The sequence below is a fragment of the Microvirga sp. GCM10011540 genome, from assembly GCF_042650665.1.
Lineage (GTDB): Bacteria > Pseudomonadota > Alphaproteobacteria > Rhizobiales > Beijerinckiaceae > Microvirga > Microvirga lenta.
In genome coordinates, this window is record NZ_JBHSBQ010000033.1 from 1 (window position 1) to 46594 (window position 46594).

Genomic DNA, 46594 nt, shown 5'->3' on the forward strand with positions numbered 1-46594 from the left:
GAGCGACATGGAACCCTCCAGGTCTAAACCCAAGCCCCTACAGCCTGAACGCCGACCCCGCCTCAATCGCTCCAACCATTCGCCAGCAGTATCCCCCTTGTGGGGAGGAGGTGGAGGTGGGGGTGTGAGCGATAGCCTATGAAGGTGTGGCGCCGGCACCCCCACCCTGGCCCTCCCCACAAGGGGGAGGGAAGACCGTTGCGCTTCATGAGCCAGACTCCCGGGACGGTGATGAGCCGATCCGCGGAGCATCTCATGCCGGCCATGCCGTTAAAGCCGTTTACGCTGCGGTGGGGATGACGCAGCATGGGGCTTCGTCGAATCCGTTCGAGCCTGAAGGAGACCTTGCGTTGACCGCCCAAACCTCTTCGTACCGGGGCAATCCGGAGCCTGCGGCCGATCTTGCCGACTGGACGGCATCGGAGATGCTGGAAGGCTATTCCCGCAGGCAGGTCTCGCCGGTCGAGGTCGCGAAGGCCGTGATCGCGCGCATCGAGGCTTACGAGCCGCAACTGCAGGCGCTCTATGCGTTCGATCCCGAAGGGGCCCTGACGGCGGCGAAGGAATCCGAGGCCCGCTGGACCCGCGGCGAGGCGCTGCCCCTCGACGGGGTTCCGGGAACGATCAAGGAAAACATCGCGACGAAGGGCACGCCCATTCCCCTCGGCACCGCTGCGAGGGACCTTACGCCCGCCGCCGAGGATGCGCCGCCCGCCGCCCGCCTGCGCGAGGACGGCGTCGTCATCCTGGCCAAGACCACGATGCCCGATTACGGCATGCTCTCGTCAGGCCTTTCGAGCTTCCATCCCCTGGCGCGCAACCCGTGGGACCTCACCAAGAACCCGGGCGGCAGCTCGGCGGGCGCGGGCGCCGCGGCGGCGGCGGGCTACGGGCCGTTTCATATCGGCACCGATATCGGCGGGTCGATCCGCCTTCCGGCCGGCTGGTGCGGCGTCTTCGGCCTGAAACCGAGCTTCGGCCGCATTCCGATCGATCCGGCCTATTACGGCCGGGTGGCAGGCCCCATGACCCGCACGGTGCGGGATGCCGCGCTTATGATGCGCAGCCTGACGCGGCCCGATGCGCGCGATGCCATGAGCCTGCCCTACCAGGATCTGCCCTGGCTCGATCTCGACATCGACGTCAGGGGATTGAGGATCGGCGTCATGATGGAGGCCGGCATCGGCATGCCGCTCGATCCGGAGGTTCGGGCCTGCATCGAGGAAGCGGTGCGGATCTTCGCGGAGGCCGGAGCCGAGATCGCGGAGGTGCCGCCCTTCGTGACCCGCGAGATGCTCGACGGGCTCGACGATTTCTGGCGCCAGCGCGCCTGGATGGATATCGGGGCGCTCTCCGAGGAGCAGCGCTCGCGCGTTCTGCCCTACATCCTGTCCTGGGCGGAGGGCGGCAAGTCCCTCACGGGCGCCCGGGTCTACAACGGCATGAACCAGATGCTGGTGATGCGAAATGCGGCGGTCGCGGCGACGCGGGACTTCGATTTCGTGCTGTCGCCCGTCGCGCCGGTTCCGGCCTATCATGCGGAGCTGGCGTCGCCGATCCACGATCCGGAGGAGCCGTTCGAGCATATCGGCTACACGGTCGCGTTCAACATGTCGGATCAGCCTTCGGCCTCGGTCAATGCGGGCTTCACCGCATCGGGCCTGCCCATCGGCCTGCAGATCACCGGCCGCCGTTTCGATGATGTGGGTGTGATGCGCCTGAGCCAGGCCTGGGAGGGCATGTGTCCCTCCCAGCGGCCCTGGCCCAAGCTTTAACGGGGGCCGTATTTCGGCTGCGCGACCTGCACGGCGGTGGAGCCGGTCGTCTCCACCGAGACCGCCTTGCGCAGCCGCTTGACGAAGGCGCTCAGGCTATCGTCATCGGCAGGATCGCTGTCGAGTCTGGCCAGCGTGCTGCTGTCGAAGGGCTCCTCGTGGATCGTGCCGTCGGTCATGACCACGGTCTTGATGCCTGAGCTCACATCGAACGAGACCGACTTGATCGTCTGCGTCGTCGACGGATCGGGCGCCGCCTCCGGTGCGGCGGCCGTCTCCGCGGTCGGGACGGGAGGGGCGGCAGGCGCTGGAGCCGCCGGTTCCACGGCGGCGGTCCGAGGCTCCTCCTGGACGTCCGGCTGAGCCTCGGGGGCTTCGGCGGCCTGCTGCTGTTGCTGCTCGGCCTCCTTCCGGAGCTGCTCTTCTCTGGCCGCCTGCGCGGCCCGCTGGCGCTGGCGGGTGGCGTCGGCCGCGGCCTGCTCGGCCAGAACGCGCTTGAGGTTCTCCTGAGCCTGGAGCGCCGCCTGCTGCGTGGTCGATCCGAAGACCCCCACGAGCGGGTTGTTGAGGCGCTCCGCATCGGCCCTGGCCTTCGCGGCGTCGGCGGCATTGGCGGCGTCGATCCGCTTGCGCGCCGAGGCGACCTGTTCCGGATCGCTGCTCTCGTAGGAGAAGCGCTGGCCGTTGATGTCGTAATAGACCTTCTTGGCCTCTGCCCCGCCAATCATGACTCCGAGCGCAACCGTCGAGGCCGCCATCATCCTGAGTGTCTTGTGCATCGTCGTGTTCAAGTCTCCTGACTTGTTAAGACTCATTTAAAGATTATGGCGGGTCTATGACGTTGCTTAAGGATGACGAAAACTTCCGGGTATAGTAATAATGGATCAACACCGGCGAAGAACGCCGGGTCGGTTCTGCAGGAATACTGTCTGAGGGGGCATGATGGAGCGCGTGGGGTAGATCCCAGGTTTCGAAGCGCTATGTCGCGGCCGGTGGCGGGTTTTCCGCCCGTTGTCGTGCTGGTAAAGCAGCCCCATGACATACAAGGTTGCCGCCCTCTATCAGTTCGTTCCGCTGCCGGATTTCCAGGACCTCAAGGAGCAGCTCCGGCGGCTCTGCGTCGACCTGGAGATCAAGGGCACGCTGCTCCTCGCCCATGAGGGGGTCAACGGCACGGTCGCCGGACGCGCCGGGGCCATCGACGCTCTCGTGGAGGAGTTGCGCCGGGGAGCCCTGTTCGGCGGACGCCTCGACAATCTCGAACTGAAGTTCTCGACCGCCGCCGACATGCCGTTCCGCCGGATGAAGGTGCGGCTGAAGAGGGAGATCGTTACGCTGGGCAGCCCCGACGTCGATCCGACGGGGCGGGTCGGCACCTATGTGTCGCCGGAGGACTGGAACGAGCTTCTCGAAGATGGGGACATCGTGCTCCTCGACACGCGCAACGACTTCGAGGTCGCCATGGGCACCTTCGAGGGCGCGGTCGATCCCAGGATCAAGCGCTTCAGCGAGTTCCGCGACTTCGTCGGCAAGGAGCTCGATCCGCAGAAGCACAAGCGGATCGCCATGTTCTGCACCGGCGGCATCCGCTGCGAAAAGGCCAGCTCCTACATGTTGGCCAAAGGCTTCGAGGAGGTCTACCACCTCAAGGGCGGCATCCTGAAATATCTCGAGGACGTGCCGGAGGCCGAGAGCCGCTGGCGGGGCGAGTGCTTCGTGTTCGACGAGCGCGTCGCTCTCGGCCATGGCCTCGTGGAGCGCCCGGGCGCCGCGAAGCAGGACGGGGATGCCTCATCCCATGAGTGACGACGAAACCCTGAACGAGCGTATCGACCGTCTCGAAATCCGCATCGCCTATCAGGACGAGATCATCGAGGATCTCAACAAGACCGTCCTTGCGCAGTGGAAGCAGATCGACCTTCTCACCCGCCGGATCGCGGCCCTCACGGACCGCATCCAGGAGGCGGAGCGCAAGGCCGGCGGTCCCTCCGCTCCAGAGCCCCCGCCACCCCACTACTGAAGAAGCGGGCGGAGCGCCCGTAACCCGACAGGAAGACACCGATGCAGCGCCGCCTCCCTCTTGCCCTCACTCTCGCGCCCCTGGCCCTTGCCGCAGTCGCGACGCCGGTTCTGGCACAGCAGAAGCCGTCGGGTGCCGCGTCCCAGGTGCAGCCCCTGAAGCAGTTCAAGGACTGGACCATCGGCTGCGACAATGTCCGAAACTGCACGGCTCTGGGCCTCTCACCGGACGAGAGCATGATGGGGCCCTACGTGAAGATCGACCGCGCCGGGACTGCGGCCGCCACACCGGAGGTGACCTTCGTCGCCATTCCCGACGACGACGTGAAGGTCGCCGATCCCGGCCTGAAGCTCACCCTCGACGGCAAGGACATCCCGGGGCTTTCCGCGCAGCCCCTGAAAGCCAGCGCCGACGGCGACCTCGTCCGGGCTACCCTGCCTGCAGAGCAGGTCGGGGCCTTCATTGCGGCCCTGCGCAACGGCACGAACCTGAATCTCCAGCTCCTCGACGGAACGAAGGAGGCGGCGAACGGAACCGTGTCTCTCGCAGGTTCGGCGGCGGCGCTGCTCTACATGGACGACCAGCAGAAGCGGATCGGCACCGTCACCGCCCTCGCGCGCAAGGGCGATGCGCCAGCCTCGTCCATTCCGGCGCAGCCCGATCTGCCGGTGGTCGCCGCCAAACGCATGACCGAGATCGACGGCAAGGCGAAGCCGCCCCTGCCGGCGGGCATCGTCCGCCCGAAGGACGGCTTCTGCACCGACGGCTATCCGGACATCGTCATCAAGCTTTCGCCCAGCCAGACGCTCTGGGGCGTCTGCTCGCAGGCGGCGGCCTACAACTTCGATTACGAGTTCTACGTCGCCGGGCAGGGCCGCCCGAAGCCCGCGGCCTTCACGGCTCCCGGATTCGCGCAGGAGCGGGGCGCGAGCGTTCTGACCTCCCCGGGCCTCGCCGACGACGGCATGACGATCGGATCCTTCGCGAAGGGCAGGGGACTTGGCGATTGCGGCGTGATCACGGAATGGGCCTGGGACGGCACGGCGTTCAGGCCGATGAACGTGAGCATGATGGGGGCGTGCCGCGGCGTCTCCGCGGACGATTGGCCCGTGCTGTTCCAGGCCAAGCGCGGATAAGGCAGGCTATTGCAGCCTGTATTCCCCGTCGATGGTCCTCATTTCGGCGGGCCGGATGAGCCGGGCATGGGCAACCGTGACCGAGTGCAGCGGTCCGTCCAGCTTCTCCTCCCAGAAGGTGAGGAATTTCGTGAGGGCCGGGAATCTCGGGAAGATGTCGTAATCCTGCCAGACATATTCCTGGACGAGGGAGCGATGGTCCGGGATCCGGTAGAGGATCTGCGCGGTCGTGAGGCCGTAGCCCTGGAGCTGGCGGACAAATTCCGGTGACACCTGCATGAGGCGCTCCTTGCCTGTTTCGCTAACGCTCGGATTGGAGCAGAAGAAGGCGGGGCCGACAAGGTTGTCTGCGTAAAACTTTAGTGATTTCAGTATGTTGGCAGCAAGTGTAACCTGCTGCTACCAGCCAAGGTGGCACTCGCCCCAAGGGAGTGCCAAAATTTTTTTGCGACCCTCTTGAACGGTGAAGCTTGTCCACCCAAATCATCGCCGCGCGGGGGCCGAAGAGGACCCGCGCGGTTGGGTTAACCTACTGAAATATCTGGAGGAAGCTTCATGAAGTTCCGTCCTTTGCATGATCGCGTCGTGGTCAAGAGGATCGACGCGGAAGAGAAGACGGCGGGCGGGATCATCATTCCCGACACCGCGAAGGAAAAGCCCCAGCAGGGCGAGGTCATCGCGGTCGGCCCCGGCGCCCGGAACGAAGCCGGTCAGATCGTCGCCCTCGACGTGCAGGTCGGCGACATCGTGCTGTTCGGCAAGTGGTCCGGCACCGAGGTGAAGATCGGCGGCGAGGATCTCCTGATCATGAAGGAATCCGACATCATGGGCGTGGTCGAGCAGAGCGCCGCGCAGAAGAAGGCCGCTTAAGGCAACTCCATCCTCAAGAGTCACACATCGTTACGTCTCAAGGAGTGACGAAACATGGCTGCTAAAGAAGTCAAATTTTCCGCCGATGCCCGCGAGAAGATGCTGCGCGGCGTCGACATCCTCGCCGATGCGGTGAAGGTTACCCTCGGCCCCAAGGGCCGCAACGTGGTGATCGAGAAGTCCTTCGGCGCCCCGCGCATCACCAAGGACGGCGTCACCGTCGCCAAGGAGATCGAGCTTTCCGACAAGTTCGAGAACATGGGCGCCCAGATGGTCCGCGAGGTGGCGAGCAAGCAGAACGATCTCGCCGGCGACGGCACCACCACCGCCACCGTTCTGGCCCAGGCCATCGTGAAGGAAGGCGCCAAGGCGGTTGCCGCCGGCATGAACCCGATGGACCTCAAGCGCGGCATCGACATGGCCGTCGAGGCCGTCGTGCAGGATCTCCGCAAGAACGCCAAGAAGGTGACCTCCAACGACGAGATCGCCCAGGTCGGCACCATTTCCGCCAACGGCGACACCGAGATCGGCCGCATGATCGCCGAGGCGATGCAGAAGGTCGGCAACGAGGGTGTCATCACCGTCGAGGAGGCCAAGTCGCTGGAGACCGAGCTCGACGTGGTCGAGGGCATGCAGTTCGACCGCGGCTATCTTTCGCCGTACTTCATCACCAATGCCGAGAAGATGCGCGTGGAGCTGGAGGATCCCTACATCCTCATCCATGAGAAGAAGCTCTCGAACCTGCAGTCCATGCTGCCGATCCTCGAGGCCGTGGTGCAGTCCGGCAAGCCGCTGCTGATCGTGGCCGAGGACGTGGAAGGCGAGGCTCTCGCCACCCTCGTGGTCAACAAGCTGCGCGGCGGCCTGAAGATCGCCGCCGTGAAGGCTCCGGGCTTCGGCGACCGCCGCAAGGCCATGCTCGAGGACATCGCCATCCTCACCGGCGGCACCGCCGTGTCCGAGGATCTCGGCATCAAGCTCGAGAACGTGACCCTCAACATGCTCGGCCGCGCCCGCAAGGTCGTGATCGAGAAGGAGAACACCACCATCGTCGACGGTGCCGGTTCCCGCAACGACATCGAGGCTCGCGTCGCTCAGATCAAGGCGCAGATCGAGGAGACCACCTCGGACTACGACCGTGAGAAGCTCCAGGAGCGTCTCGCCAAGCTGGCGGGCGGCGTGGCCGTCATCCGCGTCGGCGGCGCCACCGAGGTCGAGGTCAAGGAGAAGAAGGACCGCGTTGACGACGCCATGCACGCCACCAAGGCTGCGGTCGAGGAAGGCATCCTGCCCGGCGGCGGCGTCGCGCTCCTGCGCGCCCTGAAGGCTCTCGACGCGGTGAAGCCCGAGAACGACGACCAGAAGACCGGCGTCGAGATCGTGCGCCGCGCCATGCAGGCCCCGGCCCGGCAGATCGCTATCAACGCGGGCGCCGACGGCTCCATCGTGGTCGGCAAGGTGCTGGAGCAGAGCGACTACGCCAAGGGCTGGAACGCCCAGACCGGCGAGTTCGGCGACCTCTACAAGCTCGGCATCATCGACCCGGCGAAGGTCGTGCGCGCGGCCCTGCAGGACGCCGCCTCGGTCGCCGGCCTCCTCGTCACTACCGAGGCCCTGATCGCCGAGAAGCCCAAGAAGGATGCGGCTCCGGCGATGCCCGGCGCCGGCATGGGCGGCATGGACTTCTAAGCGGCCCGAAGGGTCGTCCCGGACCAGCCGCGTCACGCCAGTGGCGCGGCGGCGATCCGGGAACCATGCAAGAGCCAGAAAACTACACGGCGTCGCGTTCGCGCGGCGCCGTTCTCTTTGGGCCGTAGAAGATCACCCAGGTCTTGAAGTCGTCCGAGAACGTCTCGAACCGGTGTGGCACGTAAGCCGGGACGTAGAGAAGGTCGCCGGGCCCGAAGGACACGAGTTCGTCGCCGCGGCTGAAGGTGCCGTGGCCCGAGGTGACGATGTAGAGCTCGTCACGCTCGTGCGGCGTCTGGTTGTCCCGGCCCACGGGGGCGTAGAGCTCGACGGAGATGTCGTCGCCCCGGTCGAAGACCACGTTGAACGGGTTTTGCGCCGAAAGCCGCGCCGCGGCGGCCGCCAGCGTGACCTGAATGTCGCTGGCCTGCGTGCCCTTCGTTGCCGCAGATGTCATCGAAGCCTCCATCGAACCGTTATCGTCCATCGCCGCGATCCTACACGGCCGCTTCCCGCCCGCGCAGGGTCGGGTCGAGCGCATCGCGCAGGCCGTCGCCCAGCAGGTTGAGGCCCAGCACCGACAGCGCGATGGCAATGCCCGGCGCGAAGGCCAGGTGAGGGGCCTGCGAGAGATAGGTCTGCGCGTCGCTCAGCATCCGGCCCCAGCTCGGATTGGGCGGGCGGACGCCGAGCCCGAGATAGCTCAGGCCCGCCTCGGTGAGGATGGCGAGGGCGAGCTGGATCGTCACCTGCACGATGAGGGCGCCCGCGATGTTGGGCATCACGTCCTCCCAGGTGATCCGAAGCGGATGCTTGCCGAGGGCGCGTGCCGCCGCGATGTAGTCGAGGGTCCAGACCTGGAGCGCCACGCCGCGGGTGACGCGGGCGAAGACCGGGATGTTGAAGACCGCGATGGCGAGAATCGCCGCGAGCGGGCCGGATCCGAGAAGCGCGCCGATCATGATGGCCGACAGCACCGCCGGAAAGGCGAAGACCACGTCCGAGACGCGCATGGCGATCTCGTCGGCGATGCCCTTCCAGGCCGCGGCGGCGGTGCCGATGGCCGTGCCGATGGCGGCGCCCAGCAGCACGGCGGGCCAGGCGATGGCGAGCGAGTTCCACGCGCCGACCATGAGGAGCGAGGCGACGTCCCGGCCGAAATGGTCCGTGCCGAGGAGGCCCGCCTCCAGCGGCCCCTTCAGGCGCAGGGCAATGCGCACCCGCGTGGGCACTTCGGGGGTCCAGAACAGCGAGAGCAGGGCGGTCGCGATGAGAGCGGCCGTGAGAATGCCGCCGACGACAAGCGCGGTGTTCCAGCGCAGGCGAAGCAGGCCCCTCATGCGCGGCTCCTCAGGCGCGGATCGAGGATGGCGTAGCCGATATCGACGAGGAAGTTCACCACGATCACCAGTCCGGAAAAGATCAGCACGATGTCCTTGATCACCACGAGGTCGCGCTGGTTCAGCGCCTGATAGGCGAGGCGCCCGAGGCCGGGCAGGTTGAACACGTTCTCCACCAGGATGGCGCCGCCGAAGAAGAACGAGAGCTGCAGGCCGAGAATGGTGGTGACGGGAATGAGCGCGTTCGGCACCACGTGCCGCCGCATGGTGGAGCGCTGGTTCACGCCCTTGGCCCGCGCGGTGCGCACGAAGTCGGCGCCGATCACCTCCAGCGTGGCCGAGCGCGTCACGCGGGTCAGCACCGCCGCCTGGGGCAGGGCGAGCGCCACGGCGGGAAGCAGGAGGGCCTGGAGCGCCGGCGCGATGCCGGCATCCCACCCCGGAAAGCCGCCGGCGGGAAACCAGCCGAGCCAGGTCGAGAAGAACAGGATGAAGATCAGGCCGATCCAGAAATTCGGCACCGCCACCCCGAGCTGGCTGAACACCAGCACCGCGCGATCCACGACCCCGTCCCGCCGCGCCGCCGCGGCGACGCCCAGCGGCAGCGCCAGCAGGGTCGAGATGACGATGGCGAGCAGGCTCAAGGGCAGCGTCACGCCCATGCGTTCGGCCACCAGCTTCGAGACCGGCATCTTGTAGGTGATGGACGTGCCGAGGTCGCCGCGCAGGACGATACCGCCGACCCATTCCACGTAGCGGACGAGCGCCGGCCGGTCGAGGCCGAGCTCCTGCCGAAGGGCGGCGAGCGTATCCTCCCGCGCGGCGGTGCCGAGCATGATGGCGGCCGGATCGCCGGGCAGGACCTCCAGGATCAGGAAGATCGCCAGCGATACGAAGAGCAGGGTCACTGCCAGCGAGACGAGACGCGAGATGACAAGACGCAACATGAAGCCGAACTTACGAGCCGCCCTTTCCGTCCCCCTTGCAGGGAGGGAAAGGGGTGAGGGGGACGTGGCGGGGTGAGCGAGATCGTCCAGGTGAGGGATTACGGGACTTTCCGGATATGGCGCCCTTTCCCTCCCCCTTGCGGGGAGGGCCAGGGTGGGGGTGTGAGCGATAGCCTGTGAAGGTGTGGCGCCCACACCCCCACCTCCACCTCCTCCCCACCGCAAGTCGGGTGTTCCCGACTTGCGCAAGAGGGTGCGGATCTCGGGCAAGCCCGAGGTCCGTGGGGAGGAGGGCTGGGGCGGCGCTGCCTGCGCGATCCTTCAAGTGTCCATCCCCTCGATGTCGCTTCGCTCGACCTCTCCCTCGGGGAGAGGTGAAGGGCGCGAGCCTCACTCCGTCCAATAGACCTCCGTCACGTCGTTCGACGGGATCGGGGTGTTCTCCCACATGCCTTTCAACTTGGCGTCCCAGACGCCGAGCTTGGGCAGCTGGAACAGGAATAGGGCGGGCACGTCCTCGGCCAGGATCTTCTGGGCCTCGGCGTATTTGGCGTAGCGCGCCTTCTCGTCCGTGGTCTTGGCGATGTCCGCCATCAGCGCCTTGAACCTGTCGTTCTTGTAATTGAAGTAGTAGTTGTCGCGGGCGAAGATCTCCATGTCGAGCGGCTCCGCGTGGGCCACGATCGTCATGTCGTAGTCCTTGCCCCGGAAGACCTCCTCGATCCACTTGGCGGGAAACTCGGTGGGGACGATCTTCAGGTCGACGCCGACCTCGGACAGCATGGCGGAGATGAGCTCCGCCGAGCGGCTCGCATAGGCCATCTGCGGGCTCTTGATGGTGATCGACAGGCCGTTGCCGTAGCCCGCCTCCTCCAGAAGCGCCTTTGCCTTGGCCGGGTCGTAGGGGATCGCACCCGTCATGTCGACGAAGGCCGGATGGTTGGGCGAGAAGAAGCTGCCGATGGGCTGGCCGAAGCCGGAATAGGCGCCTTCGACGAGTGCCTTGCGGTCGATGGCGTGCATGAGCGCGCGGCGCACGCGCGGATCGTCGAAGGGCTTCTTGGCATTGTTCATGCCGGCCACGATCTCGCCCTCGGTGTTTCCGGCCACCGCCGTGAAGCGGTTGTCGTTCTGGAATTCGCCGAAGAGCTCGGGGGCGCCGAGATTGGGGAAGGCGTCGACATCGCCGGCCTTCAGGGCCGCGACCTGGGCCTGGGGATCGTTGATGAACCGGAAGGTGACGCTGTCGAGCTTGGTCTTGTCCTTCTGCCAGTAATCCTCGTTGCGGGTCAGCTCGACCCGGTCGCCGCGGGTCCAGGACTTGAACTTGAACGGGCCCGTCCCGACCGGGTTGGACTTGTTGTTCTCCGCCGTCTCGGGCGCGACGATCACCGCGTCGCCCCAGCCGAGATAGTTGAGGAAGTTGCCCGAGGGCTCCTTCAGCTTGATCACGACCGTCTGCGGATCGGGCGTCTCGATGGATTCGATGGGCGCGAAGATCTGCTTCTGCGCATTGGTGGAGTTCGGTGCCCGGGCGCGGTCGAAGGCGAACTTCACGTCGGCGGAATCGAAGGTCGTGCCGTCGTGGAACTTCACGCCGTCCTGCAGGCGGAAGGTGTAGGTGCGGCCGTCGGGAGAGACCTCCCAGCTCTTGGCGAGCAGGGGCTGCACGCGGCCGTTCCGGTCGATGCGGACGAGGCCCTCGTAGAGATTGGCCCAGGTCACCTCGCGGATGGCGACCGGCGCGGCGATGGTCGGGTCGAGGCCCGGCGGTTCGAGGGCCATGCCCACGACGAGGGAGGTCTTGGCGGCAAAGGCCGGGGCAAAGCTGAAGGAGAGGAGAAGGGCGGCGGCCAGGAAGCGCTTCGACATGAACGGGTTCCATCCGGTAGGTGCTGGAAGGGCTCGACTGAGTCCAGCTTACGCACCCAGGCGGCGGATGGAAGCCGCAAGTTAACGATTCCCGCGATTAAAGTCCTCGGCTCGCTCGTGCCTCCCATGGGAGGTCGCCGTCAGCCGGGATGAGAGGTTCGGAGCTGAAATCGGAATAGCGCGACGTTTTTCCCTCCCCCTTGTGGGGAGGGCCAGTGTGGGGGTGCCGGCGCCACACCTTCATAGGCTATCGCTCACACCCCCACCTCCACCTCCTCCCCACAAGGGGGAGGAGAGCAACGCGGAGCTTCCGGTGAGGCTCAAGATCCGTGGGGAGGAGAGCAGGGCGGCGCCATCGGCGTCAAAACCACCGAGGCCGTTTGCGATCAGATGCAGCGGCCGCCGTCGACCTCCAGCACCACGCCGGTGATCATGCTCGCCTCGTCCGAGGCGAGGTAGAGCGCCGCGTTGGCGATGTCCTGCGGGGTCGAGAAGCGCCCGAGCGGGATCGAGTTGACGAATTGCTGGCGCCTCTCGGGCGTGTCCTCGCCCATGAAGGTCGAGAGCAGCGGCGTCTCGCCCGCGACCGGCGCGAGCGCGCAGACGCGGATGCGCTCGGGGGCCAGTTCCACCGCCATGGACTTGGTCATGGTGTGAACGGCGCCCTTGGTGCTGTTGTACCAGGTGAGGCCGGGGCGGGGGCGCAGGCCCGCGGTCGAGCCCACATTGATGAACACGCCGCCGCCCTGCTGGCGCATCTGCGGCACGGCGGCCCTGGCGAAGTGGTAGATCGACTTCACGTTCACGGCGAAGATGCGGTCGAACTCCTCCTCCTCGACCTCCAGCATCGACCGGTTGCGGTGCGTGATGCCCGCATTGTTCACGACGATGTCGAGGCGGCCGAAGGCGTCGAGGGTCTTCTGCACCGCCGCCTGCACGTCGGCGGCCTTGGAGACGTCGGTGGCGAGCCCGAGGGCGGAATCGCCGATCCTGCCCGCCGCCGCCTTCGCGGCCTCCTGGTTGATGTCGACGATGACGACCTTGGCGCCCTCGCGCGCGAACGTTTCCGCGATGCCCAGGCCGAAGCCGGAGCCGGCGCCCGTGACGAGCGCCACCTTGCCTTCAAGGCGTTTCATGCTGATCCCCTTTTGATGTGTTTCGGCCGGGTTCTTACCCGTGCGCGATGACGATGGTCCTGGTCGTGGTGAACTCGATCAGTCCCTCGAAACCCTTCTCGCGGCCATGGCCCGAGCGGCCGAACCCGCCGAACGGCAGCTCGATGCCGCCACCTGCGCCGTAGCAGTTCACGAAGACCTGGCCCACCCGCATGGCGCGGCCGACCCGGGTCGAGCGCATGCCGTCGCGGGACCAGACGCCTGCGGCAAGGCCGTACGGCGTGCCGTTGGCGAGGCGGATCGCCTCGGCCTCGTCTTCGAAGGGCGTCGCCACGAGAACCGGGCCGAACACCTCTTCCTGGGACAGGATGCTCTCGTGGGCGACGGGCGCGAAGAAGGTGGGCGCCACGTAGTAGCCGCCCTTGGGGGCGTCCTGTGCGACGCTGCCGGAGGCCGCGACCGTGAGCCCTTCTCCCGCCGCGCGGTCGAGATAGCTCTGGACGCGACGCTGCTGCGCCTGATTGATCATCGGACCGAGATCGGGCTCCGCATCGGGGCGTCCGGCGCGCAGATTGCGGAAGCGTTCGGAGACCGCAGCGGCCACGTCCTTGAAGATGCCGCGCTGGACCAGAAGCCGGCTTCCGGCCGAGCAGGTCTGCCCGCCGTTCTGGATGATGGCGTTGACGAGCACGGGGAGCGCCCGGTCGAGGTCGGCGTCGTCGAACACCACCTGGGCCGACTTGCCGCCGAGTTCGAGGGTGACGCCCACGTGGTTCTGTGCCGCCGCCGTCTGCACGGCGGTGCCGGTCTCCGGGCTGCCGGTGAAGGACAGGAAGTCGATGCCGGGATGTCCCGCGAGCGCCGCGCCCGCCGTGCGGCCCAGCCCGGTGACGACGTTGACTGCGCCATCGGGGAAGCCCACCTCGCGGGCGAGCGCCGCCACGCGCAGGATGGTGAGCGAGGCGTCCTCCGCGGGCTTCACCACGGTGGCGTTGCCGGCTGCCAGCGCCGCGCCGACGGACCGGCCGAAGATCTGCATCGGGTAGTTCCAGGGCACGATATGCCCCGTCACCCCGTGCGGCACGCGCTCGACGCCGATGAAATGGGTGTTGAGGTAGGGAATGACCTCGCCGTGCAGCTTGTCGGCGGCGCTGCCGTAGAATTCGAAATAGCGCGCGAGCGCCACGGCGTCGGCCTTGGCCTGACGGAGCGGCTTGCCGTTGTCGCGGCTCTCCAGCTCGCCGAGTTCGTCGACCCGGGCCTCCACGGCGGCGGCGAGGCGCATGAGCAGGCGGCCGCGCTCGGTGGCGGTCAGCCTGCCCCAGGAGCCCTCGAAGGCGGCGCGGGCCGCCTTGACGGCCGCGTCCACATCGGCGGCCGTGCCGGAAGCGATGCGGGCGAAGAGGGAGCCGTCCACCGGGGACAGGACGTCGAGCATCGCCCCGTCCGATGCCGGTACATTGCGTCCGCCGATGAGGTTCTGGTGAACCATGTCCGGCGCTACGGTGAAGCTCGCCTGCTCGTCCACGTTTCCATCCTTCCTTAGGTCATTCTGTGCGTGCCCGGTACGGCAGCGAGGAGCTGGCGCGTATAGGCATGTTTGGGTTCGGCGAAAAGTTGAGCCGTTTCGGCCATTTCCACAATCCGCCCTTTTTGCATGACTGCCACGCGGTCGCAGATCTGCGCCGCCACCCTCAGGTCGTGGGTGATGAAGAGGATCGCCAGGCCGAATTCCTCCTGCAGGTTGCGGATCAGCTTGAGGATTTCCGCCTGGACGGAGACGTCGAGGGCGGAGACGGCCTCGTCCGCCACCAGTACGTCCGGCCGCATGGCGAGCGCCCGGGCGATGCCGATGCGCTGGCGCTGGCCGCCGGAGAATTCGTGCGGATAGCGGTCGGCCGCGTTGGCGGGCAGGCCCACCAGCTCCAGAAGCTCCCGCGCCCGCGACAGGGCCACGCCTGCGTCCTCGCCCTGCGTGATCGGCCCCTCGGCGATGATGCGCCCGACCGTCCGGCGCGGGTTGAGGGAGGCGAAGGGGTCCTGGAACACCATCTGGATGCGCCGCCGCTGCGGCCGCAGATCCCTCTGGGAGAGGGCGCTGAAAGGCAGGTCGCCGATCTCGATGAGCCCGCCATCGGGCTCGATCAGGCGCAGGACGCAGCGGCCGACGGTGGACTTGCCGGAGCCCGATTCCCCCACCAGCCCCAGGGTCTCGCCGCGCCGGATGTCGAAGCTCACCGCATCCGCCGCCTGGACCTCGCGGCCCTTGCTGAAGAAGCCGCGTCCGCCATAGGTCTTGGTGAGGCGGTCGACCTTGAGGGAGATGGGCTCTCCCGCCAGAGCCTTCGGCTGCGGAGGCGTCAGGGACGGCACGGCGGCCAGGAGCCGCTTCGTATAGTCGTGCTGCGGCCGGGTGAGGACCTGCTCGGCCGGTCCCTGCTCGACCAGCTCGCCCTGCTGCAGCACCGCGACCCGGTCGGCGATCTCCGCCACCACGCCGAAATCGTGGGTGATGAACAGGACCGCCGTGCCCTTCTTGCGCCGCAGGTTGTCGATGAGCTTCAGGACCTGGGCCTGGGTGGTCACGTCGAGGGCGGTGGTCGGCTCGTCGGCGATGAGGAGCTTCGGCTCCAGCGCCAGCGCCATGGCGATCATCACGCGCTGGCGCTGGCCGCCGGAGAGCTCGTGCGGATAGGCGCGGGCGATGAGCCCGGGATGGGGGAGGTTGACCTCGTCGAGAAGCTCCAGGGTGCGCTTCCGGCGCGCCGTCTGGCTGAGGAGTCCGTGCGCCCGGAACGTCTCGGCGATCTGGTCCTCGACCCGCATGACCGGGTTGAGGGAGGTCATCGGCTCCTGGAACACGGTGCCCACGTCGCGTCCCCGCACGTCGCACCATTCCTCCTCGGTGAGGGACAGAAGGTCGATCCCCGCGAGGGTGATCGCCCCCGACAGCACCTGCACGCTTCGCGGCAGGAGACCGATGGTCGCCATGGCGGTCATGGACTTGCCCGAACCGGATTCGCCCACGACGCAGAGCGTCTCGCCGGGATGGATGGAGAGCGACAGGTCCCTGATCGCGTAGTCGCGATCCGCAAGCCTGGGCAGACCGAGGGACAGGTTCTCGATCTTCAGCACGGGGGAGGAGCTCGCCATCCAATTCTCCTAGGATCTGCGATGCCGGAGCAGGGCGCAGGGCAGGGCGGCGATCATCCTCGCCATATGTGCCGCTCCGTCAATCCGCCGCAGAGGCTTGGCTTGGGAAAAGGCCCGTCTGCGGGCACCGGGAGATGGGGCGGTCTGAGCCCAATGTCTAAGACCGGCCGCGTTGAGAACCGGTCGGGATTCCCCATATCTAGCCCTTCCCCTGGAGGGCTTTTCCCGGACGATGCGCGATTCAGTGACCAATCCGACCAAGGAGCGTCTGTCCGCCTGTCTGGCCGCGCAGCGCCATGCCTTGCGGGCGGAAGGCCCGCTGACCGTGGAGCGGCGGGCGGAGACGCTGAAGGGGCTCGCGGATGCGGTCCTGCGTCATGCGGATGACTTCGCCGACGCCGTCCGGCAGGATTTCGGACACCGCTCCGTCCACGAGACGAAGCTGGCCGACCTTTATCCGGTGGTCGCGGGCCTGCGCCACGCAAGGCGGAATTTCCGGTGCTGGATGAAGCCGCGCCGCCGGCCGATCCAGTGGATGTTCAAGCCCGCCTCGGGACGCGTCGTCTACCAGCCGCTCGGCGTGGTGGGGATCATTTCCCCCTGGAACTATCCGGTGCAGCTCGCCCTCGCGCCGCTTGCCGGCGCAATTGCCGCCGGAAACCGGGTCATGATCAAGCCCTCCGAGATCACGCCAGCGACCTCGGCCCTGCTGGAGACGGTGATCGGCGAGGTCTTCAAGCCGCACGAGGTCGCCGTCGTGCAGGGCGGGCCGGACGTGGCGGAGGCGTTCACCGCCCTCAAGTTCGACCACCTCCTCTTCACGGGTTCCACCGCCGTGGGGCGCCACGTCATGCGGGCGGCGTCCGAGAACCTCGTTCCGGTGACCCTCGAACTCGGCGGCAAATCCCCCACTCTCGTCGCCCCCGACTACCCTCTCGACAAGGCGGCGGAGCGCATCGCGGCCGGAAAGCTGTTCAATGCGGGCCAGACCTGCATCGCGCCGGATTACGTTCTGGTGCCGCGCGGCAGCGAAACGGCCTTCGTCGAGGCGTTCAAGGCGGCGGCGACGAAGCTCTACCCGACGCTCGGCGCGAACCCGGACTACACCGCCATCGTCAACGACCGGCATTACGAGCGGATCGGCCGCCTCGTCGCGGATGCCCTGGAGCGCGGCGCCCGCGCGCACGAGGTCAATCCCGCCGGGGAGACGCTCCAGGCTTCCGGGCGCAAGATCGCGCCCGTTCTCCTCCTCAGTGCGCCCGATGACGCCCTGGCCCTGCGGGAGGAGATCTTCGGGCCCGTCCTACCCATCGTGCCCTACGACACGCTGGAGGAGGCCTTCGGGTATATCGGCGAGCGTCCGCGCCCCTTGGCCTTCTATCTGTTCAGCCACGACAAGGAGACGGTGGAGTACGGCGTTCAGCGGGTCGTCGCCGGCGGCATGGCCGTCAACGATACGCTGCTGCACTGCGTGCAGGAGGAGCTGCCCTTCGGCGGCGTCGGCGAGAGCGGCATGGGCGCCTATCACGGCGAGGCGGGCTTTCGCACCTTCAGCCACGCGAAGTCAGTTTTCCGTCAGGCGCGCCTCAACGGAGCGGGCATGACGAAGCCGCCTTACGGCAAGCGCATGGAGCGCCTGCTGGGTCTGATCCTGCGCTGACCGGGCAGCGCCCTCAGGAATCTGCGGGCAGGGGAACGGAGACGTCGTAGGAGACGCCCGTCGGCGCGAAGTTGATGACCACGTAGCCCGACAACTCGCCCTCGATGCTGCGGCGGATCAGCCGCGAGCCGAAGCCCTGGCGCTTTGGCTTCTCCACCAGGGGACCGCCCCTTTCGCTCCAATGCAGGCGAAGCTGCTTCGGGCGCTCGGGATCCGCGATGACGGACCACGTGACCTCGACCTGCCCTGACGGCGTCGAGAGCGCCCCGTATTTGGCCGCATTCGTCACCAGCTCGTGCAGGACCAGCCCGAAATTGATGGCATAGCGGGCGGGAAGGTTGACCTTCGGACCCTCGATGACGGCCCTGTCGTCGCCGTTCCGGCGGTAGGGGGCGAGCTCCTGCCGGGCGAGATCGTGCAGATCGGCATCGCGCCAGGAGTTGCGCGTCAGGAGGTCGTGGGTCTTCGACAGGGCCAGCAGCCGCCCTTCGAAGGCCTCCTTGAAGCCCGCGGAGTTGCCCGCGGAGCGCAGGGTCTGCGCCGCGATGGACTGGACCGTGGCGAGGGTGTTCTTCACCCGGTGGTTCAGTTCGTCGAGAAGGAACCGCTGCTGGTCCTCGGCCTGCTTGCGGTCGGTCACGTCCTGGAAGATTCCGACGAAGTAGACCGGCTTTCCCTGCGAGTTGAAGAAGACGCGGCCCTTCGCGTTGATCCAGCGCACCTCTCCGCCGGGGTGTCGCACGCGGTACTCGTCCTCGTACTCGCCTTTTCCCTGAACCGCCGCCCGCAGCTTGTCGAAGACGCTGTCCACATCGTCGGGATGCACCAGTTCACGCCACTCGGGAATGGTGATCGTCGTCTTCTCGGGAGGCAGGCCGAGAAGGGCGGCCGACTGGCTCGACCAGCCTCCGGCTCCCTTGAGGTGGTCGTACCACCAGGTCCCCATATGGCCGGCATCGAGGGCGAGGCGCGCGCGTTCCTCGCTCGCCTGCAGGGCCTTCTGCCGCTCAGCCACATCGTCCATCAGGTCGTTGAAGGCGTTCGCCAGAACACCGAGCTCGCCCGGGCTGCCGGGCAGGTTGATGCGCGCGAGATAGTTGCCGCGGCGCCAGGCGCGCACCGCATCCGTCATCATGTCGAACGGCTTGGTGATGAAGGTGCGGCTGATGAGCCAGGACAGGGAGAGAGCCAGGATCAGGGCGGCTGCGATGAGCATGAAGCCGCGCCGGGAGGCTTGGTTGATCGTCCTGAAGGCCGCCTTCGACGACAGGCCGGCGCTGACATAGAGACCCTTCGGCGGCATCTGGACCGGGATGTAGCCCAGGATGCGCCTGACGCCGTCCTGGCTGACCGCCTCGAAGCTCCCGGCACGGTTGGAATGGACGATCTCCCGGAAGGGCTCGGGGATCCTGGTTCCGATGAAACGTTCCGGGAGGGGCTCCCGCGCGAGGATGATGCCGTTCCGGTCGGCGATCGTGACGGACCCGCCTGCGGGAAGCACGCGCTCCTTCAGCTTCTGGCCGAGCCACCGCAGATCGAGGGCGGTGGCGATGACACCGCTGACTTCTCCGTCGTCGCTCCAGATCGGCATCGCCAGCGGCAGGACCGGATGGGCGCCGAGCCCGCCCTCGGTGAATTCGGGCGTGTAGGTGCCGACGACGAAGCCCCGCTCCCGCAGGACATCCTGGAAATAGGGGCGGCCGCTGAACTGGGTCAGGCTGACGGGAAGCGGCGATTGCTGGCAGCGCACCCGGCCGTCGAGATCGAGCGCCACGAAGGCCAGAAGATACGGGACCTTCTGCTGCAGCGCGCGCAGGTAGTTGCTGCAGGCGGGCGCATTGAAGGTGCGAATCGAGGGCGTTTCGTCCACCGCGATCAGGAGGCTCTGGATGCCGTCGAAGATGCGCTCGAGCTCCGATGCGGCGACTCCCGCCTGACGGATCGCGAGATCGTTCACTTCAGCTTCACGGGCGCGACGAAGGGAGACTTCCGTATAGGTCCAGATCACGAGCGCCGGCAGAACCGAGATCAGCGCCAGGAGAAGCAGCCGCTTCGTCAGTGTCATGCAAAGGTCCAGCTTGCGGGACGACAGGGGACCACAAAGATCGGCAAGCGTCCACCCTGACGCAGCATCACGATCTTGCTTATGCGGCCTGGAGATGCCACGGAAGCGGGAATGGCTGCTCCTCCTCTTCTTCTCCTCCAGGATATTGCGCTCACCTTCGGCGGCACGCCGCTGATCGAGAGCGCCGAATTGTCGGTTTCGCCGGGCGAGCGCGCGTGCCTCGTCGGCCGCAACGGCTCGGGCAAGTCGACCCTGCTCAAGATCGCGGCGGGGCTCGTCGAAGCCGACCGGGGCAAGCGTTTCGTCCAGCCCGGCGCGACGGTGCGCTACCTCGCGCAGGAGCCGGACCTGAGCGCCTATCCGAACACGCTGGCCTATGTGGAGGCCGGCCTCGGACCGGGGGACGATCCCTACCGGGCGCGCTACCTGCTCGAACAGCTCGGCCTGACCGGCGAGGAGGTGCCCTCCCGGCTCTCGGGCGGCGAGGCGCGCCGGGCTGCCCTGGCCCAGGTTCTGGCGCCCGCGCCCGACATCCTGCTCCTCGACGAGCCGACGAATCACCTGGATCTTCCCGCCATCGAGTGGCTCGAAAGCGAGCTGAAGAGCCTGCGCTCCGCCCTGGTACTCATCAGCCACGACCGCCGCTTTCTGGAGAGCCTGTCGCAGGCCACGGTCTGGCTCGACCGGGGCCGGACGCGCCGCATGGATCAGGGCTTCGCCCATTTCGAGGAATGGCGCGACCAGGTTCTGGAGCAGGAGGAGGCCGAACATCACAAGCTCGGCCGCAAGCTCGTCGCCGAGGCCGATTGGCTGCGCTACGGCGTGACGGCACGGCGCAAGCGGAACGTGCGCCGCCTCGGCAACCTTCAGGCCATGCGCCAGCAGCACCGCGACCGCAAGCGGGCGGTCGGCACCGTGAGCATCAGCCTCGCGGAGGCCGAGCAGTCCGGCACCCTCGTGGTCGAGGCCGAGGGCGTGTCGAAATCCTACGACGGCCGTCCCATTGTCGCGGACCTGTCGCTGCGCATCCTGCGCGGGGACCGTCTCGGCATCATCGGCCCGAACGGGGCCGGCAAGACCACGCTCATCAACCTGCTCACCGGCGTCGTCGCGCCGGACGAGGGGCGGGTGCGGCTGGGGGCCAATCTCCAGATGGTGACGCTCGACCAGCGCCGCATGAGCCTCGACCCGAACGCCACCGTGGCCGAGACCCTGACCGGCGGACGCGGCGACACGGTAGTGATCGGCGGGCAGACCAAGCACGTCATCGGCTACATGAAGGACTTTCTGTTTTCTCCCGAACAGGCGCGCACACCGGTCGGCGTGCTCTCGGGCGGCGAGCGCAATCGCCTGATGCTCGCCCGGGCCCTGGCGCAGCCCTCGAACCTGCTGGTGCTCGACGAGCCCACCAACGATCTCGACCTCGAGACCCTGGACCTGCTCCAGGAAATGATCACGGATTATTCCGGCACCGTCATCCTCGTTAGCCACGACCGCGACTTCCTCGACCGCACCGTGAACTCCGTACTGGTGTCGGAAGGCGCGGGCCGCTGGCTCGAATATGCCGGCGGCTATACGGACATGGTCGCCCAGCGTGGCCAGGGCGTGCAGGCCAGGACGGTGGAGAAGGAAGCCAAGTCCAGGGGAGGCGACACGTCGTCGTCGAACCAGTCCTCCGCTGCCGCGTCCAAGCGCAAGCTCAGCTTCAACGAGCAGCACGACCTCAAGACCCTGCCCAAGCGCATGGGCGAGATGGAGGCGAAGATCGCCAAGGTGCAGGAGATCCTAGCCGATCCCGACCTCTACTCCCGCGACCCCGCCCGTTTCCAGAAGGCGATGGATGCACTCACGCAGCTGCAGACAGAACTCAGCGCGGCGGAAGAGCGCTGGCTCGAACTAGAGATGCTGCGCGAGGAACTCGACGGCTGACCGCAATCCGTTTCAGCTCGCAATCCGGTCCGCCTTCATCGCGCCACAGGAAATAAGCCATCGTTAACGCCTCCTGCGACATGGTGACGTAAAGTCATGTTCGGAGATTGGGGCAATGTCGTCTCTTGCGCGTTTGCGGTGGCCGTCTGTTCGCGTGCGTGTCGCCGCGCTCAGCGGCGTGATGGTGCTGGGTTTCGGAATCATCGGCGCGGTGTTCCAGACCGGACGCAGCGAGGTCGAGCAGGCCCTCGAAGGCCAGCAGACCTATGCGGCCCTGGCCGAGAAGGCCTACCAGTTCCGGGGCCGCGCCGATGCCCTGAAGGTCACGGCCCGCGAATGGACGGCGACCCGCCTCGGCCATCTTGCCCAGGCCTTCACCGAACAGCACGGGGCGCTCGTCTCGCGGCTCGACGAGATCAAGGCGGCTCCGGGTGCGGACCTGATCGAGCCCGAGGTCCAGGAGCTCGCCCAGCGCGCGGCGGCCCTGAGCGAGCAGGCGAAGGAGCTCGACAGGCTCTATGCGGAGGTCGGCTACCAGGCGGAGGAGGGCGCCCGCGGACGCCTTCTGACCACGGCCACGGCTCTCGAAAAGACCGCCCGGCCCCTCGCCAGCAGTGAGGATTTCGATGCGGTGCGCGTGTGGGCGGCAACGCTCGGCATGTTCCGGCAGGAGGCGCGGGCGCAGCGCGAGCTGGAAGACATGATCCTGGGCGCCTTCGAGGTCGACCAGGGCCGCTTCACGCGGGCCATTCCCCGCCTCGGCGGGGATGCGGCTGCGTTGCGCGGCCCCATCGCGGCTGCGGGCGAAGCCTATCGGGATGCCTTCAATGCCTGGGCGGAGCTGGAGAAGAAGGTGATGGGAGAAGGCGAGCGCCTGATGGGCCAGTTCGACCTGCTCGTCCCGACCCTCGAACAGCTGCTCACGAAGGTGCGGGCGGAGGCGGACAAGACCGGCGCGCAGCTGATCGCCTCGCAGGAGCGGACCTTCACGCTCATCCTCTGGGTGATGGGCGCGGCTCTCGTCCTCGGCCTGACCCTGACCATGCTCGTGGGACGCTCGATCTCCCTGCCGCTCGTCCGCCTGCAACGCGCCATGCAGCGCCTGGCCGACGGCGACGCCTCCACGGAAATCCCGTCCACCGGCGCGTCCGACGAGATCGGCGCCATGGCGCGCACCGTCCTGGTGTTCCGCGACAACGCCCGCGAGCGCGAGCGCCTCACCGGCGAGCGCGAGGGCATGGCCGCGTTCGAGGCCCAGCGGGCCTCGGCCATCGCGGGAGCGATCAGCGCCTTCGACGCCTCCGTCGAGGAGATCCTGGCGGAGGTCCGCAGGGCCACCGACGACCTCGCCTCGGCTTCCGGGCAGCTCAAGGGCTCCGCTCACCACGTGACCGAACAGGCGCAGGTGGCGGGCGATGCGACCCTGCGGGCGTCGCAGAACGTGTCTGCCGTGGCGAGTGCCGCGGAGGAACTCGACGCGTCCCTGGCCCAGGTGGCGGCCCAGACCAGCGAGTCGACCCGGGCGTCCGAACGCGCGGTCGCCGAGGCGCGGGGCGCGTCCCACTCCATGTCGGCCCTGTCGGCGGCGACCTCGCAGATCGGCGAGGTCGCAGACCTCATCCGCAGCATCGCCGAGCAGACCAACCTGCTCGCCCTCAACGCCACCATCGAGGCGGCCCGGGCCGGGGAGGCCGGTCGCGGCTTCGCCGTGGTGGCAAGCGAGGTCAAGGCGCTGGCCAGCCAGACCACCCGCGCCACCGAGGACATCGCCCGGCAGATCGAGGCGGTCCAGGCGGCCTCGCAGGACACGCTGGGCGCCCTCGGCTCGGTGCAGGAGACGGTGGAGAGCCTGGCCTCCGTGGTGTCGTCCGTGGCGGCGGCCGTGGGCCAGCAGACGGCGGCGGTTTCCGAGATCGCCCGCAGCGTCAGCCAGGTCTCCAGCGAGGCCCAGGCGGGTGCTTCCGCCATCCAGACCACCGAGACGGTCGCCACCCAGTCGCTTCAGGCGGCCCATGCCGTCGCGGACCTGTCCGTGGCGCTGGAGCGTCAGGCGGAGCGCCTGGGCGCCGAGATCGGCCGCTTCCTGGAGACGGTCCGGGCCGCCTGAGGCGCCCGTCCTTTACGACGATGCAAGCGGCCGGTCCCATGGGACCGGCCGTTCGCGCATCAGGAGGTCACCGACCGGCGGGCGGCGTCGATCTGGGCATCGAGATGCGCCACGAGATCGCCCGGCAGGTCGAGCAGGGCGGTGAGACGGCTGAGATAGGCCTTCTCCTCCGGCGTATCCACGTCCCCGATCGCGACCCGGGAGGCCACGTAGAGCTCTGCGGCGTGTTCCTTGGTCCGGGGCAGGCGGGCGACGGCGGCGGCATCCGCGGGCTTGGCCATCAGGTCGAGCAGGAACGCCTTCTCCTCGCTGCCGAGGCCGAGCTGCTGGATCTGCTCCTGGATGCGCGTGCTTTCCTCGCCGTTCAGGTGCCCGTCCGACTTGGCGGCCGAGATCATGGCCTGCACGAGGGCGAGGCCCATCTCGTTGCCGTCCTTGTCCGTTTCCTCCTCCAGGCGGAAGCCGCTGCCTGCCGGAGGCTGGGGCGGGATGTTCCCCTTCTGCCCGACGCTCGGCATCTGCTGCGCCTGCCAATCCTGGTAGGCCTTGAAGGCGACGCTCGCGAGCACCGCGAGGCCGCCGGCCTTGAGCAGCGATCCGCCCTTGGAGCGGCCGCCGCGCGAGCCCAGGATCAGCGACAGCAGGCTGCCGCCGGCAAGGCCGCCCATCCCGCCGGGGATCATCGATCCCAGATCGCCCATTCCTCCTTGCCGTCCGCCCATGCGCCCCTGGCCCGGATGCCCGCCGAAGGGGCCCTGCTGCCGGTGCCGCTGCTGCCCCTGACTCGCCATGAGACTGTCCAGAATGCTGCCGAGATTCATGCCTTTGCTCCCTGTCACCTCTACTCACCTGAGTAAGGCAGGGAACTGGGAAGAGTTCCTCGATAGATGCACGCCCGCGGCGTTCGGACCGGTGCAGATGTCGAATAATTCAGGGCGAGCCCATGAATTCCAGCCGGTTTCCGAGCGGGTCCGCCACATAGAAGCGGCGGATCTCGGGGATGGCGTCGTCCCAGGTCGGTTCGTGCCCGGCCCGGGCGAGCGTGCGGGCGAGGCCGTCGAGGTCGGCCACCGCAATGGCGGGATGGGCCTTGCGCGCCGGGCGGAAATCCACCTCGACGCCCAGGTGGATCTGGACCGCGCCCGACCTGAGACAGAGCCCTCCGCGAGCGGCGAGGGCCGCCGGTTTCGCGACCTCCTCCATTCTGAGGAGATCGACGTAGAAGCGGCGGCAGACCTCCTCGGCGCCCGCTGGAATCGCGAGCTGGACGTGGTCGATGCGCAGCATCACGCCTCCTTGCGGTATGCCGCCACCTCCTGCTCGATGGCGCCGAAGATGGAATGCCCGGCCTTGTCCTTCATCTCGATGCGGATCGTGTCGCCGAAGCGCAGGAAGGGCGTCCTGGGCTGGCCCTGCAGGATGGTCTCGACGGTGCGCTGCTCGGCGATGCAGGAATAGCCCAGGCCACCTTCGGCGGCGGGCCTGCCGGGGCCGCCGTCCTTGTCCTTGTTGGAGACGGTGCCCGAGCCGATGATCGTGCCCGGCCCGAGGGGCCTCGTCTTCGCCGCGTGGGCGATCAGGGTCGGGAAGTCGAAGGTCATGTCGACGCCTGCGTTCGGGCAGCCGAAGGGCTTGCCGTTGAGGGTCGAGATCAGGGGCAGGTGGAGCTTGCCGCCGTCCCAGGCGTCGCCTAGCTCGTCGGGCGTCACGGCCACGGGCGAGAGGGTGGAGGAGGGCTTGGCCTGGAAGAAGCCGAAGCCCTTCGCCAGTTCGGCGGGAATCAGGTTGCGCAGGGAGACGTCGTTCACCAGGACGATGAGCCGGATCGCGGCGGCCGCCTCCTCGCGGGTCGCCCCCATGGGCACGTCGCCCGTGATCACCGCGACTTCGGCCTCGAAATCGATGCCGTGGGCCTCGTCGGCGGCGAAGACGAGGTCGCGCGGGCCGAGGAAGCTGTCGGAGCCGCCCTGGTACATGAGCGGGTCGGTCCAGAAGGATTCCGGCATCTCGGCCCCGCGGGCCTTTCGCACCAGCTCCACATGGTTCACATAGGCCGAGCCGTCCGCCCATTGATAGGCGCGGGGCAGGGGGGAGGCGCAATCGTGCTCGTGGAAGCGGAATGAGGGCACCGAGCCGTGTTCGAGCTGCTCGGCCAGGTCCCGGAGCAGGGGCTCGACCCTGTCCCAATCATCGAGGGCTTGCTGCAGCGTCGGAACGATGAAGAATGCGTCCGTTGCGCGAGTCAGGTCTCTCGAGACGACGACGAGGCGGCCATCACGGCCTTGCTTGAGGGAAGAAAGCTTCATAGCCACCGACCGGGTTGTTGTGATTTACTGAGCTTGCAACGGAAAATTTCGCGGGGAAACGCCTGATGACCACAATGACGTTGAAAAGAAGAAACTTCCTGAAAGGAGCCGGGCTCGCGGCGGCGGCCGGCACGGTGGCCGCACCGGCGATTGCCCAGTCGATGCCGGAGATTCGCTGGCGCCTGACGTCGAGCTTCCCGAAATCGCTCGATACGATCTTCGGCACGGCCGAGACCTTCTCGAAGTACATGGCCGAGGCGACGGACGGCAAATTCCAGATCCAGGTCTTCGCCCCCGGCGAGATCGTCGGCGGCCTGCAGGCCCTCGATGCGGTGCAGAACGGCGCCGTGGAATGCGCGCACACCCCGGTCTACTTCTATTTCGGCAAGGACCCGACCCTGGCGCTCGGAACCGGCATCCCCTTCGGCCTCAATGCCCGGCAGCAGCATTCCTGGTGGCATTTCGCGGGCGGCAAGGAAGTCGTCAACGACGCTCTGGCGAAGTTCAACGCCACCTCCTTCGCCTGCGGCAATTCCGGCACCCAGATGGGCGGCTTCTTCCGCAAGGAGATCAACACCATCGAGGACCTGAAGGGCCTCAAGTTCCGCATCGGCGGCCTCGGCGGCATGGTGCTGGCCAAGCTCGGCGTGGTGCCGCAGCAGGTCGCGCCCGGCGACGTCTATCCGGCCCTGGAGCGCGGCACCCTCGATGCGGCCGAGTTCGTCGGCCCCTACGACGACGAGAAGCTCGGCTTCCTCAAGGTGGCCAAGTACTACTACGCCCCCGGCTGGTGGGAGGGCGGCGCCATGCTCCACCTCGTGGTCAACCAGCAGAAGTACAACGAGCTGCCGAAGCATTATCAGGCCATCCTGTTCAACGCCTGCGAGGCGGCGAACAACTGGATGTTGGCCAAGTACGACGCGGTGAACGGCAACGCACTGCGCCGCATGGTCGGCGCCGGCGCGGAACTGCGCACGTTCTCGCAGCCGATCATGGAGGCCTCGCTCAAGGCCGCGAACGAGCTCTATGCCGAACTCTCCGCCAAGAGCCCGGAATTCAAGAAGGGCTACGATTCGATGACGGCCTACCGGGCCGAGGTGCTGCCCTGGTGGCAGCTCAACGAATACGCCTTCGACACCTTCATGATCCGCACCCGCGGACGGGTCTGATGTCCGGGTGCTGATGCCGGGGACACCCATGCCCCGCCCGGGCCAGGACTTGGCCCGGGCGGGGGCAGGACGACTGGCGGCGCCGTCGGTCGTGCTGGCGGCGCTGCTCGGTGTCGCCACCGTGGCGAGCTTCCTCGGTGCCTGGTGGTGGCTGTTCGACATCGCGTCACATTTCCGGCCGCAGCTTGCGGCCGCCAGCCTCGTCTGCCTCGCGACGGCGCTGTTCGCACGGTCCCGGGCGGCAGCGATCCTGTGCCTGGTCCTCGTCGCCGCCAACGCGGTGCCCCTGCTTCCCTATCTCTCCGGCAGCGCCAGGGCAGCGGGCGCCGAGCGGGCGGATCTGCGGGTTCTGACCCTCAACCTGCATCTTGAAGGAGCCGACATGGACGCCGTCCGACGCCTGATCGCGTCGGAGGATCCGGACGTCGTCATGTTCACGGAAATGCCCGCCGACGATGGCGCAATCCTGGCCGGGCTGAGGGACGCCTATCCGCACCGGACCGAGTATCGTCGCGGCTCGCCCTTCGACGTGGTTCTGCTGAGCCGGTGGCGAATCGAAGATTGGTCCATGGACCGGAATGTGGCGCCCTACCTTCCGGTTCTCTCGGCTCGGCTTTGCGGAGCACAGTCCCGGCAGCGCTGCATCACGATCGTGGGGCTCCACGCGGCACGTCCCTTCGGCAGGGAGGGCCGGCGCCAGCGGGCGCAGCTCGATGCTGCCGCTGCCGCCGTCCGCGCCGCACCGTTGCAGCAGGCGGTGGTGATGGGCGATCTCAATCTCACGCCCTGGTCTCATGCCTTCCATCGTTTCACTCAGGGCGCAGGCGTTCGCGGCAACCCGCCGGAACGGGGGCTGGCGGCGACGTGGCTGTCGCGCGTGCCCCTGTTCGGACTCATGATCGATCATGTTCTCGCCAGTCCGAACGTAAGGATCGTCCGGGCCTGGGTCGGTGCGGACGTGGGCTCCGATCACCTCCCGGTCATTGCCGACCTGGCTTTCGAGCCGGAGCCCTGATCCCGGCTATTTCGGCTCGCGCCTGTTCGGATCGAAGTGCTTCTTCAGCTTGTGCCCGTAGGCGCCGTAATCCTTCTGCAGCGCCTCGGTCTGCGCGGCGAAGGCGGTCACCTTCTGCGGAAAGCGGGTTTCGAACATGAAGGCCATGGTGCCTTCCAGCTTGTGGGGCTTCAATTCGACGTTGCTCGCCTTCTCGAACGAGTCCACGTCGGGCCCGTGCGGCAGCATCGTGTTGTGCAGCGATATTCCCCCCGGCACGAATCCGCCACCGGTCTTCGCATCGTAGACGCCGTAGATCAGGCCCATGAACTCGCTCATCACGTTCATGTGGTACCACGGGGGGCGGAAGGTGTTCTCGGCCACCAGCCAGCGCTCGGGGAAGATCACGAAATCGATGTTGGCGGTGCCGGGCGTCTCGGAGGGCGAGGTCAGCACGGTGAAGATCGAGGGGTCGGCATGATCGTAGAGAAGCGGCCCCACCGGCGAGTAGCGGCGCAAGTCGTATTTGTAAGGTGCATAATTGCCGTGCCATGCCACCACGTCGAGCGGGGAATGCTCGATATCCGCGGCCCAGAGCGCGCCGCCCCATTTCACGTACATGGTCGAGGGCGCATCCTTGTCCTCATAGGCCGCGACGGGCGTGAGGAAGTCCCGCGGATTGGCAAGGCAATTGGCCCCGATGGGGCCACGCTCCGGCAGAGTGAACGCGCCGCCGTAGTTTTCACAGAGATATCCGCGCGCGGGCCCGCCGGTCAGCTCCACCCGGATCTTCACGCCGCGCGGAATGATGGCGATCTCGCCCGGTTGGATGTCGATGATGCCGAATTCGGTCCACAGGCGCAGGCCTCCCTGCTGCGGCACGAACAGCATCTCGCCGTCGGCATTGTAGAAGTATTCGTCCGTCATCGAGCGGGTGACGAGATAGACATGCGCGCCCATGCCGGCCTGGGTGCCCGCATCGCCGGCGGTGGTGATGGTGCGGATGCCTTCGAGGAAGGAGATTTTCCCGTCCGGAATCGGGATCGGGTCCCAGCGCATAGGGGCAATCGGCACGTCCGCCTCATGGGCGGGGGCCGTGCGCCACAGGCCGATATCCGCTTTTCGAAACTGCCCCCAATGGGTCACGGTGGGCCTGATGCGGTAAAGCCAGGAGCGCTCGTTGGTGGTGCGCGGCGCGGTGAAAGGCGAGCCGCTGAGCTGCTCCGCATACAGGCCATAAGCGCATTTCTGGGGCGAGTTGCGCCCTATGGGCAGCGCGCCGGGAAGAGCCTCGGTTTCAAAGCCGTTGCCGAAGCCCGACATGTAGCCGGGCTGAATGGCGCTCTCGATCCGGTCGGCGGCCTGTCCCTGCAGGGAAGGGTTCTGGACGTTCATGAGCGCTCTCCCTGAATGATCCGTTGTCGGAATACCTGAACGATATTGACCTTGCGGCACATAAATCTAGTTGCCAGTGCAACGAATTTTCCTTATTAGTTGCACTGGCAACGATTGATGTCAATGATGGCTTCTCATTCCGCAGCAAAGAAGGAAGCGCTCGAGCCCCGGGTGGTTCTGGAGCGTTTCCTGCCTTATCGGCTCAACGTTCTGGCGAGCCTGACGTCCAACGCGCTCGCGCAGATCTATGCGGAGCGGTTCGGCCTCTCGATTCCGGCCTGGCGGATCGTCGCCACGCTCGGGCAGTACGACGTGCGCACCGCGCGGGACATCGCGGCCCATGGGGTCATGCACAAATCCACCGTCTCCCGCGCCGTCTCGTCCCTGGAGCAAAGGGGGCTCATCGTCCGCAGGCCCAACCAGGACGACCGGCGCGAGGAGCTGCTGGCCCTGACGCCGGAGGGGCGCACCATCTACGACGCCCTCGCTCCGCAGGCGCTGGCCTTCGAGGACCGCTTGGTCTCGGTGCTGAGCCCCGAGGAGCTGGAAACCCTGGGCGGCCTCGTCGAGAAGCTCACACTTCATGCCCGGTCGCTCGCGCCGGAAGGGGAGGGCGAGGCGTGAAGCTCTACACCTATTTCCGCTCCTCCGCCGCCTACCGGGTGCGGATCGCCCTCAACCTCAAGGGCGTCTCCTACGAATCCCTGCCGGTCAATCTTCTCAAGGGCGAGCAGCGCGGCGACGGCTACCGGGCCATGAATCCCCAGGGGCGCGTGCCGTCCCTCGATATCGGCGACGCCATCCTCACCCAGTCGCCCGCCATTCTCGAATATCTGGACGAGGTCTATCCCGAGCCGCCGCTGCTTCCGGTCGGCGCGGTCAACCGCGCCAAGGTTCGCGCCGTCGCCAGCCTGATCGCCTGCGATATCCATCCGCTGAACAATTCCGGCACCCTGGGCTACCTCAAGAACAAGCTGGGGCACGACCAGGCGGCAGCCGACGAGTGGTATGCCCACTGGGTCCGGCAGGGGTTCGAGGCCATCGAGACGATGCTCGGGCCGGGGCCTTACGCCTTCGGCCCGCGCGTGACCCTCGCGGACGTCTATCTCGTGCCGCAGGTCTTCAACGCCCGGCGCTTCAACGTCGCGCTCGACGCCTTTCCCAGGATCGCCGCCGTGGAGGCCGCGTGCATGGCGCACCGGGCCTTCCAGGATGCCGCGCCCGAACGCCAGCCGGACGCGGCCTAGAGACGACGGATCGCATCCGCCGCCGGGGCGGATGCGTTGTTTCGACGAGCAGGCCTGCGAAGGCCGAAGCATAACAGGAGGAAACCATGGGACCATTCCCGCACGACGCGCCGCCGCCGGCCATTTCCGAAGAAAACCCGATGGGGACCGACGGCTTCGAGTTCGTGGAGTTCTGCCATCCCGATCCGCAGGAGCTCGACCGGCTCTTCAAGGCGATGGGGTTCAGCCTCGTCGCGAAGCACCGCTCCAAGAACGTCCTGCTCTACCGGCAGGGCGACATCAATTTCGTGGTGAACGCCCAGCCCGGCTCCTTCGCCGAGCGATTCGCCAGCCAGCACGGTCCCTCGGCTCCCGCCATGGCCTTCCGGGTGGTGGACGCGAAGCAGGCCTTCGACCGCGCCCTTAAGCTCGGCGCCAAGCCAGTCCAGACCCATACCGGCCCGAACGAGCTCGAGATTCCCGCCATCGAAGGCATCGGCGGACTCCAGATCTACCTCGTGGACCGCTACGGCGCGAAGGGCTCGATCTACGACGTCGATTTCGAATGGCTCGGGGACCCCGATCCCAGGCCGCACGGCGTGGGCCTGGACTACATCGACCACCTCACCCACAACGTCTATCGCGGGCGCCTGAACGAATGGGGGGCCTTCTACGAGCGGCTCTTCAACTTCCGCCAGATCCGCTACTTCGACATCGAGGGCAAGGTAAGCGGCCTGCATTCGCGCGCCATGACCAGCCCGGACGGCAAGATCCGCATTCCGATCAACGAGGATGCGGGCGAGAGCGGGCAGATCGAGGAATACCTGCAGGAATACAAGGGGGAGGGGATCCAGCACGTGGCGCTGGGCTCCTACGACCTCTACGATTCCATCGAGGCCCTCCTCGATGCGGGCGTGGAGTTCATGCCGGCCCCCAACGAGATCTACTATTCGCGCATCGACAAGCGCCTGCCCAAGCACGGCGAGCCCCTCGACCGGCTGAAGAAGAACGGCATCCTAATCGACGGCGAGGGCGTGGTGGAGGGCGGCTTCACCAAGGTGCTGCTGCAGCGCTTCGGCAAGACCGCCATCGGGCCGATCTTCTTCGAGTTCATCCAGCGCAAGGGCGACGACGGATTCGGCGAGGGCAACTTCAAGGCGCTCTTCGAATCCATCGAGGAGGACCAGATCCGTCGCGGGGTTCTGAAGCCCAAGGTCGCCTGAGGCACGTAACAACGATTCGTCGGAGGCCGGGCTCGTCCCGGCCTCTTGTCGTTGGGGCAGGAGGGAATTCCCGCCTCCGAAGCCCCCAACTTATTCACAGCCTGCCACCAGGACCTGGGGCCTTCAGCAGAACGATTCTGCCGGCCCGGACGGCCGATCATACTCCCCAAAGCCCTTTCATTTTAGGGATTTGTTAGGGAACGGCGGCAAATCTTTACGAAAGGTAAATGGGCGTGGGCGGAATCGTTGCCTTTGTGCAACATGCCCTCGAAAAGCCCCCCTTGGCGCCCGTTTTGGGCCTTCATTCTGTTGCTTGCGAAACGGGGCTGGCTAATGTGGCTTCAGCGACGGGGGCACCCCGGTCGTGATTTGGTGATTTCCGGCCAATGGGGCTGGAGACGTCAAGTCCTAGGGGAAAAGGGACGTGTTTAGGCTTCGTTGAAGCACTCGAGGCACAAACCCGGCCCCCCAAGGGTCTCGAAACTTTGGAGGTCAACCATGAAGCTCGTTAAGAGCCTTCTGCTCGGATCGGCTGCGGGTCTCGCCGCCGTCGTGAGCGCCCAGGCTGCGGATCTTCCCGTTCGGAAGGCTGCTCCTGTTGAGTACGTTCGCGTCTGCTCCACCTACGGCGCAGGCTTCTTCTACATCCCCGGCACGGAAACCTGCATCCGCGTCGGTGGCCGCATCCGCGCTGACTACCTGTACGGCGAGCCGCTCACCCGCGCTGAGGACGCCGTTGGCTTCCGCGCTCGTGGTCGTCTGAATGTCGACACTCGCACCGCGACGGCTTACGGCCTCCTGCGCGCCTACATCCGCTACGAGCTCACCCGCTCCTCGGGCACGCCGTTCGGTCTGTCCAACACCGGCGTTGGCGCCAGCCTGAGCACGAACCTGGCTCAGGCATTCGTTCAGTTCGGTGGCCTGACCGCTGGTCGTGTCACGTCGTTCTTCTCGAACGCCGACCTGCCGACCGGCCACATGGGCACGCTGCGCTTCGACGACGCGCCGGACGTGACTCTGCTCGCTTACACCTTCTCGTTCGGCAACGGCTTCTCGGCCACCCTGTCGCTCGAAGACGGTCTCGAGCGCCGTCGCGGCATCGATGCCTTTGACTTCGATCCGCTCGGCTACGCTGGTCAGCGCGTTCCGGACGTGGTCGCGAACGTGAAGTACACCGGCACGTGGGGTGGCGCTCAGCTCTCCGGTGCGATCCATCAGCTCCGCGCACTGGACCTGTTCACCAATCCGGTTACCGGTTTCACGGACTACCCTGACACCGAGTATGGCTTCGCCATTGCTGCAACCGCCCACGTGAACCTGCCGATGCTCGCTCCGGGCGACGCTCTGTGGATTGCCGCGACCTATACTGATGGCGCTCCGGCTTACCTGGATGGCGGCAACGCCGGCACGATCATCAGCCCGTTCGCTCAGTACGAGTTCGGGCGGCCGACGCTCGTCGACGCCACCTACGATCCGCTGACGGGCGACCTGAAGAAGACCCGCGCCTGGGCTATCGCCGGTGGTTTCCGTCACTACTGGACCCCGCAGATCCGGTCGAACCTCTTCGGTTCGTACCTGCACTCGGACAGCCGCGTGTCGGTCGCTAACAGCGGTGACTTCCGCGAGTACCGCATCGGCGCGAACGTGTTCTGGCAGCCGGTTTCCGGCCTCGACCTCGGCGTGGAAGTCATCTACGCCAACACGGACCTGCGTGGCGTTAACCCGGTCAACGCACTCGGCTACCGCGACTCGAACGGCTGGGAAGGCCGCTTCCGCGTCCAGCGCGATTTCTAATCGGCTCAAACCGATTGGTAGAGGAAACCCCGGTGGTAACACTGGGGTTTTCTTTTTTCGCGAGTAAATGGCGTGTTGTAGGGCAGCGCGAGGGCTAGCCGCCTGTTCTGTTCATCATGGAAATCGCTGTAACCGAAGCGCAGGGCTGCGTGCACCCATGCGGAGCCGTTTGCATAGGTTCATGCGGCGCTGGTCCTCGCGGCCGGGAGCTCTCTCACTCCCGGGAGCCGCTGCATCGCCGGCGTACAAAGCCGGGCTTGCCTGTCAGGTCGCGCTCTCGGCCTCGGCGATCAGGCGCCTGACGGCTTCGATGAGGTCGCCCTCGAAGGCCGGGGCATGGCCCTGGTCGGGCACGGTGATGGCGGTCAGGCGCGGGTGCTTTTCCTGCATCGCCCTCAGGGTCTCGGCCGAAAGCAGGTCGGAGTTGCCGCCCCTGACGGCGAGAACCGGCACGGGAGCCAATCCCTCGAACAGGGGCCACAGGATCGGAAGCGGCATCTCGAGATCGATGGCCTCCAAGGTTTTCATGAGCTTGGGGTCGTAGTTGAGCCGAAGGCCGTCGCCGTTCTCGTGCCAGGTGCCTCGCGCCAGCTTTTCCCACTGCTCCTCGGTGAAGCGCGGGAACTGGGCGTCGGAAATGCGCTTCAGGATCTGGCCCGCCTCCTGCATCGTGCGCGGCTGCGGCAGCTTGCCGACATAGCTCCTGATCCGAACCAGACCCTTGCCGTCGATCACCGGTCCCACATCGTTGAGCACCGCTCCGCGAAGCAGCGTCGGTCGGATCGCGCCGAGGGCCATGGTGATCAGGCCGCCCCGGGAGGTTCCGACGAAGACGGCCTGGTCGATTCCGGCGGCGGTGAGAACCTGCAGGGTGTCGTTCAGCTCGATGCGGACGTCGTAATTGCGCCAGTCCTCGTCCCAGTCGGAGCGTCCGCGTCCGCGATAGTCCAGGGACAGAACCCGGCGCGGCCGGGCCTCATCCCGGCTGAGGGCTTCCGCCAGTTCGTGGAAATCCCCCGAGGTCCGCGCCAGTCCCGGCAGGCAGACGACGGGCAGGGCTCCTCCGATTTCGGGGCCGTAATCGCGCGCATAGAGACGAAGGCCGTCGGCGGCCGATACGAAGAAATCTCGGAAGCCGCCGTTCATGTCTCACCCCACCCCTGTTTTCGACGGGAGGGATCCTGCCTCAATAATCGGTCGCTGTCGCGTCCGCCGTGGCGGGCGCTTCCTCTTCATCCATCCGCTGGCGGTAGACGAGAAGGTTCTCCATCACGCGCTGGACGTAGTTGCGCGTCTCGTAGAAGGGAATCCGCTCGATCCAGTCCACCACGTCCACGTGCGGCTGGCGCGGATCGCCATAGGCCCTGACCCATTTGATCACGTTGCCGCCGCCTGCATTGTAGGAGGCGAAGGCGAGGATGTGGGACCCCTTCCAGTCCTCCATCAGCTCTCCGAGATGGGCCGCGCCGAGTTTGGCGTTGTAGGAGGGGTCCTGCGTCAGGCGCTGCAGGTCGAAATCGACCTTGAACCGCTTCGCGGTCCGCTTCGCGGTCGCCGGCATCAGCTGCATCAGGCCGCGCGCTCCCGCGCTGGAGACGGCGCGCGGGTTGAAGGCGCTTTCCTGCCTGGCAATGGCATAGACCATCGCCGGCTCCACCTCGTCGCCGACCGGCTCGAAATCCGGGATCGCCGCGAGGGGATAGGCATGGGTGTCGAGCGGGAAGCCCCGTTGCGTGGCGATCTTGCCGATGGCGAGGACCGCCCGGGGATTGTTCTCCGCCGTGGCGACGCCGGCAAGGGCGTCGAGCTTGCCCGGGTCGGAGAGGGTCTGCGCGAGGTCGATGTAGAGGGAAAGGGCGAGGTCCGGCTCGTCGATCTGCTGCAGCAGCTTCACGGCCTGAACCGGAGCCAGGGCCTCGAACGCCTTGCGCTCGTCCTCGGAGAGCGGATCGGCGCTTCGCAGGGGCACCTTCCGTCCGAGCTTGTCCATGGCAAGCTGGCCGTAATAGGTCGTCGGCATGTCGGCGGCGCGCTCGTAGAAGAGCTTCGCATCCGCCTCCGCGCCGGCCGCTTCCGCGGCGCGTCCCTGCCAATAGGCGATCCGCGCCACCGAGATCGGCGTCGAGGCGGTTTTCGCAACCGTGGCGAAGTGCCGGGCGGCGCTCGTCGGGTCGTTCAGGAAGCGGAGCGCGATCCAGCCGGCATGGAACTCCGCCTCGATCTGCTGGGCCGGCGATTCCGCCGCGTGGTGGCTCGCCACCTCGTAGGCGTTCTTGGCGTCGCCCTTGTCCAGGAGCGTCCGGGTGATCAGGCGCTGCTCCGCCCACCATTCGTCCCCGTCGACGCGCAGCTCGTGGTCGCGCGGAGCCGCCTGGATCACAGCGGCAGCCTCGACCAGCTTGTTGCTCCGGCGCAGGAAGAGCGCGCGGGAAAACAGATAGGAAGGGTCCTTGCGCAGGGCCGCGGGAACGGCGGCGAAAGCCTTCTCGGCCTTCTTCTTGCCTTGGAAGATGCCCATGCGGGCCTTCACGAGGGTGGCGTAGTCGTTGCCCGCATGGCCGGCGGCGCGGGTGGCGGCGCCCCAGTTCTCCTTGAGCAGGAAGCGCTCCATGCGGAAACGGTGATCCGCCTGGCTCAGCACGCCGGGGAACCGGTCGAGGATGCGGCGCTCCAGGTCGTTCCCGAAGCTGTCCTCGCGCCAGACGTGGCGGATCTGGTCGTTCGCCTGCGCCTCGAGGCCATCCGCCTTCAGGGCGAAGGCAAGGGCGATCCGGCCCGATGCGGTCAGCGGCGCCTGCCGGGCGAAGAAGGCGCGAATCTCGGAAGAGGGCCTGCGCTCGGCCACCAGCGCCTCCTCGGCCTTGCGCCGGAGCAGGGTCGTCACGGGCCAGTCGGGATAATCCTTCTGGAAGGCCATCATCCGGTCGAACCCGACCGGGATGCCGCCTCGGATGGCGAACCACTCCGTCAGGGCCACGGCCGCAGGCTGGGTGAGCTTGGTCTTCAGGATCGTGGCCTCGGTCCAGTCGCCGTCGCGGTAGGCCTTGAGGATCGAGGGCAGGTGATCCAGGTCGCCGTCGACCTTCTGCAGGGGAACGAAGCCTTCCGCCGGGGCGGCCGGCTGGCCTTCCGGAGCCGGAGCGGCGACCGCGGGCTCCGGCTGTGCGGGCGCCGGAGAGGGATCGGCCTGCACGGCGAAGGCCGAAAGCTGGACGAGAGCTGCAGACGCCATCAGGCGCGTGAGAAGGCGCATCTTTAGGCTCATGAGATCCCCTTATGCCACCGTCACCATTTGGCGATGACGACGTTTCACTTGAGGAAACACCAAGAGCCGGGCTAGGACAACAGGCCAAAGGGCGGTTTGCGCCGATGCGTCGCAGCTCTTATGTGTAAGGCCCGATGGGCTTCCAGAACCCGGCGCATCTTTCTTGAGGATTACCCATGACCCAATTCAAAGGCTCCATCACGGCTCTTGTGACCCCCTTCAAGGATGGGGCCGTCGATGAAGCGGCGTTCCGGGCCTTCATCAACTGGCAGATCGAGAACGGCACCCATGGTCTCGTGCCCGTCGGCACGACCGGCGAGAGCCCGACCCTGAGCCACAAGGAGCACGACCGAGTCGTCGAGATCTGCGTCGAGGAGGCGAAGGGCCGGGTCCCCGTCATCGCCGGCGCCGGCTCCAACAGCACCGCCGAGGCCGTGGCCTTCTCCAAGCACGCGGAAAAGGTGGGGGCCGACGCGGTCCTCATCGTGACGCCCTACTACAACAAGCCGACGCAGGAAGGCCTGTACCATCACTTCAAGGCCATCAACGATGCCATCGGCATTCCGATCTTCATCTACAACATCCCGGGCCGGTCGGTGATCGACATGTCCGTCGCCACCATGGCGCGGCTCTACGAGCTCAAGAACATCGCCGGCGTGAAGGACGCGACCGCCAACCTCGCCCGCGCCAGCCTCCAGCGGCAGGTCATGGGGCCCGATTTCATCCAGCTCTCGGGAGAGGACGCCACCGCCCTCGGCTTCATGGCCCATGGCGGCCACGGCTGCATCTCCGTGACGGCGAATGTCGCGCCGGCGCTCTGCTCCGAGATGCAGGAGGCCTGCCTGGGCGGCGACTATGCCGCCGCTCTGAAGGTGCAGGACCGGCTCATGCCGCTGCACGAGGCCATGTTCGTGGAAACCAACCCGTCCCCGGCGAAATATGCCGCGTCCGTGCTGGGCCTCATGGAGGATACGGTGCGCCTGCCGCTGCTGCCGGTCTCGGACGGCACAAAGCAGGTGATCCGCTCCGCCATGACCCATGCGGGCCTGATCAACGCTTGAGCGCCATGAAGAACAATCAGAAGAACGCCCACCGGGTCGTCGCCGACAACAGGAAGGCGAGGTTCAACTACGAGATCCTCGACACCTACGAGGCCGGCATCGCGCTGACCGGCACGGAGGTCAAATCCCTGCGCCAGGGCAAGGCCACCATCGGGGAGGCCTATGCCGGGCCGTCGGGCGAGGAGATGTTCCTCTACAACGCATATATCCCGGAATACCTGCAGGCGAACCGCTTCAACCACGAAACCCGGCGCCCGCGCCGGCTGCTGCTGCACAAGCGGGAGATCAACAAGCTGATCGGCGCCACGCAGCGCGAGGGCTTCACGGTCATTCCGCTGCGGGTCTACTTCAACGACCGCGGCCGGGCGAAGGTGGAGCTGGGACTGGGACGCGGCAAGAAGCTCCACGACAAGCGCGAGACCGAGAAGGCACGCGACTGGGACCGCGAGAAGGCGCGCCTCATGCGCCAGAAGGGCTGACGGGTTCCTCCGGCCAGCCCTTATCCTGCTTCAGATGTCGAAGTCTTCGTCCTGCGGCTGGCGGATGCCGTAGCGGCGCTCCAGGCCGTTGTTCGGCGCTCCCTGGGGGCGCGGACGCTCGTGGTTCTCGCCCGCGGGCCGCTGCGGCCGGTCGGACGGATCGCGCCCGATCCGGGAGGCGAGGTGGGCGAGGTCGAGGAACTCGTCCGCCTGACGACGCAGCTCGTCCGCCACCATGGGGGGCTGGGTCGTCACCGTGGAGGCCACGGACACCCGCACGCCCCGGCGCTGCATGGCCTCCACGAGGGAGCGGAAGTCGCCGTCGCCCGAGAACAGGACCATGTGGTCGATATAGGGGGAGAGCTCCAGCGCATCGATGGCGAGCTCGATATCCATGTTGCCCTTCACCTTGCGGCGGCCCGAGGAATCGACGAACTCCTTGGTGGGCTTCGTCACCACGCGGTAGCCGTTGTAGTCGAGCCAGTCGATCAGCGGGCGAATCGAGGAATATTCCTGATCTTCCACGAGGGCCGTGTAGTAGAACGCCCGCACGAGCGTGCCGCGGCCCTGGAATTCCTTGAGCAGGCGCTTGTAGTCGATATCGAAGCCAAGGGTCTTCGTCGTGGCATAGAGGTTGGCGCCGTCGATGAAGAGCGCGATCCGTTGCTGGCCTGACATTCTTGTTCTCTGTTTCGGAGCCGTCAGGGCCTGGATAGAAGCCGTGTCTGAAAGAGCGACATCAAAATCATTCGCGGTTGCAATACAATTACGCGTCAGTTTTACGACGTGCCCGTTTTCAGGCTGCTATTTACCCGTCTGGTGAGTAAAAATTAAACTATAAACAGTAAAGCGACCTGCCATCTTTGTGTCAAGATAATGGCAGGTCTCGGGTCAAGCCTTTTATAAGACAGTAAACAGCTTTTCTATGTTCTAAGATTGCGGCTTCCGGGCTTGGTCGCCGGAAGGGCCGCCAGGTCCGGCGGGAGCTGGTCGGCCGGATAGGCCGGAATGTCGAGCTGGACCAGGGAGACGAGGGGCGCGCCGAGATCGGCCTTGCCGCCCGAGCGGTCGATCAGGCAGGCGGCGCCGAGGATCTCGCCCGGGTGCTCGCGCAGGGCCGCGAGGCATTCGCGGGAGGAGAGGCCCGTGGTCACGATGTCCTCCACCATGACGATCCTGGCCCCCTCGGGGATGGTGAAGCCGCGCCGGAGCACGAAGACGCCGTTCTCGCGCTCCACGAAGATCGCCTTGCAGCCGAGATGCCGGGCCGTCTCGTAGCCGGGCACGATGCCGCCGACCGCGGGGGAGACCACGTAGTCCACCGGCCCGTAGGCCTGCCGGATCTTCTCCGCGAGGGCCTTGCAGACCCGCTCGGTCCGGACCGGGTCCTGGAACACGAACATCTTCTGCAGGAAGACCGGGCTGTGCAGGCCCGACGAGAGAATAAAATGCCCTTCCAGCAGGGCGCCGGCGGAGCGGAATTCGTCGAGGACTTCGTTCTGGGTCATGGCTTGGTCTCCTGCGCGAGCGCTGTTTGGCAGGCGTCTCGACGGGAGGCAAGCCCCACCGCTCGAGCCGCCCCCGCCGCTCAAGGGAAAGGCCCGGCGGAGAAGCCGGGCCTTGCGGGCATCGCGATGCGATCCGTCTCAGAAGCCGCCGAAGCGGTAGTTGAGGCCCAGCCGCACGGTCGAGAAGGCGTTGTGCTCCTTCACCAGCGCCATCGCCTCGCCGTCGGCGAGGTCGTGCATGGGGTACTTGGTGTCGGACAGGCCGACATAGAGGTATTCGCCCTTCACGGACCAGTTGTTGGTGTGCGCGTATTCGACGCCGGCGCCGACCGGGTAGCTCCACTTCTTGCTGGACTTGGACCCGAAGGAGACCTCCGTGCCGTCAATGTCGGTGGAGGAGCCGGAAGTCGTGTGCGTCACGTCCGCATAGGCGAGGCCGCCCGTGGCGTAGACGAGCAGCGACGGCATCGCCAGGAAGCCGACGCGGCCGCGCAGGGTGCCGAAATATTCGAGCTTGTTGGCGAACTTGCCGGTGGTGACCGTCAGGTCGCCGTTGTCGTCGTCGACCCCGAGGAGACGGCTCTTGCGGTTGATGTTGGCCCGGGACAGATCGCCCTCGACGCCCGCGACGACGTTCGGGCCGAGCTGGAAGTTGTAGCCGGCCGTGCCGCCGACGCTGACGCCCGTGGTGTTGCTGCCCGAGATCGGGCCCGGGAACGGCACGCCCTCAGCGTCCCACAGGATCGGCGTGGACCGGTTGGCCCAGAGAGCGCCGCCGTTGATGCCCACATACGCGCCCGTCCAGGTGAAGAGCGGAGCCGCTGCGTAAGGGGCAGGGGCGCTGCGATTGGGAAGGTCGGCGGCCTGGGCCGAAACGGTGAGCGCCAGCAGGGCGGACGAGACGAACGTTTTTCATAAGACACCTCAAGACGGTGTCCAGGACTTCCCCAGAAGAGGTGGAATTGTCAGTTACGCAACGGCAACAAACGGCCTGCGGCGGGCGATTCCGGCCCGTGTGGTTTACCAATGGTAATCAGAGATTGGGCGTGATCCTGATCTCCAACCCTGCGAAGGCCGCCGGGCGCGTATCGGGCGCGAGATCGTACCCGAGCTTGAGGTTCAGGACGGACTTGAACTCGCTGACGGGCGAGCCGAGCACGTGCTGGCTGACGATCTCCGACGTCAGATGGGTGCCGATCTCTCCGTTCGACGTGTTCAGGCTCATGCTGGGCGAAAGCCGGATCTCCATGGTCCATTTCTCGAGCGGCATGGCGAGCGGGAGCCCGAGGGTTCCGCTGACCGACTGCGAATAGGCCGCATCCTGGCTGCCGACCGATCCGGTGGTCGCGACGCCGAGTTTGAGCCCGCCGAGCCGTTGCAGATTGCGCGACCAGGACGTTTCCCAGTTCACGTTCGACGACAGGATGCGGGTGGTGTCGCCCGAGCGGACGAGCTCGGTGCCGATCAGGAAGGAGAAGTCGTAGAACGGTTTCAGCTTGGCCCCGACGACCTGGTCCGAGGGCGCGGTCGCGAAGGCCTGGAAGCTGGAGGGCACAAGGCCGTTCGACCAGACCTGCGTGCCGCCCAGGGAATAGCGGACACGGGTGGGAGGCGTTCTCTTGGCGAAGGCGACATGATCGTCGAGCCATGCCTGCGTGATCCTGGAATTCCAGATCTCGTCGTCCGCCGCGCGGGACGCGCCGGGAAGAAAGGAGAGGAATGCGAGAGAAGCCGGAAGGCAAAGGCGAAGCGCCGATAAGTGAATAGACAAAATATCTGGTCCGATGGATGAGTTAATTTCAGTCAGTGAAAGATACTTGAGTTAACAAATGCCTAACCGGCGAATTGCGCCAGTCGAACGGGTGGAGAAACGGCTCGAATGTTGCCGGGAGCGCAGGCAATAGCCTGGACCGGTATAGGACGATTGTCGGAGCGCATGGTGATGCGTGAGTCATCACGAGGCAAACGAGCGAAATTCGGACAGTCGGGGATCAGCGTCTCGATGCGAGGCGGCGGAAGAGCAGGTCCGTCACGGGGACCACGAGGATGGAGAGCAGGAGGGCGCCGAAGAAGCCCCAGCCGGCCACCTGGGCAATGGCGATGGCGGCAACGATGCTCGCCGCGAGGACGGCGAGGCGCCATCCGGTGGGCCAAGCCTGCGTTCCCGGGATCGGCCAGCGGTCCATCGGCTCCCTCCTTGATTCACGCGGACGGCGCCAATGGATAACGATTGGGAAGGGCTGTCAACCGCCGGGCACGGGGGCGGCCCCACCCGGGAGGGCGGGGCCGAGCGTTCAGGAGATCACGACGAAGTCCAGGTTGTTCAGGACCGCCTTCGGATCGAGCTTGGCGAATTGCTGGGCCTGGCCCGCTCCGGTGCCGTCTGGGTCGTAACAGAGATTCCCGGTCTTCTCCTGATTGGCGGTTGAGAGCGTCCGGCGGGCCGGAGGGAAAAGAATTCACGCCTCCAGGCGTGCTTTTCCCGGCGCCGCAGTCAGTCCGTGCGGCGTGCCGCCTGCACGAAGGCGTCGAACACACGCGTGCCGGGATGATCGGCGGACGCGAACTTTTCCGGATGCCATTGCAGGCCGAGAGCGAAGGACCGGCCCGGAACCTCGATCGCCTCGATGACGCCGTCGGGGCCGTGTGCGGCGGCGACGACGCCGTCCGACACTTCGACGAGGGCCTCCCGGTGGAAGGTATTCACCTCGAACGTCTCCGCTCCGACAAGCCCGGCCAGCTTCGTGCCGTTCCGAATGGTCACGCCATGGAGCAAGTCCCGCTTGTCGTGGTTGAGCGCGCCGGGCCACGAGGCATGCACGTCGGACACCATGCGGCAGCCATGAAGGCATCCGAGCATCTGCATGCCGTTGCAGATGCCGAGAACCGCCTTGTTCCGTGCGAGGAAGCCCTCCATCAGCGCCTGTTCGACGGCGAGGCGGTCGGACGGTTGGTATTGCGATCGGTCGCCGTCCACATACCAGGCCTCGGGAAAGCCGATCCGGCCGCCCACGCTCAGGAAGCCGTCGAACTCCTCGACCACCGGGGCGACCAGATCCGCCAGGTACGGGATGCCGAACGGGAGGCCTCCGGCGCGGTGTATGGCGGCGAAATAGCTCTTGGACGTGTCGTAGCGCGTGCCGTCGACGCTGGTGTTCTCGTCCATGATGACGGCGATGCGGGGCTTGCGGCTCATGCTCTGGCTATCCGGTGACTCGGTCGACGCGGCTCACCACGCGCTTGGCGCGCAGCTCCGCGATGATGGCGTTGAGGTGCTTCAGGTCCCAGACCGTCAGATCGATGGTGACGTCGGTGAAGTCCTGGGTCCGGCGCTTCATCGCCACGTTGTCGATGTTGCCGTCGTGATCGGCGATCACCTGGGCGATTTGGGCGAGGGAGCCCGGCTCGTTGATCGACTGAAGTTTGATGCGCGCGGGGAAACGCTGCGGATCGTGGGTTTCCAGGTCCCAGCGCACGTCGATCCAGCGGTCCGGCTCGTTGTCGTAGGCCGCGAGGGAGGGGGACTGGATCGGATAGATGGTCACGCCTTCGCCCGGGGTGAGAATGCCGACGATCCGGTCGCCCGGCACGGCGCCGCCTTCCGGCGAGAAGCGGATCGGCATGTCAGGGTTGAGGCCGCGGATCGGGATGCCACCCGATGCGTGATCCCCCGACCCGTCCTTCGCCGCGCCGTTGGGCTTGCCCGACTGGCCGTCCGCTCCCGCCCGGCGCTCGTCCTTGTAGTCGGGATAGACGGCACGGACCACGTCGCCCGAAAACATCTCGCCCCGGCCGACCGCGGCCAGCACGTCCTCCATGGAGGCGCGGGCGAGGCGGGGCAGGGCGCCCTTCAGCTTCTCGTCGGAAAAGGGGCGGTTGGCGCGCTCGAAGGCGCGCTCCAGGATCTGGTGCCCCAGGCCGGTATATTGCCGCCGCACGGCGGCGCGGGTCGCGCGGCGGATCGAGGCGCGGGCCTTGCCGGTGACGACGAGGGATTCCCATGCGGCCGGAGGGGTCTGCCCCTCGGCGCGGATGATCTCGACCTCGTCGCCGTTCTGCAGTTCCGTCAGGAGCGGGGACATGCGGCCGTTGATCTTGCAGCCCACGGCGGTGTTGCCGACATCCGTGTGGACCGCATAGGCGAAGTCGATGGGCGTTGCCCCGCGCGGCAGGGCGATGAGGCGGCCCTTCGGGGTGAAGCAGAAGACCTGGTCGTGGAACAGTTCGAGCTTGGTGTGCTCGAGGAACTCTTCCGGGTTGTCGCCCTCGGCCAGCAGGTCGATGGTGCGGCGAAGCCACTGATAGGCGCGGCTCTCATTGGCGAGGCGGGAATTGCCGTTGATGCCCTCCTTGTAGAGGGCGTGGGCGGCGATGCCGTATTCCGCCACCTCGTCCATCTCCAGGGTGCGGATCTGCAGCTCGACGCGCTGGCTGCCGGGGCCGATCACCGTGGTGTGGATCGAGCGGTAGTCGTTCTGCTTGGGCGTCGAGATGTAGTCCTTGTAGCGCCCGGGCACCATCGGCCAGGAGGTGTGCACGACGCCGAGGGTCCGGTAGCACTCGTCGACGGTGTCCACGATGATGCGGAAGCCGAAGATGTCGGAGAGCTGCTCGAAGGAGACCGATTTGCGCTCCATCTTGCGCCAGATCGAATAAGGGCGCTTCTGGCGTCCGCTGACGCTCGCCTCGATGCCCTGGGCCTTCAGCTTGGCGGTCAGGTCCTGCTCGATCTCCTCGACCAGCTTCTCGCTCTTGAGGGTCAGTTCGTGGAGATGGCGGTTGATCGCCTCGTAGGCCTCGGGGTCGAGGTTCTGGAACGACAGGTCCTCCAGCTCCTCGCGCATCTCCTGGATACCCATGCGCCCGGCGAGCGGGGCATAGATCTCCAGGGTCTCCTCGGCGATGCGCTTGCGCTTCTCCGGCGTCATGAACTGGAGCGTGCGCATGTTGTGAAGCCGGTCGGCGAGCTTCACCAGGAGGACGCGCACGTCGTCCGCGATGGCCAAAAGCAGCTTGCGGAAATTCTCGCCCTGGGCCGCCCGCTTCGACACGAGGTCGAGCCGCTTGATCTTGGTCAGACCGTCCACGAGGGCGCCGATCTGGGGGCCGAAGGTCTTGTTGATCTCGTCGAGGGTCGCCTCGGTGTCCTCCACCGTGTCGTGGAGCACGGCGGCCGCGATGGTGGCGTCGTCGAGCTTCAGCTCGGTCAGGATGGCCGCGACTTCGAGGGGATGGCCGAAGAACAGGTCGCCGGATGCGCGCTTCTGGTTGCCGTGCGCCATCATGGCGTACACGTAAGCGCGGTTGAGAAGCGCCTCGTCGGCCGAGGGGTTGTAGCGCTTGACCCGCTCGACAAGTTCGTACTGGCGCATCATTCGGCGGCCATCTCCTTTCCAAAACGCTTTAGGCGGCTGAAGTTAAAAAGATATTGTGGAACAGAGCAGAACCGCAAGGCTCGCGATTGCCTCACCTGCTGTTAACGAAAAAGCCCGGCCTGGAGCCGGGCTTTTCAAGAAATTTTTTGTCGTCGGGCTTACTCGCGGTCGTCGTCGTCCGCGCTGCTGCTCGGAGGAACGAGGCCCTCCAGGCCGCGGAGGAGGTCTTCCTCGCTCATGCGGTCGAACTGGACGTCCGTGTCGTTGTCCTTGCTGGCCGAGGCGGCGGCGGCGGTGTTGCCGAGCAGCGGAACGGCCTCCGCTTCGGGCTCGTCCACTTCGACGTATTTCTGCATCGAATGGATGAGCTGCTCCTTCAGGTCGTCGGGAGCGATGGTCTGCTCGGCGATCTCGCGCAGCGCCACCACGGGGTTCTTATCGCGGTCGCGGTCGATGGTGAGCGGCGAACCAGACGAGATCAGGCGCGCCCGATGGCTGGCGAGCAGCACGAGCTCAAACCGGTTGTCGACCTTGTCGATGCAGTCTTCGACGGTCACACGAGCCATGAAGAGGCTCCTTCTTGAGGTTCGAAAATATCGGAAGACGGGCTGGATACACCGTAAGTGGCAGGAAGACAAGGGGAAGGCTCTCCTGACCGGGGGGCAGGGGGCGCCCGCGGGCGCCGCACGGCTTCCGGAATGCGCTCGAGCCTCCTTCGACGCGGCTCATCAGGATGAGGGTGGGGGAGGATGAGACCGTTGTAGGATTTGGCTGTGATGGCGCACCGCCATTCCCTCCCCCTTGTGGGGAGGGCCAGGGTGGGGGTGTGAGCGATAGCCTATGAAGGTCCGGCGCCCACACCCCCACCTCCACCTCCTCCCCACAAGGGGGAAGAGAGCAGGTCGGCGCCACCCGCGTCATGGCCGGGCCTGTCCCGGCCATCCACGACTTCAAGTGGCGTTGGGGCCTCCACGCCGTCATTCCGGGGCGGCTCGCTAGTGTTGTGACTCTAACGCTTGTTTCGCACGGGCGATCTTTTCCAGGATCGCTGAGGCCGGGGCTGTCCAGACAAAGGGTTTCGGGTCAGCATTGTGGTGCTCCAGGTAGTCCATGATCGCGCT

General features: G+C 66.6%; 42 protein-coding genes. 18 read left to right on the forward strand and 24 right to left on the reverse strand.

The window, feature by feature from the left end; genetic code table 11:
- Positions 1-425: 425 nt before the first annotated feature.
- Positions 426-1775, forward strand: a complete 1350-nt coding sequence (locus ACFOYU_RS12045) for an amidase (protein WP_377033783.1) — start codon at positions 426-428, stop codon at positions 1773-1775.
- Here the strand turns inward: ACFOYU_RS12045 and ACFOYU_RS12050 are convergent.
- Positions 1772-2554, reverse strand: a complete 783-nt coding sequence (locus ACFOYU_RS12050; RefSeq protein WP_377033754.1) for a hypothetical protein — start codon at positions 2552-2554, stop codon at positions 1772-1774. The two genes, ACFOYU_RS12045 and ACFOYU_RS12050, sit on opposite strands and share 4 nt — an antisense overlap.
- Before the next feature lie 256 nt (positions 2555-2810).
- On the opposite strand from ACFOYU_RS12050, the gene ACFOYU_RS12055 reads away from it, so the two are divergent.
- Genes ACFOYU_RS12055 through ACFOYU_RS12065 form a run of 3 tightly spaced genes read left to right on the forward strand, consistent with a single transcriptional unit; the run spans position 2811 to position 4931 of the window.
- A complete protein-coding gene (locus ACFOYU_RS12055; protein ID WP_377033755.1) occupies positions 2811-3581 on the forward strand; it encodes a rhodanese-related sulfurtransferase in 771 nt (256 codons plus the stop codon).
- The gene (locus tag ACFOYU_RS12060) at positions 3574-3795 is read left to right on the forward strand and encodes a SlyX family protein (protein WP_377033756.1); all 222 of its coding nucleotides are present in this window, start codon (positions 3574-3576) and stop codon (positions 3793-3795) included. Before ACFOYU_RS12055 ends, ACFOYU_RS12060 begins: the two co-directional genes overlap by 8 nt.
- 41 nt (positions 3796-3836) lie before the next feature.
- Complete coding sequence (locus ACFOYU_RS12065) at positions 3837-4931, forward strand: DUF1176 domain-containing protein (protein ID WP_226741176.1); 1095 nt, start codon at positions 3837-3839, stop codon at positions 4929-4931.
- A 6-nt stretch (positions 4932-4937) separates the two neighbouring features.
- On the opposite strand, the gene ACFOYU_RS12070 is transcribed toward ACFOYU_RS12065, so the two are convergent.
- Positions 4938-5210 carry an usg protein gene (locus tag ACFOYU_RS12070; RefSeq protein ID WP_226741175.1) on the reverse strand — a complete coding sequence of 91 codons (273 nt, stop codon included), beginning with the start codon at positions 5208-5210 and terminating at the stop codon, positions 4938-4940.
- A gap of 276 nt (positions 5211-5486) precedes the next feature.
- Here ACFOYU_RS12070 and groES point away from each other — a divergent pair, with 276 nt between their 5' ends.
- Complete coding sequence (gene groES, locus ACFOYU_RS12075; RefSeq protein ID WP_377033757.1) at positions 5487-5801, forward strand: co-chaperone GroES; 315 nt, start codon at positions 5487-5489, stop codon at positions 5799-5801.
- 54 nt (positions 5802-5855) lie between these two features.
- Positions 5856-7490, forward strand: a complete 1635-nt coding sequence (groL, locus tag ACFOYU_RS12080; RefSeq protein ID WP_377033758.1) for a chaperonin GroEL — start codon at positions 5856-5858, stop codon at positions 7488-7490.
- A gap of 82 nt (positions 7491-7572) precedes the next feature.
- Here the strand turns inward: groL and ACFOYU_RS12085 are convergent, their stop codons facing one another.
- From ACFOYU_RS12085 to ACFOYU_RS12115, 7 genes are all read right to left on the reverse strand, one after another.
- The gene (locus ACFOYU_RS12085) at positions 7573-7947 is read right to left on the reverse strand and encodes a cupin domain-containing protein (RefSeq protein WP_377033759.1); all 375 of its coding nucleotides are present in this window, start codon (positions 7945-7947) and stop codon (positions 7573-7575) included.
- Between the two features lie 40 nt (positions 7948-7987).
- Positions 7988-8830 carry an ABC transporter permease gene (locus ACFOYU_RS12090; protein ID WP_377033760.1) on the reverse strand — a complete coding sequence of 281 codons (843 nt, stop codon included), beginning with the start codon at positions 8828-8830 and terminating at the stop codon, positions 7988-7990.
- Entirely contained in the window at positions 8827-9777 is a 951-nt protein-coding gene (locus ACFOYU_RS12095) for an ABC transporter permease (RefSeq protein ID WP_377033761.1), read from the reverse strand. Before ACFOYU_RS12095 ends, ACFOYU_RS12090 begins: the two co-directional genes overlap by 4 nt.
- Positions 9778-10167: 390 nt before the next feature.
- On the reverse strand, positions 10168-11649 hold the full coding sequence (locus ACFOYU_RS12100) for an ABC transporter substrate-binding protein (protein ID WP_377033762.1): 1482 nt from the start codon (positions 11647-11649) through the stop codon (positions 10168-10170).
- Between the two features lie 386 nt (positions 11650-12035).
- Positions 12036-12785 (reverse strand): SDR family oxidoreductase, encoded by a 750-nt coding sequence (locus tag ACFOYU_RS12105; protein WP_377033763.1) that lies wholly within the window; start codon positions 12783-12785, stop codon positions 12036-12038.
- A gap of 34 nt (positions 12786-12819) precedes the next feature.
- Positions 12820-14256: an aldehyde dehydrogenase family protein gene (locus ACFOYU_RS12110; protein WP_377033784.1), complete on the reverse strand. Its 1437-nt coding sequence runs from the start codon at positions 14254-14256 to the stop codon at positions 12820-12822.
- A 50-nt stretch (positions 14257-14306) separates the two neighbouring features.
- Complete coding sequence (locus ACFOYU_RS12115; RefSeq protein WP_377033764.1) at positions 14307-15917, reverse strand: ABC transporter ATP-binding protein; 1611 nt, start codon at positions 15915-15917, stop codon at positions 14307-14309.
- Positions 15918-16149: 232 nt separating this feature from the next.
- On the opposite strand from ACFOYU_RS12115, the gene ACFOYU_RS12120 reads away from it, so the two are divergent.
- Positions 16150-17577, forward strand: a complete 1428-nt coding sequence (locus tag ACFOYU_RS12120) for a coniferyl aldehyde dehydrogenase (protein WP_377033765.1) — start codon at positions 16150-16152, stop codon at positions 17575-17577.
- A gap of 13 nt (positions 17578-17590) precedes the next feature.
- On the opposite strand, the gene ACFOYU_RS12125 is transcribed toward ACFOYU_RS12120, so the two are convergent.
- Positions 17591-19642 (reverse strand): sensor histidine kinase, encoded by a 2052-nt coding sequence (locus ACFOYU_RS12125; RefSeq protein ID WP_377033766.1) that lies wholly within the window; start codon positions 19640-19642, stop codon positions 17591-17593.
- A gap of 111 nt (positions 19643-19753) precedes the next feature.
- On the opposite strand from ACFOYU_RS12125, the gene ACFOYU_RS12130 reads away from it, so the two are divergent.
- Both ACFOYU_RS12130 and ACFOYU_RS12135 read left to right on the forward strand, forming a co-directional pair.
- A complete protein-coding gene (locus tag ACFOYU_RS12130; protein ID WP_377033767.1) occupies positions 19754-21571 on the forward strand; it encodes an ABC-F family ATP-binding cassette domain-containing protein in 1818 nt (605 codons plus the stop codon).
- A 115-nt stretch (positions 21572-21686) separates the two neighbouring features.
- Positions 21687-23678 (forward strand): methyl-accepting chemotaxis protein, encoded by a 1992-nt coding sequence (locus ACFOYU_RS12135; protein ID WP_377033768.1) that lies wholly within the window; start codon positions 21687-21689, stop codon positions 23676-23678.
- 59 nt (positions 23679-23737) lie between these two features.
- Here ACFOYU_RS12135 and ACFOYU_RS12140 read toward each other — a convergent pair whose 3' ends face one another.
- From ACFOYU_RS12140 to ACFOYU_RS12150, 3 genes are all read right to left on the reverse strand, one after another.
- Entirely contained in the window at positions 23738-24499 is a 762-nt protein-coding gene (locus ACFOYU_RS12140) for a tellurite resistance TerB family protein (RefSeq protein WP_377033769.1), read from the reverse strand.
- A 109-nt stretch (positions 24500-24608) separates the two neighbouring features.
- The gene (locus ACFOYU_RS12145) at positions 24609-24965 is read right to left on the reverse strand and encodes a glyoxalase (protein WP_377033770.1); all 357 of its coding nucleotides are present in this window, start codon (positions 24963-24965) and stop codon (positions 24609-24611) included.
- Positions 24965-25984 (reverse strand): fumarylacetoacetate hydrolase family protein, encoded by a 1020-nt coding sequence (locus ACFOYU_RS12150; RefSeq protein WP_226741159.1) that lies wholly within the window; start codon positions 25982-25984, stop codon positions 24965-24967. Before ACFOYU_RS12150 ends, ACFOYU_RS12145 begins: the two co-directional genes overlap by 1 nt.
- An 80-nt stretch (positions 25985-26064) precedes the next feature.
- Between ACFOYU_RS12150 and ACFOYU_RS12155 the strand changes: the two genes are divergently transcribed.
- Both ACFOYU_RS12155 and ACFOYU_RS12160 read left to right on the forward strand, forming a co-directional pair.
- On the forward strand, positions 26065-27153 hold the full coding sequence (locus ACFOYU_RS12155; RefSeq protein WP_226741463.1) for a TRAP transporter substrate-binding protein: 1089 nt from the start codon (positions 26065-26067) through the stop codon (positions 27151-27153).
- 28 nt (positions 27154-27181) lie between these two features.
- Complete coding sequence (locus tag ACFOYU_RS12160) at positions 27182-28168, forward strand: endonuclease/exonuclease/phosphatase family protein (protein ID WP_377033771.1); 987 nt, start codon at positions 27182-27184, stop codon at positions 28166-28168.
- 6 nt (positions 28169-28174) lie between these two features.
- Here ACFOYU_RS12160 and hmgA read toward each other — a convergent pair whose 3' ends face one another.
- Positions 28175-29542: a homogentisate 1,2-dioxygenase gene (gene hmgA / locus ACFOYU_RS12165; RefSeq protein WP_377033772.1), complete on the reverse strand. Its 1368-nt coding sequence runs from the start codon at positions 29540-29542 to the stop codon at positions 28175-28177.
- Positions 29543-29665: 123 nt separating this feature from the next.
- Here hmgA and ACFOYU_RS12170 point away from each other — a divergent pair, with 123 nt between their 5' ends.
- The 4 genes from ACFOYU_RS12170 to ACFOYU_RS12185 all read left to right on the forward strand — a co-directional run bounded on the left by ACFOYU_RS12170 (position 29666) and on the right by ACFOYU_RS12185 (position 33785).
- The gene (locus tag ACFOYU_RS12170) at positions 29666-30166 is read left to right on the forward strand and encodes a MarR family winged helix-turn-helix transcriptional regulator (RefSeq protein WP_377033773.1); all 501 of its coding nucleotides are present in this window, start codon (positions 29666-29668) and stop codon (positions 30164-30166) included.
- Complete coding sequence (gene maiA / locus ACFOYU_RS12175; RefSeq protein ID WP_226741155.1) at positions 30163-30789, forward strand: maleylacetoacetate isomerase; 627 nt, start codon at positions 30163-30165, stop codon at positions 30787-30789. Before ACFOYU_RS12170 ends, maiA begins: the two co-directional genes overlap by 4 nt.
- An 86-nt stretch (positions 30790-30875) precedes the next feature.
- A complete protein-coding gene (gene hppD / locus ACFOYU_RS12180; RefSeq protein WP_377033774.1) occupies positions 30876-31991 on the forward strand; it encodes a 4-hydroxyphenylpyruvate dioxygenase in 1116 nt (371 codons plus the stop codon).
- Between the two features lie 498 nt (positions 31992-32489).
- Positions 32490-33785: a porin gene (locus tag ACFOYU_RS12185; RefSeq protein ID WP_377033775.1), complete on the forward strand. Its 1296-nt coding sequence runs from the start codon at positions 32490-32492 to the stop codon at positions 33783-33785.
- Between the two features lie 264 nt (positions 33786-34049).
- Here the strand turns inward: ACFOYU_RS12185 and ACFOYU_RS12190 are convergent, their stop codons facing one another.
- Both ACFOYU_RS12190 and ACFOYU_RS12195 read right to left on the reverse strand, forming a co-directional pair.
- Entirely contained in the window at positions 34050-34931 is an 882-nt protein-coding gene (locus ACFOYU_RS12190) for an alpha/beta fold hydrolase (protein WP_377033776.1), read from the reverse strand.
- A gap of 40 nt (positions 34932-34971) precedes the next feature.
- Positions 34972-37038: a lytic transglycosylase domain-containing protein gene (locus tag ACFOYU_RS12195; RefSeq protein ID WP_377033777.1), complete on the reverse strand. Its 2067-nt coding sequence runs from the start codon at positions 37036-37038 to the stop codon at positions 34972-34974.
- Between the two features lie 188 nt (positions 37039-37226).
- On the opposite strand from ACFOYU_RS12195, the gene dapA reads away from it, so the two are divergent.
- Entirely contained in the window at positions 37227-38111 is an 885-nt protein-coding gene (dapA, locus tag ACFOYU_RS12200) for a 4-hydroxy-tetrahydrodipicolinate synthase (RefSeq protein WP_226741150.1), read from the forward strand.
- Between the two features lie 5 nt (positions 38112-38116).
- Positions 38117-38590: an SsrA-binding protein SmpB gene (gene smpB, locus ACFOYU_RS12205; RefSeq protein ID WP_377033778.1), complete on the forward strand. Its 474-nt coding sequence runs from the start codon at positions 38117-38119 to the stop codon at positions 38588-38590.
- Positions 38591-38620: 30 nt separating this feature from the next.
- On the opposite strand, the gene ACFOYU_RS12210 is transcribed toward smpB, so the two are convergent.
- From ACFOYU_RS12210 to ACFOYU_RS12230, 5 genes are all read right to left on the reverse strand, one after another.
- Positions 38621-39268, reverse strand: a complete 648-nt coding sequence (locus ACFOYU_RS12210; RefSeq protein WP_226741148.1) for an NYN domain-containing protein — start codon at positions 39266-39268, stop codon at positions 38621-38623.
- Positions 39269-39513: 245 nt separating this feature from the next.
- Positions 39514-40098, reverse strand: coding sequence for an orotate phosphoribosyltransferase (gene pyrE, locus ACFOYU_RS12215; RefSeq protein ID WP_226741147.1), 585 nt, complete (start codon positions 40096-40098; stop codon positions 39514-39516).
- Positions 40099-40236: 138 nt separating this feature from the next.
- A complete protein-coding gene (locus ACFOYU_RS12220) occupies positions 40237-40989 on the reverse strand; it encodes an outer membrane protein (RefSeq protein WP_377033785.1) in 753 nt (250 codons plus the stop codon).
- A gap of 142 nt (positions 40990-41131) precedes the next feature.
- Positions 41132-41869 carry a hypothetical protein gene (locus ACFOYU_RS12225; protein ID WP_377033779.1) on the reverse strand — a complete coding sequence of 246 codons (738 nt, stop codon included), beginning with the start codon at positions 41867-41869 and terminating at the stop codon, positions 41132-41134.
- Positions 41870-42089: 220 nt separating this feature from the next.
- Positions 42090-42284, reverse strand: coding sequence for a hypothetical protein (locus tag ACFOYU_RS12230; RefSeq protein ID WP_226741144.1), 195 nt, complete (start codon positions 42282-42284; stop codon positions 42090-42092).
- A gap of 33 nt (positions 42285-42317) precedes the next feature.
- On the opposite strand from ACFOYU_RS12230, the gene ACFOYU_RS12235 reads away from it, so the two are divergent.
- Positions 42318-42527 (forward strand): hypothetical protein, encoded by a 210-nt coding sequence (locus ACFOYU_RS12235; RefSeq protein ID WP_377033780.1) that lies wholly within the window; start codon positions 42318-42320, stop codon positions 42525-42527.
- 65 nt (positions 42528-42592) lie between these two features.
- Here ACFOYU_RS12235 and ACFOYU_RS12240 read toward each other — a convergent pair whose 3' ends face one another.
- From ACFOYU_RS12240 to rpoZ, 3 genes are all read right to left on the reverse strand, one after another.
- On the reverse strand, positions 42593-43294 hold the full coding sequence (locus tag ACFOYU_RS12240) for a gamma-glutamyl-gamma-aminobutyrate hydrolase family protein (RefSeq protein WP_377033781.1): 702 nt from the start codon (positions 43292-43294) through the stop codon (positions 42593-42595).
- Between the two features lie 7 nt (positions 43295-43301).
- The gene (locus ACFOYU_RS12245) at positions 43302-45473 is read right to left on the reverse strand and encodes a RelA/SpoT family protein (protein ID WP_377033782.1); all 2172 of its coding nucleotides are present in this window, start codon (positions 45471-45473) and stop codon (positions 43302-43304) included.
- Positions 45474-45631: 158 nt separating this feature from the next.
- Positions 45632-46039: a DNA-directed RNA polymerase subunit omega gene (gene rpoZ, locus ACFOYU_RS12250; RefSeq protein ID WP_226741140.1), complete on the reverse strand. Its 408-nt coding sequence runs from the start codon at positions 46037-46039 to the stop codon at positions 45632-45634.
- Positions 46040-46594: the final 555 nt, after the last annotated feature.

Bases quoted from the DNA above. Each gene is read 5' to 3' on its own strand.
- hmgA (WP_377033772.1), bottom strand. From the start codon at position 29,542: ATGAACGTCCAGAACCCTTCCCTGCAGGGACAGGCCGCCGACCGGATC.
- ACFOYU_RS12060 (WP_377033756.1), top strand. From the start codon at position 3,574: ATGAGTGACGACGAAACCCTGAACGAGCGTATCGACCGTCTCGAAATC.
- ACFOYU_RS12140 (WP_377033769.1), bottom strand. From the start codon at position 24,499: ATGAATCTCGGCAGCATTCTGGACAGTCTCATGGCGAGTCAGGGGCAG.
- ACFOYU_RS12045 (WP_377033783.1), top strand. From the start codon at position 426: ATGCTGGAAGGCTATTCCCGCAGGCAGGTCTCGCCGGTCGAGGTCGCG.
- ACFOYU_RS12085 (WP_377033759.1), bottom strand. From the start codon at position 7,947: ATGACATCTGCGGCAACGAAGGGCACGCAGGCCAGCGACATTCAGGTC.
- ACFOYU_RS12145 (WP_377033770.1), bottom strand. From the start codon at position 24,965: ATGCTGCGCATCGACCACGTCCAGCTCGCGATTCCAGCGGGCGCCGAG.
- ACFOYU_RS12230 (WP_226741144.1), bottom strand. From the start codon at position 42,284: ATGGACCGCTGGCCGATCCCGGGAACGCAGGCTTGGCCCACCGGATGG.
- smpB (WP_377033778.1), top strand. From the start codon at position 38,117: ATGAAGAACAATCAGAAGAACGCCCACCGGGTCGTCGCCGACAACAGG.
- ACFOYU_RS12090 (WP_377033760.1), bottom strand. From the start codon at position 8,830: ATGAGGGGCCTGCTTCGCCTGCGCTGGAACACCGCGCTTGTCGTCGGC.
- ACFOYU_RS12105 (WP_377033763.1), bottom strand. From the start codon at position 12,785: ATGAAACGCCTTGAAGGCAAGGTGGCGCTCGTCACGGGCGCCGGCTCC.
- ACFOYU_RS12245 (WP_377033782.1), bottom strand. From the start codon at position 45,473: ATGATGCGCCAGTACGAACTTGTCGAGCGGGTCAAGCGCTACAACCCC.
- ACFOYU_RS12070 (WP_226741175.1), bottom strand. From the start codon at position 5,210: ATGCAGGTGTCACCGGAATTTGTCCGCCAGCTCCAGGGCTACGGCCTC.
- ACFOYU_RS12095 (WP_377033761.1), bottom strand. From the start codon at position 9,777: ATGTTGCGTCTTGTCATCTCGCGTCTCGTCTCGCTGGCAGTGACCCTG.
- ACFOYU_RS12055 (WP_377033755.1), top strand. From the start codon at position 2,811: ATGACATACAAGGTTGCCGCCCTCTATCAGTTCGTTCCGCTGCCGGAT.
- ACFOYU_RS12125 (WP_377033766.1), bottom strand. From the start codon at position 19,642: ATGACACTGACGAAGCGGCTGCTTCTCCTGGCGCTGATCTCGGTTCTG.
- groL (WP_377033758.1), top strand. From the start codon at position 5,856: ATGGCTGCTAAAGAAGTCAAATTTTCCGCCGATGCCCGCGAGAAGATG.
- ACFOYU_RS12240 (WP_377033781.1), bottom strand. From the start codon at position 43,294: ATGAGCCGCAAGCCCCGCATCGCCGTCATCATGGACGAGAACACCAGC.
- ACFOYU_RS12050 (WP_377033754.1), bottom strand. From the start codon at position 2,554: ATGCACAAGACACTCAGGATGATGGCGGCCTCGACGGTTGCGCTCGGA.
- ACFOYU_RS12160 (WP_377033771.1), top strand. From the start codon at position 27,182: ATGCCCCGCCCGGGCCAGGACTTGGCCCGGGCGGGGGCAGGACGACTG.
- ACFOYU_RS12130 (WP_377033767.1), top strand. From the start codon at position 19,754: ATGGCTGCTCCTCCTCTTCTTCTCCTCCAGGATATTGCGCTCACCTTC.
- ACFOYU_RS12135 (WP_377033768.1), top strand. From the start codon at position 21,687: ATGTCGTCTCTTGCGCGTTTGCGGTGGCCGTCTGTTCGCGTGCGTGTC.
- ACFOYU_RS12195 (WP_377033777.1), bottom strand. From the start codon at position 37,038: ATGCGCCTTCTCACGCGCCTGATGGCGTCTGCAGCTCTCGTCCAGCTT.
- ACFOYU_RS12185 (WP_377033775.1), top strand. From the start codon at position 32,490: ATGAAGCTCGTTAAGAGCCTTCTGCTCGGATCGGCTGCGGGTCTCGCC.
- ACFOYU_RS12235 (WP_377033780.1), top strand. From the start codon at position 42,318: ATGGATAACGATTGGGAAGGGCTGTCAACCGCCGGGCACGGGGGCGGC.
- ACFOYU_RS12110 (WP_377033784.1), bottom strand. From the start codon at position 14,256: ATGGTTCACCAGAACCTCATCGGCGGACGCAATGTACCGGCATCGGAC.
- ACFOYU_RS12150 (WP_226741159.1), bottom strand. From the start codon at position 25,984: ATGAAGCTTTCTTCCCTCAAGCAAGGCCGTGATGGCCGCCTCGTCGTC.
- rpoZ (WP_226741140.1), bottom strand. From the start codon at position 46,039: ATGGCTCGTGTGACCGTCGAAGACTGCATCGACAAGGTCGACAACCGG.
- hppD (WP_377033774.1), top strand. From the start codon at position 30,876: ATGGGACCATTCCCGCACGACGCGCCGCCGCCGGCCATTTCCGAAGAA.
- groES (WP_377033757.1), top strand. From the start codon at position 5,487: ATGAAGTTCCGTCCTTTGCATGATCGCGTCGTGGTCAAGAGGATCGAC.
- ACFOYU_RS12115 (WP_377033764.1), bottom strand. From the start codon at position 15,917: ATGGCGAGCTCCTCCCCCGTGCTGAAGATCGAGAACCTGTCCCTCGGT.
- ACFOYU_RS12065 (WP_226741176.1), top strand. From the start codon at position 3,837: ATGCAGCGCCGCCTCCCTCTTGCCCTCACTCTCGCGCCCCTGGCCCTT.
- ACFOYU_RS12210 (WP_226741148.1), bottom strand. From the start codon at position 39,268: ATGTCAGGCCAGCAACGGATCGCGCTCTTCATCGACGGCGCCAACCTC.
- ACFOYU_RS12190 (WP_377033776.1), bottom strand. From the start codon at position 34,931: ATGAACGGCGGCTTCCGAGATTTCTTCGTATCGGCCGCCGACGGCCTT.
- dapA (WP_226741150.1), top strand. From the start codon at position 37,227: ATGACCCAATTCAAAGGCTCCATCACGGCTCTTGTGACCCCCTTCAAG.
- ACFOYU_RS12170 (WP_377033773.1), top strand. From the start codon at position 29,666: ATGATGGCTTCTCATTCCGCAGCAAAGAAGGAAGCGCTCGAGCCCCGG.
- ACFOYU_RS12100 (WP_377033762.1), bottom strand. From the start codon at position 11,649: ATGTCGAAGCGCTTCCTGGCCGCCGCCCTTCTCCTCTCCTTCAGCTTT.
- ACFOYU_RS12120 (WP_377033765.1), top strand. From the start codon at position 16,150: ATGCGCGATTCAGTGACCAATCCGACCAAGGAGCGTCTGTCCGCCTGT.
- pyrE (WP_226741147.1), bottom strand. From the start codon at position 40,098: ATGACCCAGAACGAAGTCCTCGACGAATTCCGCTCCGCCGGCGCCCTG.